The sequence below is a fragment of the Salinicola sp. V024 genome, from assembly GCF_052645315.1.
In genome coordinates, this window is record NZ_JBQXYB010000012.1 from 57,672 (window position 1) to 115,342 (window position 57,671).

47 protein-coding genes (2 of these 47 cut by a window edge) are annotated in these 57,671 nt (G+C 63.6%); 26 read left to right on the top strand and 21 right to left on the bottom strand.

The features are described from left to right. On the top strand, positions 1–1,083 hold the 3' portion of the coding sequence (locus ACUN9V_RS15750) for a sodium-dependent transporter (RefSeq protein WP_075561518.1). Its footprint begins 264 nt before the window's first position; only the last 1,083 of its 1,347 coding nucleotides appear in the window; its start codon lies beyond the left edge, outside the window; its stop codon occupies positions 1,081–1,083. Positions 1,084–1,300: 217 nt separating this feature from the next. On the opposite strand, the gene ACUN9V_RS15755 is transcribed toward ACUN9V_RS15750, so the two are convergent. After that, positions 1,301–1,489 carry a PA3496 family putative envelope integrity protein gene (locus ACUN9V_RS15755; protein WP_075561519.1) on the bottom strand — a complete coding sequence of 63 codons (189 nt, stop codon included), beginning with the start codon at positions 1,487–1,489 and terminating at the stop codon, positions 1,301–1,303. A gap of 216 nt (positions 1,490–1,705) precedes the next feature. Here ACUN9V_RS15755 and hexR point away from each other — a divergent pair, with 216 nt between their 5' ends. The 10 genes from hexR to ACUN9V_RS15805 all read left to right on the top strand — a co-directional run bounded on the left by hexR (position 1,706) and on the right by ACUN9V_RS15805 (position 15,546). Further along, positions 1,706–2,563 carry a transcriptional regulator HexR gene (hexR, locus tag ACUN9V_RS15760; RefSeq protein ID WP_075561520.1) on the top strand — a complete coding sequence of 286 codons (858 nt, stop codon included), beginning with the start codon at positions 1,706–1,708 and terminating at the stop codon, positions 2,561–2,563. Between the two features lie 193 nt (positions 2,564–2,756). Beyond that, positions 2,757–3,368, top strand: coding sequence for a translesion DNA synthesis-associated protein ImuA (gene imuA, locus ACUN9V_RS15765; protein ID WP_439286325.1), 612 nt, complete (start codon positions 2,757–2,759; stop codon positions 3,366–3,368). Then, the gene (locus ACUN9V_RS15770; protein ID WP_445512088.1) at positions 3,322–4,932 is read left to right on the top strand and encodes a Y-family DNA polymerase; all 1,611 of its coding nucleotides are present in this window, start codon (positions 3,322–3,324) and stop codon (positions 4,930–4,932) included. Before imuA ends, ACUN9V_RS15770 begins: the two co-directional genes overlap by 47 nt. Next, positions 4,929–8,309, top strand: coding sequence for an error-prone DNA polymerase (locus ACUN9V_RS15775; protein WP_445512089.1), 3,381 nt, complete (start codon positions 4,929–4,931; stop codon positions 8,307–8,309). The genes ACUN9V_RS15770 and ACUN9V_RS15775 overlap by 4 nt, the downstream gene beginning before the upstream one ends. A gap of 328 nt (positions 8,310–8,637) precedes the next feature. Continuing rightward, positions 8,638–9,369: a ZapG family protein gene (locus ACUN9V_RS15780; protein WP_445512090.1), complete on the top strand. Its 732-nt coding sequence runs from the start codon at positions 8,638–8,640 to the stop codon at positions 9,367–9,369. Positions 9,370–9,449: 80 nt separating this feature from the next. Further along, positions 9,450–11,690 (top strand): DNA helicase II, encoded by a 2,241-nt coding sequence (gene uvrD, locus ACUN9V_RS15785; protein ID WP_445512091.1) that lies wholly within the window; start codon positions 9,450–9,452, stop codon positions 11,688–11,690. Positions 11,691–11,836: 146 nt separating this feature from the next. Continuing rightward, positions 11,837–12,562 carry a phosphate signaling complex protein PhoU gene (phoU, locus tag ACUN9V_RS15790; RefSeq protein ID WP_075561525.1) on the top strand — a complete coding sequence of 242 codons (726 nt, stop codon included), beginning with the start codon at positions 11,837–11,839 and terminating at the stop codon, positions 12,560–12,562. A 105-nt stretch (positions 12,563–12,667) separates the two neighbouring features. Continuing rightward, a complete protein-coding gene (cysZ, locus tag ACUN9V_RS15795; protein ID WP_445512092.1) occupies positions 12,668–13,396 on the top strand; it encodes a sulfate transporter CysZ in 729 nt (242 codons plus the stop codon). 289 nt (positions 13,397–13,685) lie between these two features. Beyond that, a complete protein-coding gene (locus tag ACUN9V_RS15800; RefSeq protein ID WP_439302823.1) occupies positions 13,686–14,297 on the top strand; it encodes a superoxide dismutase in 612 nt (203 codons plus the stop codon). 280 nt (positions 14,298–14,577) lie between these two features. After that, positions 14,578–15,546 carry an SIP domain-containing protein gene (locus ACUN9V_RS15805; protein ID WP_445512093.1) on the top strand — a complete coding sequence of 323 codons (969 nt, stop codon included), beginning with the start codon at positions 14,578–14,580 and terminating at the stop codon, positions 15,544–15,546. Positions 15,547–15,582: 36 nt separating this feature from the next. Here ACUN9V_RS15805 and ACUN9V_RS15810 read toward each other — a convergent pair whose 3' ends face one another. From ACUN9V_RS15810 to ubiA, 5 genes are all read right to left on the bottom strand, one after another. Then, positions 15,583–16,461: a M23 family metallopeptidase gene (locus ACUN9V_RS15810; protein WP_445512094.1), complete on the bottom strand. Its 879-nt coding sequence runs from the start codon at positions 16,459–16,461 to the stop codon at positions 15,583–15,585. A gap of 122 nt (positions 16,462–16,583) precedes the next feature. Then, entirely contained in the window at positions 16,584–18,308 is a 1,725-nt protein-coding gene (locus ACUN9V_RS15815) for a methyl-accepting chemotaxis protein (protein ID WP_075561529.1), read from the bottom strand. A 176-nt stretch (positions 18,309–18,484) separates the two neighbouring features. Continuing rightward, a complete protein-coding gene (gene phoR, locus ACUN9V_RS15820) occupies positions 18,485–19,837 on the bottom strand; it encodes a phosphate regulon sensor histidine kinase PhoR (protein WP_445512095.1) in 1,353 nt (450 codons plus the stop codon). Positions 19,838–19,845: 8 nt separating this feature from the next. Next, complete coding sequence (phoB, locus tag ACUN9V_RS15825; RefSeq protein WP_445512096.1) at positions 19,846–20,535, bottom strand: phosphate regulon transcriptional regulator PhoB; 690 nt, start codon at positions 20,533–20,535, stop codon at positions 19,846–19,848. A 154-nt stretch (positions 20,536–20,689) separates the two neighbouring features. After that, positions 20,690–21,697: a 4-hydroxybenzoate octaprenyltransferase gene (gene ubiA, locus ACUN9V_RS15830; protein WP_445512097.1), complete on the bottom strand. Its 1,008-nt coding sequence runs from the start codon at positions 21,695–21,697 to the stop codon at positions 20,690–20,692. A gap of 121 nt (positions 21,698–21,818) precedes the next feature. Between ubiA and ACUN9V_RS15835 the strand changes: the two genes are divergently transcribed. From ACUN9V_RS15835 to ACUN9V_RS15860, 6 genes are all read left to right on the top strand, one after another. After that, a complete protein-coding gene (locus ACUN9V_RS15835) occupies positions 21,819–22,775 on the top strand; it encodes a LysR family transcriptional regulator (RefSeq protein WP_445512098.1) in 957 nt (318 codons plus the stop codon). A gap of 236 nt (positions 22,776–23,011) precedes the next feature. Then, positions 23,012–24,535, top strand: coding sequence for an amino acid permease (locus ACUN9V_RS15840; protein ID WP_445512099.1), 1,524 nt, complete (start codon positions 23,012–23,014; stop codon positions 24,533–24,535). Positions 24,536–24,566: 31 nt separating this feature from the next. After that, entirely contained in the window at positions 24,567–25,946 is a 1,380-nt protein-coding gene (locus tag ACUN9V_RS15845; RefSeq protein ID WP_075561534.1) for a glutamine synthetase family protein, read from the top strand. A gap of 175 nt (positions 25,947–26,121) precedes the next feature. Further along, positions 26,122–27,507, top strand: coding sequence for an aldehyde dehydrogenase family protein (locus ACUN9V_RS15850; RefSeq protein WP_445512100.1), 1,386 nt, complete (start codon positions 26,122–26,124; stop codon positions 27,505–27,507). Between the two features lie 69 nt (positions 27,508–27,576). Continuing rightward, positions 27,577–28,773: an iron-containing alcohol dehydrogenase gene (locus ACUN9V_RS15855; protein ID WP_445512101.1), complete on the top strand. Its 1,197-nt coding sequence runs from the start codon at positions 27,577–27,579 to the stop codon at positions 28,771–28,773. 47 nt (positions 28,774–28,820) lie between these two features. Then, positions 28,821–29,540, top strand: coding sequence for a glutamine amidotransferase-related protein (locus ACUN9V_RS15860; RefSeq protein ID WP_445512102.1), 720 nt, complete (start codon positions 28,821–28,823; stop codon positions 29,538–29,540). A 40-nt stretch (positions 29,541–29,580) separates the two neighbouring features. Here the strand turns inward: ACUN9V_RS15860 and ACUN9V_RS15865 are convergent, their stop codons facing one another. Further along, a complete protein-coding gene (locus ACUN9V_RS15865) occupies positions 29,581–30,177 on the bottom strand; it encodes a chorismate--pyruvate lyase family protein (protein WP_445512103.1) in 597 nt (198 codons plus the stop codon). 129 nt (positions 30,178–30,306) lie between these two features. Between ACUN9V_RS15865 and ACUN9V_RS15870 the strand changes: the two genes are divergently transcribed. The 3 genes from ACUN9V_RS15870 to ACUN9V_RS15880 all read left to right on the top strand — a co-directional run bounded on the left by ACUN9V_RS15870 (position 30,307) and on the right by ACUN9V_RS15880 (position 32,435). Further along, positions 30,307–31,512 carry an NAD(P)/FAD-dependent oxidoreductase gene (locus ACUN9V_RS15870; protein ID WP_445512104.1) on the top strand — a complete coding sequence of 402 codons (1,206 nt, stop codon included), beginning with the start codon at positions 30,307–30,309 and terminating at the stop codon, positions 31,510–31,512. A 173-nt stretch (positions 31,513–31,685) separates the two neighbouring features. Beyond that, positions 31,686–31,961, top strand: coding sequence for an HU family DNA-binding protein (locus ACUN9V_RS15875; RefSeq protein ID WP_071230476.1), 276 nt, complete (start codon positions 31,686–31,688; stop codon positions 31,959–31,961). 117 nt (positions 31,962–32,078) lie between these two features. Further along, complete coding sequence (locus ACUN9V_RS15880; RefSeq protein ID WP_110693490.1) at positions 32,079–32,435, top strand: hypothetical protein; 357 nt, start codon at positions 32,079–32,081, stop codon at positions 32,433–32,435. A gap of 268 nt (positions 32,436–32,703) precedes the next feature. On the opposite strand, the gene ACUN9V_RS15885 is transcribed toward ACUN9V_RS15880, so the two are convergent. The 4 genes from ACUN9V_RS15885 to trpB all read right to left on the bottom strand — a co-directional run bounded on the left by ACUN9V_RS15885 (position 32,704) and on the right by trpB (position 36,331). Continuing rightward, complete coding sequence (locus tag ACUN9V_RS15885; RefSeq protein WP_445512105.1) at positions 32,704–33,282, bottom strand: YceI family protein; 579 nt, start codon at positions 33,280–33,282, stop codon at positions 32,704–32,706. 91 nt (positions 33,283–33,373) lie between these two features. Continuing rightward, the gene (locus ACUN9V_RS15890) at positions 33,374–34,081 is read right to left on the bottom strand and encodes a pirin family protein (RefSeq protein WP_445512106.1); all 708 of its coding nucleotides are present in this window, start codon (positions 34,079–34,081) and stop codon (positions 33,374–33,376) included. A 154-nt stretch (positions 34,082–34,235) separates the two neighbouring features. Then, a complete protein-coding gene (trpA, locus tag ACUN9V_RS15895; RefSeq protein WP_445512107.1) occupies positions 34,236–35,084 on the bottom strand; it encodes a tryptophan synthase subunit alpha in 849 nt (282 codons plus the stop codon). Beyond that, positions 35,081–36,331: a tryptophan synthase subunit beta gene (trpB, locus tag ACUN9V_RS15900; RefSeq protein ID WP_445512108.1), complete on the bottom strand. Its 1,251-nt coding sequence runs from the start codon at positions 36,329–36,331 to the stop codon at positions 35,081–35,083. Before trpB ends, trpA begins: the two co-directional genes overlap by 4 nt. 115 nt (positions 36,332–36,446) lie before the next feature. Between trpB and ACUN9V_RS15905 the strand changes: the two genes are divergently transcribed. Next, positions 36,447–37,343, top strand: coding sequence for a LysR family transcriptional regulator (locus ACUN9V_RS15905; RefSeq protein WP_445512109.1), 897 nt, complete (start codon positions 36,447–36,449; stop codon positions 37,341–37,343). Between the two features lie 80 nt (positions 37,344–37,423). Here ACUN9V_RS15905 and ACUN9V_RS15910 read toward each other — a convergent pair whose 3' ends face one another. Beyond that, positions 37,424–38,308 (bottom strand): oxygenase MpaB family protein, encoded by an 885-nt coding sequence (locus ACUN9V_RS15910; protein ID WP_445512110.1) that lies wholly within the window; start codon positions 38,306–38,308, stop codon positions 37,424–37,426. A 43-nt stretch (positions 38,309–38,351) separates the two neighbouring features. After that, positions 38,352–39,458, bottom strand: a complete 1,107-nt coding sequence (locus ACUN9V_RS15915; protein WP_445512111.1) for a lipoprotein N-acyltransferase Lnb domain-containing protein — start codon at positions 39,456–39,458, stop codon at positions 38,352–38,354. A gap of 253 nt (positions 39,459–39,711) precedes the next feature. Here ACUN9V_RS15915 and yccS point away from each other — a divergent pair, with 253 nt between their 5' ends. Next, positions 39,712–41,895, top strand: a complete 2,184-nt coding sequence (gene yccS / locus ACUN9V_RS15920; protein ID WP_445512112.1) for a YccS family putative transporter — start codon at positions 39,712–39,714, stop codon at positions 41,893–41,895. Positions 41,896–41,941: 46 nt separating this feature from the next. Here yccS and ACUN9V_RS15925 read toward each other — a convergent pair whose 3' ends face one another. The 8 genes from ACUN9V_RS15925 to ACUN9V_RS15960 form a co-directional block, all read right to left on the bottom strand. Next, positions 41,942–42,661: a M48 family metallopeptidase gene (locus ACUN9V_RS15925; RefSeq protein WP_445512113.1), complete on the bottom strand. Its 720-nt coding sequence runs from the start codon at positions 42,659–42,661 to the stop codon at positions 41,942–41,944. Next, on the bottom strand, positions 42,651–43,271 hold the full coding sequence (locus ACUN9V_RS15930) for a hypothetical protein (RefSeq protein WP_445512114.1): 621 nt from the start codon (positions 43,269–43,271) through the stop codon (positions 42,651–42,653). The genes ACUN9V_RS15925 and ACUN9V_RS15930 overlap by 11 nt, the downstream gene beginning before the upstream one ends. A 30-nt stretch (positions 43,272–43,301) precedes the next feature. Further along, positions 43,302–45,791 carry a type I restriction endonuclease subunit R gene (locus ACUN9V_RS15935; protein WP_445512115.1) on the bottom strand — a complete coding sequence of 830 codons (2,490 nt, stop codon included), beginning with the start codon at positions 45,789–45,791 and terminating at the stop codon, positions 43,302–43,304. A 255-nt stretch (positions 45,792–46,046) separates the two neighbouring features. Next, positions 46,047–47,051, bottom strand: a complete 1,005-nt coding sequence (locus ACUN9V_RS15940) for a virulence RhuM family protein (protein WP_445512116.1) — start codon at positions 47,049–47,051, stop codon at positions 46,047–46,049. Beyond that, the gene (locus ACUN9V_RS15945; protein WP_445512117.1) at positions 47,048–48,403 is read right to left on the bottom strand and encodes a restriction endonuclease subunit S; all 1,356 of its coding nucleotides are present in this window, start codon (positions 48,401–48,403) and stop codon (positions 47,048–47,050) included. Before ACUN9V_RS15945 ends, ACUN9V_RS15940 begins: the two co-directional genes overlap by 4 nt. Continuing rightward, the gene (locus ACUN9V_RS15950; RefSeq protein ID WP_445512118.1) at positions 48,396–50,927 is read right to left on the bottom strand and encodes an N-6 DNA methylase; all 2,532 of its coding nucleotides are present in this window, start codon (positions 50,925–50,927) and stop codon (positions 48,396–48,398) included. Before ACUN9V_RS15950 ends, ACUN9V_RS15945 begins: the two co-directional genes overlap by 8 nt. 147 nt (positions 50,928–51,074) lie before the next feature. Further along, the gene (recG, locus tag ACUN9V_RS15955; RefSeq protein WP_445512119.1) at positions 51,075–53,153 is read right to left on the bottom strand and encodes an ATP-dependent DNA helicase RecG; all 2,079 of its coding nucleotides are present in this window, start codon (positions 53,151–53,153) and stop codon (positions 51,075–51,077) included. After that, a complete protein-coding gene (locus tag ACUN9V_RS15960) occupies positions 53,150–54,070 on the bottom strand; it encodes a hydrogen peroxide-inducible genes activator (protein ID WP_075561547.1) in 921 nt (306 codons plus the stop codon). Before ACUN9V_RS15960 ends, recG begins: the two co-directional genes overlap by 4 nt. A gap of 178 nt (positions 54,071–54,248) precedes the next feature. Here ACUN9V_RS15960 and ACUN9V_RS15965 point away from each other — a divergent pair, with 178 nt between their 5' ends. The 4 genes from ACUN9V_RS15965 to phnE form a co-directional block, all read left to right on the top strand. Next, positions 54,249–55,172: an SDR family oxidoreductase gene (locus ACUN9V_RS15965; RefSeq protein ID WP_445512120.1), complete on the top strand. Its 924-nt coding sequence runs from the start codon at positions 54,249–54,251 to the stop codon at positions 55,170–55,172. A 258-nt stretch (positions 55,173–55,430) separates the two neighbouring features. Further along, positions 55,431–56,255 (top strand): phosphonate ABC transporter ATP-binding protein, encoded by an 825-nt coding sequence (gene phnC, locus ACUN9V_RS15970; RefSeq protein ID WP_445512121.1) that lies wholly within the window; start codon positions 55,431–55,433, stop codon positions 56,253–56,255. Between the two features lie 60 nt (positions 56,256–56,315). After that, a complete protein-coding gene (gene phnD, locus ACUN9V_RS15975; RefSeq protein ID WP_075561550.1) occupies positions 56,316–57,374 on the top strand; it encodes a phosphonate ABC transporter substrate-binding protein in 1,059 nt (352 codons plus the stop codon). Positions 57,375–57,474: 100 nt separating this feature from the next. Then, positions 57,475–57,671, top strand: the start of a protein-coding gene (gene phnE, locus ACUN9V_RS15980) for a phosphonate ABC transporter, permease protein PhnE (RefSeq protein WP_110693478.1). It continues 595 nt past the right edge of the window; only the first 197 of its 792 coding nucleotides appear in the window; it begins with the start codon at positions 57,475–57,477; its stop codon lies off the right edge, out of view.

Below are 57,671 nucleotides of genomic sequence, written 5' to 3' on the forward strand. Positions count from 1 at the left end.
AAATCACCCGATTGGGTGCTGGTGGGCATCGCTGGCGTGCTGGGTTCGTTTCTGATTCTCTCTTTCTATAGCGTCGTCGGCGGCTGGTCGCTCAACTACACCTGGAGCACGTTGACCGGCGATCTGGGCAGGTCCAGCGGAGTCGATGTCGGTGATTACTTCACCACCCTGCTGAGTCAGCCGGGCACGCTGCTGTTCTGGCACACGCTGTTCATGCTGATCACCTTCGGCATCGTCGCCGGCGGCGTCAAAGGCGGCCTGGAGCGGGCGGCCAAATGGCTGATGCCGCTGCTGATCGTGGCGCTGATTCTGCTGATCGGCTTCGGTGCGACCACCGCCGGCTTCGGCGAGGCGGCGGCGTTCATGTTCTCGCCCGACTGGAGCAAGCTCAACGGCGGCGTCATTCTCGCCGCGCTGGGCCATGCCTTCTTCACGCTGTCGCTGGGGATGGGGATCATGATGGCCTACGGCTCCTACCTGGGGCAGGAGGTCAATCTGATCAAGACGGCGCGCACCGTGGTGATTCTGGATACCGTCATTGCCCTGGGCGCCGGCATGGCGATCTTCCCGGTGGTGTTCGCCAACAACCTGGATCCGAGCGCCGGGCCGGGCCTGCTGTTCGTCACCCTGCCGCTGGCGTTCATCAACATGCCGTGGGGGTTGGCGTTCGGCACGATCTTCTTCGCGTTGCTGACCGTGGCCGCGATAACCTCGGCGATCTCGCTGCTGGAGCCGGTGACGGAGTTTCTGGAAGAGCGTACGTCGCTGTCTCGGCTGGGTTCGGCGTTCGTCGCCGCGCTGGCGACCTGGGCGCTGGGGATCGCCGCGCTGCTGGCGTTCAACGTCTGGTCCGGCTTCCAGCCGTTCGGCTTCAACGTCTTCGACCTGCTCGACGCGCTCACCAGCAAGCTGATGCTGCCGCTGACGGGCCTGGCCGCGATCGTCTTTACCGCCTGGTTCCTGGATAGCGAGGGTGTGAAGCAGGAGCTGGGTCTGGGGCCGAAAGGCCGGGTGCTGTGGCACTACGTGTCGCGTTACGTAGCGCCGATCGGGGTGGTCGTGGTGTTCTTCAATAGCCTGTAGATCGTCGATCGCCTTTGCACGCTTCGACGCGTGACAGGGCTATGCCGTCGGAGAGGGTTCCGACGGTTCAGGCAGCGGCCGCGGTTCTCTTCGAGGACGCGGCCGCTGATCGTTGAGGGCAGCGAAGCGAATGGGTGTCGAATAGAGTAACGAATGAGTGGCGAAAGAGCGGACGGCTGCTTGTCAGCGATGCTTCCGGCTTTGCCCCGGGTTTCCGCTACTCTGGCAGCTCGGCGATCTCTTCCGCCAGCTGGCGCTTTTCCTGACGCTGCTCGATACCGCGCCGGGCCTTGAGGTAGCGAACGGCAGCCCTGCGCTTGCGCTGTTCGTGCTCGCTGACTTCCAACGTCATGAAAATGTCGATGATTTCGCTTTTCAGGGTGTGAAGATGTTCGACGGTCGTCATGATCGCATCTCCTGGCATCGTCGGATCGGTCGGTTAGCACCCGACATGCATACTATACCTAACATTACAAGATCATGACGGTTAGCTTTTGTCATGCTTTCAACGCCGTTTGTCCCATGTGTCGCCGTTGCAACGAGTCGGGCATACTGAACATGGAAACTTACATCGAAACCCGAAGAGGCAAGTCCGCCTGATGTCGCCACCCGAGAGCCAGCCATGAGCCGTTCGCTGTTCGATGAATTGCGCGTGCACATGGATCGCCTGCGCCGCTCCGAGCAGAAGGTGGCGCGCTTCGTGCTGCGCAACCCCGAAGAGGTGATCCTGATGCGGATCACCGATCTGGCCAGCGAGGCGCAGGTCAGCGAGCCGACGGTGGTGCGTTTCTGTCGTGCCATGGGCATGGCCGGGTTCCAGGAGTTCAAGCTCAAGCTGGCGCAGATGATGGCCAAGGGCAGCCAGTACGCCCAGTTCACCATGAACGACGGCGACAGCGTGGCCGAGTTCTCCCACGGTATCTTCGACAGCACCATCGAGACGCTCGAACAGGTCCGCGATCACCTGGACAACGAGGCGCTGGGCCGCGCGATTGCGGCGCTGGCGGTGGCCAATCGGGTCGAGTTCTACGGTTACGGCGCCTCGGGCATCGTCGCCGCCGATGCCCAGCACAAGTTCTTCCGGCTGCAGATCCAGACCTCGGCCTACTCCGATCCGCATTTGCAGGCGATGTCCGCCGCGACCCTGAAAGCAGGCGACGTGGTGGTGGCGATCTCCCAGACCGGCCGCACCCGGGCGCTGATCGCCAGCGCCAGGACGGCGGTCAAGGCCGGGGCGACCGTGATCGGCCTGTGCCCCAGCGATTCGCCGCTGGCCCGCGAGGTGACGTTGACATTGCCGGTCGACGTGCAGGAAGACACCGAAGTCTACATTCCCATGACCTCGCGTATTGCCCATCTGTTGACCATCGACGTGCTCGCCGTCGGCGTGGCCAAGAATCGTGGCCCGCAGATCAGCGATCAGCTCAAGGCGATCAAACGCAGCCTGGGGTCGCTGAGGGTCTCCAACAACGTGTCATGACGGCTTCGTGACCGGAAAACGTCGCCTACGGGCGACGTTTTTGTGTCTCGATTACTGTATATATAGACAGTAATCGTGTTCTGAGTGACACTGTCGGCAACGTTTCAACCGTCTCGGCCACCCTTATGTCGTCACTCGCTTCTCGCCGTTTCCGATGGATATTGCTGCCGCTGCCCGGTACGGGGGCCGGCCGATGAGCAGCCTGGAATCCCTGCTCGACAGCCGTCAGGTCTGGCGTGCCCAGGCGGGCGGCGTCAGCGACGGTGGTGAAGCGATTGCCAGCGGGCACGCCGAGCTCGACGCGCTATTGCCGGGTGGCGGCTGGCCGTCGGCCGCCATCAGCGAGCTGCTGTCGTCGGGGGCCGGCAACGGTGAGCTCGCCCTGCTGTGGCCGCTGCTTTCGCGGATGACCCGCGAGGGCCGGCCAGTGGTGCTGGTATCGCCACCGGGCGTGCCGTATCCGGCGGCATGGCGGCAGGCGGGCGTGGCGCTCGAACAGTGTCACTGGCTGGATGTGCAGGGGCGCGAGGCGCTGTGGGCGACGGAGCAGTGTCTTCGTGCCGGCTGTTGCGCAGTCGTCGTCGCCTGGCTGCCGCAGGCCGATAGCCGTCTCATGCGCCGGTTGCAGGTAGCGGCGACGAGCGGGAATACGCTGGCGTTCGTTCACCGGCCGCTGGCGAAAGTGTCCGAAGCCTCCCCGGCGCCGCTGCGAATACGACTGCACCGGCATGCCGAGCTGGAGATCCTCAAGTGTCGCGGTGGCTTTGCCCCTGCGCGGCGAATCGCCTTCGGCGCCGGAGCGTGACGCCATGCGCTGGGTCTGCCTGCTGTTTCCGCGCCTGGCCCTGGAGGGGGCGCTGCGCCGCCGTCCCGACCCCGAGGCGCCGTTCGCGCTGATCGACGGGCCGATACAGCGTCAATGCATTCGCGCTGCCAATCGCGCCGCGCGTGAGCAGGGCGTCAAGCCCGGCCAGGCGCTGGGCTTCGCCGAAGCGCTCTTCAATGCACCCGAACATGTGCAGGTTAATGCGCCGCTTTCCAAGGCGCCCGGACACGTGCAGATTAATGCGCCCGGACACGCGCACTTCAACGCGCCCGATGCCTCGCCAGATAGGGGTTCTCGATCCGGTTCGAGTCAGCGGCTCGAGACGGCACTCTTCGATGTCGACTCGGTGGAGCGCTGGCGCCGACGGCTGGCGACCTGGGCCTACGGTTTCAGCGCTCAGGTCAGCCTTCACTACCCGCATGCGCTGGTGTTCGAAGTCGCCAGCAGTCTCGATCTGCTGGGCCCGTGGCCGCGTCTGGAGGCGCGACTGCGGGCGGAACTCACCGCACTCGGTTTTTCGCATCGGCTGGTGATCGCCCCCAACCCGGCGGCGGCGCGAGTCCTGGTCAATGTCCACGACGGGCTGGCGGTGGACGACACCGGGCTGGAGTCGGCGCTGGCAACGCTGCGTCTCGACCGCGCCGGGCTGGCGAGCATCGATGCCGATCGTGACATCCTGCAGACCCTGAATCGCAGCGGGTTTCAGCGGCTGGGCGAGCTGTTCGCCCTGCCGCGCAACGCCCTGGCCCGACGTTTCGGTGGCGGTCTGATGCGCCACCTGGCCGAACTGCGCGGGGAGTGGCCACTGGCGCTGGATTATCATCGCCCGACGCCGCGGTTTTCCCGCACCTTCGAATTCGACCAGCCGGTACATGCCATCGCCGGTCTGGCCTTTCCGCTCAAGCGGCTGTTGCAGGAGCTGGGCGTGTTTCTGATGGGTCAGGATGCGGGGGTCGAGCGGTTCCGGCTGACGTTCGAGCTGGAAGATGGCCCGCCGCAGACCGTCGAGATCGGTCTGTTGGCGGTACAGCGCGACCCCGACACGTTGCTCGAGCTGACCCGCGCCCATCTGGAGCGCGTGCGTCTCGCCGGCCCGGTGACGACCTTGACGCTTTTCGCGCCTCAGCTGGCGGCCTATGCGCCGATTCGGCGCGAACTGCTGGAGGGCCCGGCGCGCCAGGCCCAGGCCTGGGCGGCGCTGCATCAGCGTCTGGTCGCGCGGCTGGGGGCGCCTGTGCTCAAGCCGCTGGTCGAACATCGCGAGCATCGCCCGGAAAAGGCGGTGCTGAACGGCGCCGGGCCACGGGCGCGTGACGCCAGTGCCGGCCCGCCGCGCCCCGGCTGGCTGGCCAGCGTGCCGCAGCGCTGCGATGGCGACGTGGTGCAGCTGCTGGCGGGGCCGGAGCGGATCGAAAGCGGCTGGTGGGACGGCGACGACATTAGGCGCGACTACTACCTGGCCCAGTGGGCCGACGGCCGTCAGGCCTGGGTCTGGTGCGAGCCGGAGCGGCAGGGCTGGTACCTGCACGGCTGGTTCGGATGAACGATGGCTTTTTACAGCGGCCCGACGCTGCCGCCTCATCGCGGCCAGACGCTGTCGCCTCATCGCGGCCAGACGCTGTCGCCTCATCGCGGCCCGACGATGCCGCTTCGGGCGACGGTAGGATCGACGCGGATTCGGGGGCCCGAGAACCGATAGGCGCGGGTGCGGGCGTCTGTAGAATCGGCGCGGGTGCGGGCGCCTGTAGAATCGGCGCGGATGCGGGCGCCTTTAAAGACCCCTACGCCGAGCTGCACTGCCTTTCCGCCTTCAGCTTCCAGCGCGGGGCCTCGACCGCGGAGGAGCTATTCGAGCGCGCCGCGCGGCTCGGCTATCGCGCGCTGGCGATCACCGACGAGGCCACGCTGGCGGGCATCGTGCGCGGCTGGCAGGCGTCACGGGAGCACGGTGTCGCGCTGATCGTCGGCGCCGAATTTCGTACCCAGTGCGGTATTAAGCTGGTGCTGCTGGTGGAGAGCCAGCGCGGCTACGAAGCGCTCTGCGGGTTGATCACTCGCGTCCGCGGTCGCGCGCCCAAGGGCGAGTATCGGCTGCTCGCCGGGGATCTCGACGAGCTCGACGGCGGCGAGGGTCTGTTCGCGCTGTGGATCCCCGGCGCCGTGCCGGACCCTGCCATCGGCCAGCGGCTGGCACGCGCCTTTCCCGATCGGCTGTGGTTGGCGGTGGAGCTCCACTATGGTTTCGACAATGGCTGCGACAACGCCGCGCGTCTGGCCCAGCTGCAGGCCCTGGCCGAAACGCTAGGCATACCGGCGCTGGCGGCGGGAGACGTTCACATGCACGCCCGCGGCCGGCGGGCGCTGCAGGATTGCCTCACCGCGATCCGCCACCATCAGAGCGTCTTCGAGGCCGGCGACGCTCTATTTCCCAACGGCGAGCGCCATCTCCGCAGCCGTGATGCGTTGTCCGCGATCTATCCCGCTGAGCTGATGGCAGAGAGCGCGGCGCTGGCAGTGCGCTGCGACTTCGATCTCGGCGAACTGAACTACACCTATCCGCATGAAGTGGTACCGGCCGGAAAGACACCGGCGGAGTGGCTGCGCGAGTTGACCGCCGAAGGTGGCGCCCGACGCTGGCCGGATGGCGTGCCGGAGAAGGTTGCCGGGCAGATCGACCATGAGCTCACGCTGATCGAAGAGCTCGGCTACGAGCACTACTTTCTCACCGTGCACGACATCGTCGACTTCGCGCGTCGCCAGCACATTCTGTGCCAGGGGCGCGGCTCGGCGGCCAACTCGTCGGTCTGTTACGCGCTGGGTATCACGTCCATCGATCCCTCGCAGTCATCACTGTTGTTCGAGCGCTTCATCTCCCGTGAGCGTGACGAGCCGCCGGATATCGATGTCGATTTCGAGCACGAACGCCGCGAAGAAGTGATTCAGTACGTCTTTCGCCGCTACGGTCGTCACCGCGCGGCATTGACCGCCGTGGTCAGCCATTACCACGCTGCCGGGGCGATCCGCGATATCGGCCGGGCGCTGGGCTTCGCGCCGGAGCGCATCGATCAGTTGGCTCGCTGCGCCGGACGCTGGACGGACGTCATTCCGGATGACGCGCGACTCAGAGAGCAGGGCTTCGAGCCGGAGGAGCCGATGCTCAAACGCCTGCTGGTGCTGGCCGGCACGCTGGTCGGCTTTCCTCGCCATCTTTCCCAGCATCCGGGCGGGTTCGTGATTTCGGACGCACGGCTCGACACGCTGGTGCCGGTGGAGAACGCCGCCATGCCCGAGCGCACCGTGATTCAGTGGGACAAGGACGATCTCGATCTGGTCGGCCTGCTCAAGGTCGACGTACTCTCGCTGGGTATGCTGACGGTGCTGCGGCGCAGTTTCGATTTGCTCAAGCGGCATCGCGGACTCGACTACGGGCTGGCGGATCTGCCGGCCGAGGATCCCGAGACCTACGCCATGATCCAGCGCGCCGACACGATAGGTGTGTTCCAGATTGAATCCCGCGCCCAGATGGCGATGCTGCCGCGGCTCAAGCCGGCCACGTTCTACGATCTGGTGATCGAGGTGGCGATCGTGCGCCCGGGGCCGATCCAGGGCGACATGGTTCACCCTTACCTCAAGCGGCGTAACGGCGAGGAACCGGTGACCTATCCTTCCGAGGCGGTCAAGGCGGTTTTCGAGCGCACGCTGGGCGTCCCGCTGTTTCAGGAGCAGGTGATGGCGCTGGCGATCGAGGCGGCGGGTTACAGCCCCGGCGAGGCCGACCAGCTGCGGCGTTCGATGGCCGCCTGGAAGCGCCATGGCGGACTCGAGCCCCATCGCCAGCGCATCGTCGAGGGCATGCTGGAACGCGGCTACGAACTGAGCTTCGCCGAACGCATCTTCGAGCAGATCAAAGGCTTCGGCAGCTACGGTTTTCCCGAATCCCACGCCGCCAGTTTTGCCCTGCTCACCTACGCCAGCTGCTGGCTCAAATGTCACGAACAGGCGATCTTCGCCTGTGCCCTGATCAACAGCTGGCCAATGGGCTTCTATTCGCCGGATCAGGTGCTGCAGGATGCCCGCCGCCACGGCGTCGAGGTTCGCCCGGTCGACATCCGCACCAGCCAGTGGGAAAGCACACTGGAGGACGCTTCCCCCGGCTCTGATGGAAAAAGCACGGGCCGGCTGGCGATCCGGCTCGGCCTGCACATGATCAAGGGGCTTGCCGAGATCGACGGCGAGCGGCTGCTGGCGGCGCGCGACACGCCCGGCTGCGACAGCGTCGAGCGTCTGGCGGCAAGGTCCGGCGCCAAGCGTGCGGTGCTCTCGCGGCTCGCCGATGCCGGGGCGCTGGAAGGGTTGGTCGGGGACCGTCATCGCGCACGCTGGGCCACGGCCGGCATCGAGACGTCGCTGCCGCTGTTCGCCCAGGCCGACGTCGAGATTACCGCCGACGCCGAGGAGGAGGCGCTGGTGTTGCCGGCCATCGAGGTCGGCGAGGCGATCAAGGCGGATTACGCCACGCTCGGTACCACGCTGGGGCCGCATCCGATGTCGCTGCTGCGCGAGCGCTGCCACACGAACGAATTTCGGGGGCTGGGCGGCGCGGTGGATTCGAAACGCCTCGCCAATCTGCCGAGCGATATCGGCGTGGCGATCGCCGGGCTGGTGGTCGGGCGTCAGCGCCCCGGTTCCGCCAAGGGGGTGACCTTTCTGACCCTCGAGGACGAATTCGGCATGGTCAATGTGGTGGTCTGGCCGCATCTGGCCGTGCGCTACCGCCGTATCCTGCTGGAATCCCGATTGCTTCGGGTCAACGGCAAGCTGGAAAGCCAGGCGGGCGTCAGACATGTGATCGCCAAGCGCCTCGTCGATCTCACCGGACTGCTGGAGGGGCTGAGCACGCGTAGCAGGGATTTTCACTGATCCGAGCTACGAGCTACGAGCTACGAGCTACGAGCTACGAGCTACGAGCGAAGGGCTAAGGGCTAAGGGCTAAGGGCGAAAGCGCAAAACGCCACAACCGGCTTCAGGACGCCCTGGAGCGACAGTGAGCGTAAGCCGAAACGGTGGCCAACGAGTCGCGAGCGACTGGCCGAGCAGGGCTGAACTATGGTTAGGTGCTGAACTGGGGTTGGGTATTGAACCAACCCGCCGCGCGACCTGTCTTCAATTATGGTGCGGCAAAGATCGATGATGACGTTTGTCTTTCAACCACTTGAATTGTCTTTCAATCACAAGAGGCGGCTGATTTATGGAGAGCATTGGCGTAGGGCCCTGGATTGCCATCGCGGTGGCCGTAGGCGCCATCGGGGTGCTGGTCGGCTACTGGCTGGGCACCAAGATGGGCGGCCACAACACCGAACCGATGCGCGAGCTCAACCGCGAGCACAAGGTCTACAAGGAAGACGTTCGCGAGCACTTCGAGCAGGTCTCCGCGACCATGACCCGTATGGTCGAGGACTATCGCGAGATGTATCACCACGTTGCCAAGGGCGCCGAGAAGCTTGCCGACATGCATCACGAGACGGTGATCGAGCCGCCGCCCAAGCCCGAGGCGATCACTCAGGATCTGCACGAGCCGGAGGCCTCTTCGGGGCTGTCCGATAAGCCATCTGACAAGCCATCCGACAAGCCGGCTGACAAACCATCCAGCACCGAGAAGCCGTCTGCCGGCTCCGAGCATCGCGCGTCGCCGGGCGTCTCGACTTCGCCGGGCATCTCGACATCGCCAAGCGCTTCGACATCGCCGGGCATCTCGACCTCGCCGAGTGCTGCCGCGTCGTCAGGTATCTCGACTTCGCCAAGTGCTTCCGCGTCGCCGGGCGTTTCCAGCGCCGGTCCGAACGCCGGAAACGTCAGCGAACCGAACACGGCGTCGTCGGCTGCCTCCAGAACCTCCTCGGAGCGCCCGCAGGATGCGGCGATTCGCGCCGCCGCCGAAGATGCCGCCACCCAGCGTGGGCCGTCTTCGGACAAGCGCTAAGCGCCCCGGCGGGGCTTGCCGGCTATGTTAAGCTGGCGCGCTCTTTTCCATTCCCATCAGCAGGCCCCGCACGGTACCCAATGGATGATGTCTCGGCACTAATCGACTCCCTCAACGCCAATCAGCGCGAGGCCGTCGCCGCGCCGCCCGGCAATATGCTGGTGCTGGCCGGCGCCGGCTCGGGCAAGACCCGGGTACTGGTGCACCGCATCGCCTGGCTGATGCAGGCCGAGGGCGTCTCCCCCTACGCCATTCTGGCGGTAACTTTCACCAACAAGGCCGCCCGCGAGATGCGTACGCGTCTCGAGGCGCTGCAGGGCGCGACGCTGCGCAACATGTGGGTCGGCACCTTCCACTCCATCGCCCATCGCCTGCTGCGAACGCATTGGCACGACGCTCGGCTGCCCCAGCATTTCCAGATCATCGACAGCGACGATCAGCTGCGCCTGGTCAAACGTCTGCTGCGCGACCACAACGTCGACGACGAACGCTATCCGCCCAAGCAGGTGCAGTATTTCATCGGCGGCTGCAAGGAGGAGGGGCTGCGCCCGCAGCAGGTATCGACCCATGGCGACCCGTACATGGCCAAGATGGTCGAGCTCTACGAGCTCTATCAGCTGACCTGCGAGCGCGGCGGGCTGGTCGACTTCGGCGAGCTGCTGCTGCGCAGCCTGGAGCTGCTGCGGGATACGCCGGCCCTGCTCAAGCATTACCGCGAGCGTTTCGGGCATATCCTGGTCGACGAGTTCCAGGACACCAACACCCTGCAGTACGCCTGGTTGAAATTGCTGGCCGGCGCTGATGGCAATGGCGGGAGCGACGACGACCGCGCGGCGATGATCGTGGTCGGCGACGACGATCAGTCGATCTACGGCTGGCGCGGGGCCAAGGTCGAGAACATTCGCCGCTTCGAGAGCGAGTTCGCCAACACCCGGACCGTGCGCCTGGAGCAGAACTATCGCTCCACCAGCGTGATTCTGGATGCCGCCAACGCGCTGATCAGCCAGAACAGCGGACGCATGGGCAAGGAGCTGTGGACCGACGGCGACACCGGCGACAAGATTTCGGTCTACGCCGGTTTCAACGATCTCGACGAGGCGCGCTTCATCGTCGATACCATCGGCGAGCAGTCGCGTAACGGTTTCTCTCGACGCGAGATGGCAATTCTCTATCGCTCCAACGCGCAGTCGCGGGTGATCGAGGAGGCCCTGATCCGCAGCGGCGTGCCGTATCGCATCTATGGCGGTCAGCGCTTCTACGAGCGCCTCGAGATCAAGAACGCGCTGGCCTATCTGCGGTTGCTGCTCAATCGCGAGGACGACGCCTCGCTGGAGCGGGTGATCAACGTGCCGCCACGCGGTATCGGTACGCGCACGGTGGAGATCCTGCGTCATCGCGCCAGGGATACCAATGTGTCGCTGTGGCAGGCGCTGCACGACAGCCTCAGCGACGGCACGCTCAAGGGGCGTGCGGGCAATGCACTCAACGCCTTCGCCGAGCTGATCGAACGGCTCGACAACGACACCGCCGGCATGGCGCTGTACGAGATCATCGATCACGCCATTCAGATCTCCGGCCTGATCGAGCATCACCGCAGCGAGAAGGGCGAGAAAGGTCAGGCGCGGGTGGAGAACCTCGAGGAGCTGGTCAATGCGGCGCGGGCGTTTTCGCAGAATGCCCAGGCCAATCCGATCGATCTGCAGGAAGTCGGCGAAGGCGCCGCGGCGCTGGAACCGTTCCTGGCCGAGGCGGCACTCAATGCCGGTGATCACGAGGCCGACGAGTTCGAGGACTGCGTTCAGATGATGACGCTGCACTCGGCCAAGGGGCTGGAGTTTCCGGTAGTGTTCGTGGCCGGTATCGAAGAGGGCCTGTTCCCGCACAAGATGTCGCTGGAGGAGCCGGGACGCCTCGAGGAGGAGCGCCGGCTCTGCTATGTCGGCATGACCCGCGCCATGCGCAAGCTCTATCTGACCTACGCCGAGATTCGCCGTCTGCACGGTCGCGAAACGATGGCGCGACCGTCGCGCTTCCTGCGCGAGGTGCCCGAGGAGCTGCTCGAGGAAGTGCGGCTGCGCGGTCAGATCTCGCGGCCGGTGACGTCGCGGCCGAACGTGGGGGCGGCGCGCCAGCAGGGCATCGAAGGCAGCGACGACCTGCCGTCGCTGTCGCTCGGCCAGCGGGTCAGCCATCCGCTGTTCGGCGAGGGCGTGATTCTCGATGCCGAGGGCGAAGGCGCGCGGGCCCGGGTTCACGTCAGCTTCGAAGGCGAGGGTGACAAGTGGCTGGTGCTGGGCTTCGCCAAGCTCACGCCGCTGTGACCACGTGCGGTTCACGTCGCCGCCGGGTCGGCCCAATGCGGATGTCGTCATCTGTTTGCAATACTGTTGTGCCAGAATGGCGAGATAGGTCGTAAAACGTTCGTCGCGCCCCTGCTTTTCTTCGCGCCTCTCATTTGGAGCCTCGCATGGATATCACCAGCGATACCCACAGTCAGCACATCTCGCAGCAGTTCAATCAGGACCTGGAAGCCATCAAGACCCAGCTGATGGCGATGGGCGGGCTGGTCGAGAAACAGCTTCAGGAAGCGCTGGCAGCCCTGCTGGACGGTGACAGCCAGCTGGCCATCCGGGTGCGCGACAATGACAGCAGCGTCAACGACATGCAGCTCAAGATCGACGAGGAGTGCGTGCGGATTCTGGCGCGGCGCCAGCCGGCTGCCTCCGACCTGCGCCTGGTCATTGCGGTCATCCGGGCCACCAACGATCTCGAACGCATGGGTGACGAAGCCAACAAGATCGCGCGCAATGCGCTTGACCTGATCGAGGCCGGACGGATTCCCCAGGGCAGCGTCGAGATTCGTCATATCAGCGAGCACGTCGGCCATATGCTGCGCGATGCGCTCACCGCCTTCGCCCGTTTCGATACCGAATTGGCGCTGAAAGTGGTTCAGGAAGATGCCTCGGTGGACAGCGAATACACCACCGCCATGCGCTCGCTGGCGACCTTCATGATGGAAGATTCGCGCTCCATCGGCGGCGTGCTGAGCGTGATGACGGTCCTGCGAGCGCTGGAGCGGATCGGCGATCACGCCGACAACCTCGCCGAGCATGTCATCTATCTGGTCAAGGGCCACGATATTCGCCATACCTCGAAGAAAGAGCTCGACGCGGAAGCCCTGCGCGGTCGCTAGCGCCGCAGCAGGGGCGGCACTGGCTGTCGCCGCATTGGCGCGACATCGGCGGGACTGTGTTAGCGTGTCGATCACGCAACATACTGTCTGGTCGGCGGATTCGGCATGATCTATCCCCTAAAAGCGATTATCGAAGGCACGCGCCTGGTTTTCGAACCTGGCCTGCGCCGCTACGTGATTGGCCCCATCGTGGTCAATCTGCTGCTTTACGGCGGCACCCTTTTCTATCTGTTCGAGAATTTCGGCGGCTGGCTGGATTACGGCATGGGTCAGATCCCCAGCTGGCTTATCTGGCTGGAGTGGCTGATCTGGCCGCTGCTGGTGGTCGCGCTGGCACTGATCGTCTTCTTCACCTTCACGCTGGTCTCCAATTTGATCGCGGCGCCGTTCTACGGTTTTCTGGCCGAGAAAGTGGAAACCCGAGTCACCGGGCGGCCGCCGAGCGACGAGCGCGGTCTGGTCAAATCCGGTGTGGATGCGCTGGGGCGTGAACTGGTCAAGCTGGGCTACATTCTGCCGCGCATGGCGTTGCTGTTCCTGCTGGGCTTCGTGCCGGGCCTGAATCTGATCACGCCGTTTCTGTGGGCGGCGTTCTCGGCCTGGATGATGGCGGTTCAGTATCTCGATTATCCGATGGACAACAACCAGGTCGGTTTCACCGACATGCGTCGCCGACTGCGCGCGCGCTGGTGGCCGACGCTGACCTATGGCGCCTGCATGTCGGTGGCGACCTGGGTGCCGGTGCTCAACCTGATTCTGCTGCCCGGCGGCGTTGCCGGTGGCGTCATGCTGTGGGATCGCTACTACCGCTCCATGGTCCCGGTCGTCCGCTGAGGACATGCCGTCCGCGAGAGCGAGCGCGTGGCAACAAAATGCCGGGCCGGGGTTGAAAGTCGCCGTGGACAACGCCATCTACAATGAACGACATGGAGATTTGCCGAAGCCTTGATGCCAAGGTTGTCGACGCTTCGGAAAATCTTTCAAAATCAAGGTGATTGATAATCTGGGCATAGCCGAACAGTGCTCGAGCTCGCTTGACACTGTGGCCCGTTGCTCACTATTTTGATTCACCCGAGAGGCGCCCGCGTTGGGCAATGCCTCCTCACGAAAGGGAGTTTAGATCATGGCTCATAGCTTACCGTCGCTACCCTATGCGTATGACGCGCTGGAACCCAAGATCGACGCAATGACGATGGAGATTCACCACTCTCGTCACCATCAGACTTACGTCAACAACCTCAACGCCGCGCTGGAAGGTACTGGCCTCGAGGACGTACCGGTCGACAAGCTGATGGCCGATATCGACAAGGTGCCGCAGGACAAGCGTCAGGCCGTCATCAACAACGGCGGTGGTCACGCCAACCACTCCCTGTTCTGGACCGTGATGTCCAAGGACGGCGGCGGCAACCCGACCGGCAAGGTCGGCGAAGCCATCGAGAGCGAGCTGGGCGGTTTTGAGGCTTTCAAGGAAGAGTTCAAGAAAGCGGCCGTCGGCCGATTCGGTAGCGGCTGGGCATGGCTTGTCGTCACGCCGGAGAAGAAGCTCAAGGTCATCAATACCCTGAACCAGGACAGCCCGCTGATGGACGGCGTGACGCCGATCCTGGGCCTGGACGTCTGGGAACACGCTTACTATCTGAAGTATCAGAACAAGCGTCCGGACTACATCGCTGCGTTCTTTGACGTCATCAACTGGGATGAAGTCAACCGCCGCTATGCCGAAGCCACCGCCTGATCATTGGCGTTGACTGTCTCGGTATGAGATAGAGTAAGTATACGAGATGCCCCCGCCTCGGTTTCATTGCCGAAGCGGGGGCATCTTGCGTTGATTCCCACCACCGCGCCTTTTCTGATAGGCTGAGGCCGTTGGCTTCCTGCCGGCTCATTGCCCGACTCTCGTTCCCACTCTCGCCAGACGACCCGACATGACGACAAAGCGCTGCGATGCCAATTTAACGCTCACTGATGTAAATAATTTTCAATTGCGCCTGAGATCGTTTCTGGATGAGTACGACGTGGCCTATCGTAGCGACGAGCGCCAGGTGGCGATCGACCTGCCGGGGGGCGAGGCGCGCTTCTCGATCAATCGGGTCGGCCTGCATCTCGAAGCCGAGGCGACGACGCGGGATGGGCTGGAAACGCTGCGCAGCATCATCGAACACTACGTGTCGCTGTTTGCCGGCGAGAATGCGCTGCCGCTGCACTGGCATGGCGATGTCGTCGCCGCGCCCACTTTCGCCAACTTCCGCGAAATGCGGGTAACGCGAATCGAAGACCTTAGCCCCAGCATTCGCCGGCTGAGGCTGACCGGTGAGGATCTGGCGCGTTTCGATCATTCCGAAGAGTGGCACGTACGCCTGCACTTCCCACCCGCCGGCATCGAACACCCGCAGTGGCCGCGGCCCACCGCGCAAGGCGGCACACAGTGGCCGCCGGAGGATCAGCGCGCCGAGATTCGCTACTACACCATTCGTCGCCTGGACGTCGCCAGCGGCGAGGTCGAGATCGACTTTCTGCTGCACGAGGCGCCGGGGCCCGGCGGTGACTTCGCCCGTCGCGCCCAACCCGGCGACGTCTGCGGCATGGCCGGCCCCTATGGGCGGGGCGTCGCCGCGGCGTCGCACTATCTGCTGGCCGGTGACGAAACCGCCATTCCTGCCATTGCGCGGCTTTTGGAGACGCTACCGACCAGCGCGCAGGTCGAGGCGTGGCTTGAGGTCGAATCGCCGGTGGATGAGCTGGACCTGCCCGTTTCCGATCACTGCCGTGTCAGCTGGCGTCACCGCTGCCGTGGCCACGCACCCAGCGAGCAGCTCGCCTCGGCGGTGGTCGAGGCGATGCCCGCGGCCCGTGACGATCTGTTCGTCTGGTTTGCCGGCGAAGCGGATGTCAGCCAGCGCCTGCGCAAGCGCCTCAAACAGGAGTTTGGGCTGCAGAAGGGGCAGCACCTAGTGACGGGCTACTGGAAGAGAGAGACCGGCTGAGCCCAGCGACCCCTGAGTCCGTTCGAGTGCCAGCGCCTACTGAGTTCGTTCGAGTACCAGCAGCGGGTCGATCCGGGTATCGAACCAGTTCATGCCCCAGTGCAGATGAGGGCCGGTAGCGCGGCCGGTGGAACCCACCGCGCCGATCACCTCGCCCTGTTCGACGCTGTCGCCAACCTGCACATCGATCCGCGACAGATGCAGGAAATTGGAGCTGATACCGTAGCCGTGGTCGAGCAGCACGGTACCGCCGGTCAGATAGAGGTCGTCGGCAAAGGTGATCACGCCGCTGGCCGGCGCCTTGACCGGCGTGCCCTCGGCGGCGGCGATGTCCATCCCCGAGTGCGCTGACCCCGGCGTGCCGTTGTAGATCCGCTGATTGCCGAAGCGCCCGCTGATGCGGCCTTTGACCGGCCAGATGAAAGGCTGGGCGAAGCCCACCCGATCGTCATTACGCGCCCTCTCGGCACTCACGGCGGCCTGTTCGCGCTGGATACGCTGGGCGATCTCCGGTGGCGGCGAGACCGTCTTGGGCGGCACGCCGTCGATGCGCTCGATCGGCCAGTCCCGCGGCGTGATCGCCACCGATATCTGGCGACTGCGCCCGTCGGGCGTCGTGATATCGACGGTCTCGGCGCCGCTGGCATCGCGGCCCACCCCGAACACCACGGTGCCATAGCCGGTGACGCGAAGATCGTGCCCGGCCGTTGTCACCTGACTGCCCGGCGGTACGCGACCGATCACCATCGAGCCTTGCTGCACGCTATCGGGAAAGGTGATCGGGATGGTATCGATACGAGCGGTGTCGGCGCGAACGCCGGCGATGGCACACGACCACAGCAGCACAAAGGCAGTGGCGCCGACCAGGCGGCGCCAGGAGAAGAAAGCGGGGGTTGTCGGCAGGGTCGTCGGCACCGGTGAAGCTCCGTATCGCGGGATGCCGCCACCATAACCCGATCTGATGGCGGGAGAAACGGTGGCGGGGGGAACGGTGGCGGCAACGAGCGCCTGGATCCGAGCCAGGTTCTGTCCCCGACCTAGAAAGATTCCCAGTTGTCGTTATCGTCTCGTGCCGGTCGGGAAGGCGATGCCGTACTCGGCGCTGGGATCGGTGCCAGCTTGGGCGTCGATGACGCCGCCGTGGCTGATGTCGTGGCTGATGTCGTGGCCGTGGCCGATGTCATGGCCGCTGTCGGCGACGAACGGTAGCGTGTCATCAGGTCGCCATACTCGACATTGGCGACCTTGAATCCGGCCAGAGCTTGCTCCAGCGTCGCCACCTGCGCGTTGAGCGTGGAGGCGGCGGCGGAAGCCTGCTGTACCAGCGAGGCGTTCTGCTGGGTCACCTGATCCATCTGCACCACGGCTTCGTTAACCTGATCGATTCCGTTGGACTGTTCGCCGGAGGCGACCGAAATCTCCTCGATCAGATCGGTCATGCGGGCCACGGACTGGACGACGCGGCGAATGGTGTCGCCTGCCGTCGCCACGATCTCCGAGCCGGCATCGATCTTGCGATTGGAGGCATCGATCAGCTGGCGAATCTCGCGGGAGGCATCGGCGCTGCGGCTGGCCAGCGTGCGCACTTCGTTGGCGACCACCGCGAAACCCCGGCCCTGCTCGCCGGCCCGTGCGGCCTCGACCGAGGCATTGAGCGCCAGGATATTGGTCTGGAAGGCGATCGAGTCGATCACGCCGACGATCTCGGTGACCTGGCGTGAGCTGTCGGTGATGCCCTGCATGGTCGAGACGACCTGATCCATCATCTCGCCGCCCTCCGTCGCGGTGGTGCGCGCCTCGCCGGCGAGGCCGCTGGCCTGGCGGGCGTTGTCGGCGTTCTGGCGCACGGTCTGGGTCAGTTCTTCCATGCTGGAGGCGGTCTCGCCGATGGACGCGGCCTGCTGCTCGGTCCGCGCCGCCAGATCCTGGTTGCCGTTGTGAATCTGGCCCACACCGACGGTAATGGTGGTCGAGGCGTGGCGAATATCGGTCATCGATGCGGCCAGATGAGCGCGCATCCCCTCGATGGCTGCGAGCAGGCTGCGATCGTCGCCCGAGCGCACGTTCAGCGGTGTGGTGAGATCGCCCTGGGCGATATCCTTGACCGCATCGCGGGCCTGGCGCGGGTCGCCACCGAGATCGCCCAGCACGTTACGGATGACCCAGCCCATGATCAGCGTGATGATCGCCCCGATGACCCCGGCGATGAGGCTCATCTTGAGTACGCCGGCCCAGAACGCCTGCTGGATGTCGCTGATGTAGACGTTGGCGGCGAGGTACCAGTCCCACTCGGGCACGTAGCGGACGTAGTTGAGGCGGGACACGTCTTCGCCGTCGGCATTGGTCGAGGTGTACTCCAGGGTACCGTCGTCGGGCGAGTCCGCCAGCGCCTTGAGTTCGCGATAGAAATAGACCCCGTTATCGTCGCGGAAGTCGCTCATGTCGCTACCGATCTCACGCTTGGGGTGATAGACCAGATGGATATTGCTGTCGAAGGCATAGACATAGCTGCCGTCGAGATCCAGCGCCGATAGATTCCTGCGTGCGAAGTTCTGGGCAGCTTCGGTGGAGAACTCGCCGTTGGCGGCGCGCTCGGCATAGCGCTCGACCAGCGTCTGGGCGCTACCCACGAAGCTCTTGAGGCTGTTCACGCGTTCGGCCATCAGCGTCTCGCGCTTCTCCAGGGCCATCCAGCCCACCAAAATCAGCATGCCCAGCCACATCAGGCCGACCGTAATCCAGAGTTTCTGCCGCATCGTCATCGGGGGGATCCTTGTTGATCGTGAGAAGTGCGATTCATTTAGATGATTTAGAGGAATCCACTATCGGCCGATGACGATCCAGATTGAGAGGAGAGCGAGAGAAGAGCGAGAGAAGAGCGAAAGACAATCGAGAGGGAAGGGAGAGGGAAGCGCGGAAAACCCGAAAAGCGGGAGCGTCAGGCCGGCGTATCGGGCGATACCGAAGTCGGGCGAGCGGGAGCCGCTGCCAGACGCGACGCAGGAAACACGCAGCGAAAGCGCGCACCGAGCCCCGGGCGGCTGACGATCTCCAGCGTCGCCTCGTGGCGCAGCAGCACGTGCTTGACGATGGCCAGGCCCAGGCCAGTGCCGCCGGTGTCGGCGCTGCGGCCCTTGTCGACGCGATAGAAACGCTCGGTGAGGCGCGGGATGTGAATGGGGTCGAAACCGTCGCCATCGTCTTCGACCTCGATGGCGGCGCCGTCGTGCCACGGCTTCCAGCGTAGCGTGATGGTGCTGCCCTCCGGCGTGTAGCGAACGGCGTTGAACACCAGATTGGAGATGGCGCTGCGGATCTCCTTGGTATTCGCCAGCAGCTGCCGCGGCTCTTCGGCTTCTATCGTCAACTGGTGACGTTCGGTGCTCAACTCGCGGGCATCGGCGGCAATGCCCGCGAGCAGCGTCGCCACGTCCAGCGTTTCGCGATCATTGTTGGGGCTGTCGATCTCGAGGCGCGACAGCAGCAGCAGATCCTCGACCAGATTCTGCATGCGCGTGGTCTGCGCCTGCATCTGGCCGAACCCTCGCTGCCAGCGTTCGGGGAGCTGGCCGGCATGATCCGAGTAGGTCTCGAGATAGCCGGCGAGTACCGTCAGCGGCGTGCGCAATTCATGCGAGACGTTGGCCACGAAGTCACGACGCATCATCTCCAGCTGATGCAGCCGGGTCACATCGCGGGCCATCAGCAGGCGTTCGTTGTCGCCGAACAGGGTGAGATGGAACTGCAGGCTGTGATTGGCCTGAACCGGCGAGGGAATCAGCAGCGGCTCGCGGTAGTCACCCGACTCGAAATAGGCGATGAAGCGCGGATCGCGCAGGAAGTTGGTGATCGGCTGGCCGCGGTCATGGTCGGCCTGCAGGCCCAGCATGTCGCCGGCAGCGCTGTTCCACCAGTCGAGGTCGCCTCGGGAGTCGAGCATCACCACGCTGTCGCGCATCGCTTCGCAGGAGTCCTGGATTCGCCGCAGGATATCGCGCAGACGTCCCTGCAACTGGGTCTGGGCCTTCTGGTAGCTGTACAGGCGGTCGAACAGGTCGCCCCACACGCCGGTACCGGGCGGTGGCGCCTCGCGCGGGTTCTTCAGCAGCCAGATATAGAGCTTGCGCACGTGACGCAAATGCAGGAAGACGTAGAGCCCGAGCCCGGCGGCCAGCCCCCAGCCGAGTCCGGCGAGCAAATTGTGGCCCAGTTCGCCGAGCAGCAGGCCGATCGCGCCCAGTCCGAACAGCATGTAACCCAGACGCCACAGTTCGTTGATCCAGTAGCGCACTTGCTGACTTACTCCCGAGTCGAAAAACGGTAGCCGGTGCCGCGCACGGTCTGGACCAGATGCTGATGCGCTTCACCCAGCGCCTTGCGCAGCCGGCGAATATGCACGTCGACGGTGCGCTCCTCCACGTACACATTGCCGCCCCAGACCTGATCCAGCAACTGGCTGCGGGTGTAGGCGCGCTCCTGATGGGTCATGAAGAACTGCAGCAGGCGGTACTCGGTCGGGCCGATCTCCAGCGCGCCGCCGTGGGAAGTGACGCGATGGCTGGAAGGGTCGAGACGCAATCCCTCGACTTCGACCGCTTCCTCGATGCCTGGCGGTGTCGCCCGGCGCAGCACGGCTTTGAGCCGGGCGACGAGCTCGCGTGGCGAAAACGGCTTGGTGATGTAGTCGTCGGCCCCGGCTTCCAGCCCCTGCACCTTGTTGTCCTCCTCGCCCTTGGCGGTGAGCAGGATGATCGGCATCTCGGCGGTGGCTTCCTCGCGCTTCAACCGGCGTGCCAGTTCGATGCCGCTGGTACCGGGCATCATCCAGTCGAGAAGAATCAGGTCGGGCTTCTGGTCCAGCGCCATGGCGTGGCCGGTCTGGGCGTTGTCCGCCTCGAGCACGCGATAGTCGGCCATTTCCAGGGCGATGGCGATCATCTCGCGGATCGGTGCTTCGTCGTCAACGATGAGTACGGTCTTGGAGCTCATGCGCATGCCTCGGGTGAGCCGCCGGATGACCATGCCGCGTGATGCGATTGACGCGTTGTGGATGGTTTCCGGCCGTGACAGAACGGTGACGATTACATCGTGAAAATATGACAGCGATATGACAGGGGTGCCAGTCGGGTCGGTTTCGTTTCCATCAGACCGGCGGCCACAGCGTCAGCACCAGCCCCGCGAACAGCAAAAGCCCCGACCAGAAATTGTTGAGGAAGGCGCGGAAACAGGCGTCGCGCTCGCGTTCTCGGATCAGCCACTGCTGATAGACGAAGGTTGCCGCCATCGCTGCCAGCCCCAGCCAGAAAAATCCGCCCAACATCGTCTGCTCCACGCCGATCCAGGCCAGCAGTATCAGCGTCGCCAGCTGCAGCAGGCCGATGATCCGCTTGTCCCAACGGCCGAACAGTCGCGCGGTGGACTTGATCCCGATCTTGATATCGTCGTCGCGATCGACCATTGCATACTGGGTATCGTAGGCCACGGTCCAGGCGACATTGGCGACCAGCAACAGCCAGGCTTCCAGCGGCACGTCGCGACTGACCGCCATGAACGCCATGGGGATGCTCCACGAGAACGCCATGCCCAGTACCACCTGGGGCAGATGGGTGTAGCGCTTCATGAACGGGTAGATCGCGGCGAGCGCGACGCCGACGAAGGAGAGCAGCACGGTGGCGAGATTGGTCAGGCAGACCAGCACGAAAGCCAGCACCACGAGGCCCGCGAACAGGATCTTGGCTTCCTTCTCGCTGATGCGTCCGGTCGCCAGCGGCCGCGACTGGGTGCGCTTGACGTGGCCGTCGAGATGGCGGTCGGCGTAGTCGTTGACCACGCAGCCGGCGGCGCGCATCAGATAGACCCCGAGCACGAAGATGATCAGCGTGGCCCGATCTGGCAGGCCGTCGGCGGCCAGCCACAGCGCCCACAGCGTCGGCCACATCAAAAGCCAGGTGCCGATCGGCTTGTCCAGCCGCGTCAGGCGCAGGAAGTCGGGCAGGCGCGCCAGCCCGCGTGGTTGGGCGGCTGGACCAGTGCCGCGTGTCTGGGCGGCTGAACCAGCGTCGCGGGTGCGGGCGGCTGGACCAGCGCCGCGTGTCTGGGCGGCTGAATCAGCGCCGCGAGAGCGGGCGGGGTCGGAACCGGCGTGGGACATGGAGTTCTCCGAGACGACAGGCTGTCGATAGCGTGGGCCGAACCTTACACCACCCTTTTCCCGGCTTCGAGTCGTTGTATCCTCGAGGCACGATTGGCCTCCTGCAGGGAGCATGACGCGTATGCGCAGCGGCTTTGGTTTCGATCTCCGGAGCATGGAAATCTTCGTCGAGACGCTGGACCGTGGCAGTCAGAGCGCGGCGGCGGCGGCCCTGGGGCTGAAGCAGTCCTCCGTCTCCCAGAGTCTGGCGACGCTGGAAGAGGTTCTGGGCATCGCGTTGATCGAACGCCATGCGCGGCCGCTGGAACCCACCGCCGCCGGGCGCATCTTCTACGATCGCGCCCGCCGCATGCTCGACACCGCGCGGGCGACCCGGCGCGAACTCGACTCCGGCGCCTTTCGTCAGTTGCATCAGGTGCGCATGGCGCTGGTGGACTCCCTGGCCACCGCGGTGGGGCAGCCGCTGATCGCCGCGATACGCCGCCACACCAGCGACTACACCGTGACCACCGGGCTGTCCCACATGCACGGCCATGCGCTGCTCACGCGCCACGTGGACATCATCATCTCCGACGACCAGCTCGAGGACTACAACGGCCTCGAGCGCCATGCACTGCTGGCCGAGCCCTTCGTGCTGGTGCTGCCCGGCGACTGGACGGGGCCGGTGGACAGCCTGCCGGCGCTGTCGCGACGGCTCGACTTCGCCCGCTATACCACGCAGTCGCTGATCGGCCAGAGCATCGAGCGGCATCTGCGTCTCAACCGCGTGGAGCTGCCGGCGAAGCTGCATCTCGACAACACCTTTGCCCTGCTGCGGCTGGTCGACGGCGGGGCCGGCTGGACCATCACCACGCCGCTATGTCTCTATCAGGCCGGCCTCGACCGGCTGCATCTTCGCATCGAGCCGCTGCCGCTGGCGCCGCTGATTCGCCAGCTGACGCTGGTGGCACGCCGCGAGGAGCTGCGCGACCTGCCGGTGCAGCTGGCAACGGAAGCGCGGCGGTTGCTACAGCGTCATTTTCTCGCCGAACTTCGCCATCACCTGCCTCAGGTCGCCGAGCAGGTGCGGATAGACTGATTCGATCGCGACAGTCCCGGGTCGCTTTTCGGTCGCTATCGATTTTTCCGATAGCGTCGCGTTGGGTGGCATTGATCGAGATTGCCTTTCCGCGCGCATCGTGATCAGACTCGAAGCGGACGCGGTCAGACGATGCCGGCGTCGCTCCGTCGCCACTCGAGGGGACTCGGGGAAGATTCGGAGCGGTTACGGCAGCGGATCGCGACGTTGGATGACTCGATCCAGTGGAGACAACAATGACAAACCACGATAAACCCGCCAGTGGCATCGCCTACAAGCAGCAGGATACCCAGTACTTCGAGAAACGCGGCCTGCGCCGTCACGCCGGGCCCTGGTCGCTGTGGGCGCTGGGGGTGGGCGCGGTGATCTCCGGCCACTATTCGGGCTGGAATCTGGGGCTCGCCTCGGGGGGCTGGGGCGGCATGGTGATCGCCACCGTGATCATCGCCATCATGTATCTGGGCCTGACGTTCTGTATCGCCGAGATGTCGCCGGCGCTGCCGCATACCGGCGCCGCCTACTCCTTCGCGCGCTCCTCGATGGGGCCCTGGGGCGGTTTTGTCACCGGGCTGTGCGAAAACGTCGAGTACGTGCTCACGCCAGCGGTGATCGTCTTCTTCATCGGCGCCTATCTGGGCGGCATCTTCGAGACCGGGCCGGCGTTCCAGCCAGTGTGGTGGCTGCTGGGCTACATCGTCTTCGTGGGGCTCAACATCGTCGGGGTCGAACTCTCGTTCAAGGTGACGCTCTCCGTCACCTTGCTGGCATTGGCGGTGCTGCTGGTGTTCTGGTTCAGCGCCTTCACCCATCTCGACTTCTCGACCTGGGCGCTCAACATCGCGCCGGGCGGCGGCGAGCTCGAGGGCGGCCATGGCCCGTTCCTGCCGATGGGGATCGGCGGCGCGCTGGCGGCGATGCCCTTCGCCGTATGGCTGTTTCTGGCCATCGAGCAGCTGCCGCTGGCCGCCGAGGAGTCGGTCGACCCGCGGCGCGACATGCCGCGCGGCATCCTGCTCGGCATCACCACGCTGATCGTCTCGGCGGCGATGATCCTGTTCCTCAATCCCTCGGTGGTCGGGGTCGGCGCCTATGCCCTGGGGCAGTCCGGCGAGCCGCTGCTCGATGGCTTCAAGGCGATCTACGGCAGCGGCACGGCGAAGTTCCTGTCGCTGCTCGCGATCATCGGGCTGATCGCGAGCTTCCATACCATCATCTTCGCCCAGGGGCGGCAGATCTATTCGCTCTCCCGCGCCGGCTACTTCCCGACTTTCCTGTCGGTGACCCACGGCACCCGCAAGACGCCGCACGTGGCGATGATCAGCGGCGCGATCATGGGCATGGTGATCATGCTGATATGCTTCTTCGCCTTCGGCATGCAGGAGGGTTCGGCGGTGATCGGCGGCACCCTGCTCAACATGGCGGTGTTCGGGGCGATGTGCTCCTACATCGCCCAGGCCGCCTCCTTCATCCTGCTGCGCAAGCACCATGCCCACATCGAGCGTCCCTATCGCAGCCCGTTCGGCAATCCGGGCGCCTGGGCGACCATCGTCATCGCGCTGGTGACGATCTACTTCCAGCTCAGCGACGGGACTTATCGCATCGGCGTGATCGGCGTCGCCGCCTGGCTGGCGGTGGGCATCCTCTATTTTGCACTGGTCGGTCGCCACCGCCTGATCCTGTCGCCGGAAGAGGAGTTCGCCATGGAGCAGCGCGACCAGCAGCGCAGCGCCGGTGGTACCGATCGCGCGGCCAAACCCTGAGCGTCATCCCCACAGTCAGCGAGGAACGGTCATGAGTCATCTGCAAGCCAGAGCAGTGAGCACCGTCGAGCAGGCGCGCAAGATCGTCGAGGCGCGAGGTCTCAGCCACGTCAAGGTGGGCATGTTCGATATGGACGGCGTCATGCGCGGCAAGTACATGCAGCGCGACAAGTTTCTCGATGCGCTCGACAAGGGGTTCTCGTTCTGCGACGTGGTGCTGGGCTGGGACAGCAAGGACGAACTCTACGACAACGTGCAGTACACCGGCTGGCACACCGGCTACCCGGACGCGGCGCTGAAGATCGTGCCGGAGAGCTGTCGCGATCTGCCGTTCGAGGGCGACATGCTGCTCTTCCTGGCGGAATTCGACGGCGCGGCCAGCGAGATCTGCCCGCGGGGCCTGCTCAAGCGCGTGCTGGCCCGGGCGGAGTCGCTGGGGTTCGAGGTGCAGGGATCGCTGGAGTACGAGTTCTTCCTGTTTCAGGAGACGCCGGAGTCGGTGCGCGAAAAGGGCTTTCGCAATCTCAAGCCGCTGACCCCGGACATGATGGGCTACTCGATGCTGCGCAGCTCCGTGCACAGCGAGATCTACCATGAGCTGCTGGCGCTGGCGGAGACCATGGATTTCCCCATCGAGGGCCTGCACACCGAAACCGGCCCCGGTGTGCTGGAAGCGGCGATCGGCGTCGACGACGCTCTGCTGGCGGGCGACAAGGGCGCGCTGTTCAAGACCTTCACCAAGGTATGGGCCCAGCGCCGCAACCTGATGGCCACGTTCATGGCCAAGTGGTCGCCGGACTATCCCGGCCAGAGCGGGCATATCCACCTTTCGCTGAACGAGCGCGACAGCGGTCACTCCGCCTTTTTCGATGCCGACAAGCCCCACGGCATGAGCGATACCCAGCGCCACTTCGTCGCCGGGCAGCAGAAGCTGATGCCGGAGTTTCTAGCCATGTTCGCGCCCACCATCAACAGCTACTCACGGCTGATTCCCGGTTTCTGGGCGCCCACCGAAGCCACCTGGGGCGTCGAGAATCGCACCTGCGCGCTGCGCGTCATCCCTGGGTCGGACAAGTCCCAGCGGGTCGAATATCGCCTCGGCAGTGCCGATGCCAACCCGTATCTGGCGCTGGCGGCGGCGATCGGCGCCGGTCTCTACGGTATCGAGCAGCGCCTCGAACCCGACGCGGCCGTCGAGGGCAACGCCTACACCCTGACCCATCCGCCCCATCAGATGCTTCCCCGGACACTTTGGGAGGCCGCCGGACGGCTGCGGCAGAGCGACGCCGCCCGGACACTGTTCGGCGACGCCTTCGTCGAGCATTTCGCCGCCACGCGGGAGTGGGAGGAGCGTCAGTTCCGGCAGCATATAACCGATTGGGAGCTGGATCGGTACTTCGAGATCATCTGAGGAAACCATGAATACGCTATTGCGCTCCGCATCTCGCACACGGGCGGTGCTCGGATTCCTCACCTACTGGAGTAGGCTCCGGATCCTGCGCTCCGGCCGTGGGCGACCTGCGTTCGCTCATGACGCGTCTTCAAGGTTTCCTACGCGACTTCACTGAGAGGGAGAAAGCCGGATCATGACCCTACAACGCACGATTTCCCCCGTGGATGGAACGGTCTACGTCGAACGCGAGCTGGCCGATGCGGCGCACATCGAGGCCTGCGTGGCGGGTGCCGTGACGGCACAGCGCGAATGGCGCCAGACGTCGCTCGAGACCCGGGCGCGTCACTGCTCGGCGATGGTCGATGCCTTCGTCGCGCGGCGCGACCGGCTCGCCGAGGAGCTGACCTGGCAGATGGGCCGGCCGATCGCCGCGGCGGGCGGGGAGATCGGCGGGTTCGAGGAGCGCGCCCGGGGCATGATCGCGCTGGCCGAGTCAGCGCTGGCGCCGATCCGGTTGGCCGAGAAACCGGGCTTCACCCGTTACATCACCCGCGAGCCGCTGGGCGTGTCGTTGATCGTGGCGCCGTGGAATTTCCCCTTCATGACCGCCGTCAATGCGATCGTGCCGGCGATCATGGCCGGCAACGCGGTGATCCTCAAGCACTCCGCGCAGACGCCGCTGTGCGCCGAGCGAATCGCTGAGGCGTTCCAGGCCGCCGGCCTGCCCGAGGGGGTGTTCCAGTTCCTGCACCTGGCCCATGCCGACACCGAGGCGCTAATTCGCGATCCTCGGATCGATCACGTCTCGTTCACCGGCTCGGTCGGCGGTGGCGCGATGGTCGAGCGCAACGCCGCCGGGCGGTTCATCGCCACCGGCCTCGAGCTCGGGGGCAAGGATCCGGCCTATATCCGTGCTGATGTCGATCTGGACGCCGCCGTGGACGGGGTCATGGATGGCGCCTTCTTCAACTCGGGTCAGAGCTGCTGCGGGATCGAGCGCATCTACGTCCATCGCGACATCAGCGAGGCGTTCATCGAGCGGGCGGTAGCCTGGGTGCGCCAGCTCGAGCTGGGCAATCCCACCGATCCCCGGACCACGCTGGGGCCAATGGTTCGGCCCGCCGCCGCCGACTTCGTGCGCGGGCAGATCGAGGAAGCGGTGGCCGCCGGGGCCAAGGCGTGGATCGACCCCGGCGAGTATCCCCTGTCCACGCCGGGAAGCGCCTATCTGGCGCCCCAGTTGCTGACCAACGTGGACCACTCGATGCGGGTCATGCGCGAGGAGAGCTTCGGACCGGTGGTAGGCATCATGACGGTGGCCGACGACGACGAGGCGGTGCGCCTGATGAACGACAGCGACTTTGGCCTCACCGCGGCCGTCTTCACCCGCGATATCGCCGTCGGCGAGGCGCTGGCGGCGCGGCTCGAGGCGGGTACCGTGTTCACCAATCGCTGCGATTACCTGGACCCGGAACTGGCGTGGACCGGGGTCAAGCAGTCGGGGCGCGGCTGCTCGTTGTCACGGCTGGGCTACGACACCCTGACGCGGCCCAAATCCTTCCATCTCAAACATGCCTGAGCGATGCGCCGAGGGCCCGGTCAGGGGGTCGCTCGAACGACAGCTCGGATGACAATACAGGAGAGAGTCATGAGTCGATTGGATAACGACCGGCCGGCATTCGACACGGTCGCCGACTGGAACTACCCCACCCGCATTCTCGTCGGCGCGGGCCGCATCGCCGAACTGGCCGAGGCCTGCCGTTCGCTGGGCATGCGCGCGCCGCTGCTGGTGACCGACCCGGGGCTGGCGGCGCTGCCGATGGTGGATCAGGCGCTGGAGCAGTGCCGCGATGCCGGGCTGGAGGTCGGCTGTTTCAGCCAGATCCAGGGCAACCCGACCGGCGACAACGTCACCGCCGGCATCCGCGCCTTCCGCGAAGGCAACCACGACGGCGTGATTGCCTTCGGCGGCGGCTCGGGGCTCGACGCCGCCAAGGCCGTGGCGCTGATGGCGCGCCAACGGGACGACCTGTCGCTGTGGTCGCTGGAAGATCGCGGCGACAACTGGCGCCATGCCGAGGCCGACGCCGTGCTGCCGGTGGTGGCCGTGCCCACCACGGCGGGTACCGGTTCGGAGGTCGGACGCGCCTCGGTGATCACCGATCAAAAGGCCCACGTCAAACGCATCATCTTTCACCCTCGAATGATGCCGGGAGCGGTGATTCTCGATCCCGCCCTGACCCAGGGGCTACCGGCACCGATTACCGCCGCTACCGGCATGGATGCGCTGTCCCACTGTCTCGAGGCGTGGTGCGCGCCCGGCTATCACCCTCAGGCCGAGGGCATCGCAGTGGAGGGCATGCGCCGGATTCGCGAGGCGCTGCCGCGGGCCTATCGGGATGGCAACGATCTCGAGTCGCGGCTCGACATGCTGACGGCCTCGATGATGGGCGCCGCGGCGTTCCAGCGCGGACTGGGCGCGATGCACGCGCTGGCGCACCCGCTGGGGGCGCTGTTCGACGCCCATCATGGCCTGCTCAACGCCGTGATCATGCCCTACGTGCTGCGTGCCAACACCCCGGCGATCGGCGAGCCGATGATGCGCCTGAGCCGGTATCTCGACCTTCCGGGGTCAGGCACCGCTGGTGTCATCGACTGGGTGCTGGCGCTGCGCGAGGATCTGGGAATCCCCCATACCCTGGCGGAACTGGGCATCGACGATTCCCGTGCCGAGCTCGTCGGGCGCATGGCGATCGAAGATCCTTCCGCCGGCGGCAACCCGATCCCGTTCGATGCCGACGCGTATCAAAGCCTCTTCATGGCGGCGCTCGAGGGGCGTCTGTAGCGCGGAGGCTTTTCAGCCGATACCTTTCATGACCCGGGAGCCCGCCGATGCGTATCGGTCTGTTGCAGTGCGATGACGTCGACCCGGCGCTGCGCGCGCGCCATGGCAACTATCCAGCGATGTTCGAGCAGCTGTTTCGAAGCATCGACCCGACGCTGGAGTTTCAGATCTGGCGCTGTCTGGATGGCGAACTGCCGGCGGATATCGAAGCCGTGGATGCCTGGCTGACCACGGGCTCCAAGTTCGGGGTCAACGATGGCGAACCCTGGATCGAAGCGCTCTGTGGCTGGGTGCGCGAGCTGTGGGCGGCACGCAAGCCGCTGGTGGGCATCTGCTTCGGCCATCAGCTGATCGCCAGGGCGCTGGGCGGCGAAGTCGCCCAGCATCAGCGCGGCTGGGGCGTCGGTGTCTCCTTCAATCAGGTGACGCGGCAGGCCGAGTGGATGGTGCCGCAACAGGCCGGGCTCGATCTGGTGGTCAGTCATCAGGATCAGGTCGTGACGCTGCCGCCGGGCGCTGAAGTGCTGGCGGGGAGCAATTTCTGCCCTTACTACCTGATGCAGGTGGGCGAATGTTTCCTCGGCGTGCAGGGGCATCCGGAATTTTCCAGAGCGTACTCGGCCGACCTGATGGGGCTGCGGCGCGGCAAGATCCCCGACAATCGGCTCCGGGAGGGCTTGGCGTCGCTGCAGGCTGAGGTCGACGATCGGCAAGTGGTGCGCTGGATTCTGGCGTTCCTGCGGCAGGCGATTGCCCGGCGAGCGTGAAGGCTAGCTTTCGATCTGCGTTGGCGAACCGCCATCGAGGCTAGCGAGTGACGAGCAGGCCCAGATCCTCGGCCATTTCGTACCGAAAACACTCCTGAACCAGCAGCTGGATGCCGCCGTGGCGAAAACGCGAGCGCCGCAGCCATAGCCCCTCGCATAGCCCATCGCATAGCCCCTCGCTGCCGGGTGAGACCCGTGCCACCTCGATCGGGTCGCGGGCGAGATCCGGCTGCGCGAACAGCCAGCTGCCCAGCGAGCGTTCCCCCAGCGTGCGCAGGCGACGACAACCGATGCGGTCCAGCGGGGCGATCGAGCGTGCCGATACCCAGGGCCGATCGCCGCTCATCAGCATCACTTCGCGTACCCAGGCCACCTCGGTGAGCGCCAGTCCCAGCGCCTGGGCTTCGTCGCGCCGCGGTCGTTCGACGCCCTGATGCATTAGCTTGACCCGAAACGGACGCTCGGAGGCCGCGATCAGCCGCGCGGTCAACGAGTCGGTGGACGCCACCCATTGCCACCAGTCGGCGCTCATGCGAGGGCGGTGAACAGCGGCGGGGGACCAGCGAACCCAACGCCAGGAGCGTTCGGCAGGAGAGAGGGCGTGGCAGAGAGCGTGACAGTGACGGGCTGGGGGCACGCGAAACGACTCCATGAATACCATGAAAGAACTCTCTCGAAGCACGCCGGCCGGCGCGTGGCGGCACGGTCGAGAGGCGGCGTAGTGTACCATGGCGCTTCGTAACGACCGACCGAACGAGCTCCTGCTATGCGCCAATTCGAGCAAGCGTCAACGCCACTCACCATCATCGGTACCGGGATGGCGGGTCTGAGCCTGGCCCGGGCGGTTCGCAGCCGTGATACCGCACGGCGGATCACCCTGATCAGCGCCGATAGCGGCGACGAATACGCCAAGCCGCTGCTCTCCAGCGCCTTCACCAAGCGCCAGACGGCCGAGGCGCTGGTGGTTCGCGACGCGGTGGGCATTGCCGAATCGCTGAACGCGCAGATCCGCACCCATACCCTCGTCGAGGCGATCGATACGACCCGCCAGCGCCTGCATATCGGCGCAGAAACGCTCTCCTACGGCCAGCTGGTGCTGGCGACCGGCGCCGCGCCCCGGCAGCCGGTCGAGCTGGACCCGGCACTGCGGGGGCGGGTCTTCCAGATCAACGATCTCGACGACTACCGGCGTTTGCGCGGCGTGCTGGATCGTCACCCCGAGCGCCAGGCTCGCATCGCCATCATCGGCGCCGGGCTGGTGGGCTGCGAGTTTGCCAACGATCTCCATGCCGGGGGCCATCGGGTGGCGCTGGTCGCTCCCGAGGCGACGCCGCTGCCGCGACTGCTGCCGCCCGCGCTGGGGCGGGCGTTGGGCGAGGCCTTCGCGGCAGCGGGAATTGATCTCGCCTTCGAGCGTCAACTGACGGCGCTTCACGACGATGGCGAAGGCGTGACCCTGACGCTGGACGACGGCGAGACGCTGGAGGCGGACCTGGTCCTGGTCGCGACCGGGCTGACGCCCCGTACGGCACTGGCCGAGGCCGCGGGACTGGCGGTATCGCCAGCGGGCATCCTGACCGACCGACGGCTGGCTACCAGCGATCCGGCTATCTTCGCGCTGGGCGACAGCGCCTGTGTCGGTGGCCTCGGGACCCGCCCCGACGACGGCCTGAACGCGATGTACGTGCAGCCACTGCAGGCCAGCGCCAGGGCGCTGGCCGCGACGCTCACCGGTACGCCGACTCCGGTCGCGTACGGCGCCTGGCCGGTGATGGTCAAGACACCGCTGCTGCCGATTGCCGCTCTACCGCCGCGAGAGCCGCCGGATCACTGGCGGATCGAGGGAGAAGCCGGCGATTTCAGTGCCCTGGCCGAGGACGAGAATGGCCGGCTGCTGGGTTTTGCGCTCACCGGACGCTGCGTTCGTCGTAAAGTCGAACTGGCGCGAGCGGCCCCCCCGTTGCTAGGCTAGCTTCGATGGCTGCGGGTATGTCAGCCATGAATCGTTACCTGATGCTGGACAAACCGCGCCCCGAGCTGCCTATTATGCGCTCGGAGGGCATCTTGTCCCTCATCGAGAACAACAACTCGTTTGATATGCGAGGCGTGTGTCAGGTAACGCCATTGCCAAATTAGGAGGGCTCTATGCGTAAGCCAGAACTCGCTGCGGCGATTGCCGAGCGTGCGGATCTTTCGAAGGACAAGGCCAGTCAGGTGCTGAACGTCATTCTCGACGAAATCACCGGTACGGTTTCCAAAGGTAGCGATGTCACGTTGATCGGCTTCGGTTCATTCACGGTTCGCGAGCGCGCCGCACGGACGGGCAAAAACCCGCAGACTGGCAAGCCGTTGGACATTCCGGCCAGCAAGACCGTGGCCTTCAAGCCCGGTAAAGCTCTCAAGGACGCCGTTAGCAAGTAATTCCGGGTTTTGAGTCGTTCGTCGACACGATGAGCGAAACGATAGCCGGTCCGCCGCAAGGGCGGGTCGGCATTTTCCCGCAATATTCCCAATCCTGTTCGGTTCGTGCGAGGTGGCATGAAGCTCAAGTTGATGCTCTGGTGGCTTGGCGTGATGCTCAAGCGCGCACGTTCGCGCAAGGCCGCGTTTCGCGACACGTTGGAAAGACTTCAGCGATTCGACTGGGGCGTTGCGACCGAAGATCTGTCGATCGCTCGTCACTATCGGATGACGCCACAGGCGGTTCAGAGCAGTGCCGGGTTGCCGGTGGATCTGGCGCTGGAACTGCGTTTCCGCGATGCCGACAGCGCCACGCGTTTTTTGCGCAAACCTTCCCAGCGTGCCTTTCGCGAAGGCCTGTTCGACGGGCGATTGCGGCTGGTGGGGGATTCCCGCGATCTCGAGCGATTGCAGAGTCTGCTGAAGCATCTGTAAGCGAACTCCAGCCTCGTTCTTTAGTGCCTTCTTTAGCGTCGTCTCCAGCGTCTTTCTCTAGACGTCTTCCTTCAGGGTCTTCTTTCAGAGTCTTCCTTTCCCGCCGCTTCCACCGGTCGATTCGATAACGCCGATGCCTGCCGCGAGAAAAACTGCCCACCCCTGGCCTGTTGGCAGCGATGGGCAGTCTCGATTAACCCTGGAGCGTTTTCTTGTCAGAGCGTCGCAAACTACGTCGAATCGAGCGACGGGCTCCGGTTAAGCGCGCTTACTGAGCGGCTTCGGCCTCGCTGGAGATCTCGATGTTGATCTCGTCGCTGACGTCGGGCACGTACTGATCCACACCGAAATCGCTGCGCTTGATGACGGTCGTGGCGTCGAAGCCCAGCGCCGGCACATTGGCCATGGGATGATTACCCGCCTTGTTGAGCGTGGCGTGCAGCACGACCGGCTTGGTGACGCCCTTGATGGTCAGATCGCCATGAACGTCGTATTGGTCGTCGCCGGTCGACTCGATCGCGGTGCTCTTGAAAGTGGCGTCGGGATATTGCGCGACATCGAAATATTCGGCGCCCAGGAACTCCTCGTTCAGCGCCGGCACCTTGGTATCCACGCTCTTGACCGGAATGGTCACGTCGACGCTGGAGTTCGATACGTCGTCCTCGTCGAACTGGATGGTACCCTTCACGTCCGAAAACGTTGCCGTCGGATGGGAGAATCCGAAGTGGGCCCAGGAAACCACCACGCTGGTATGCGTGGGATCCATCTGGTAAGTCGTGGTGTCCGCCATCGCGCTTGCGGTCCCCGCGAGGAGGGCCAGGGCCAGAGTCGCCTGTTTCAGAATCATTGATTAGCTCCGTTGATCAAAGTCTTGGCTATCGGTTTGCTCGAACTGGCGGCCGTGAACGGCCGCCACTCTCGATATTCAGGTCTTGCTATCAGGACATGACCGGGAGATCGAACACCAGCACTTCGGCGTCCTTCCCGTTGTCTATTGTCACGCCGGGCTCGTCCACGAGCATCAAGGCATCGCCGCCTTCAAGCGCCTGGCCATTGACCGTCACACTTCCCCTGACCACGTGCACGTAGCTCTGGCGACCGTCCGACAATGCCAGTTCTGCACGCTCGTCGCCATTGAGTAGCGAGGCGTAGATGAAGGCGTCCTGCTGCAGCGTGAGCGAACCGTCGCGGCCGTCCGGCGACAAAATCAGACACAGTCTGCCGCGCTTGTCGGCGTCGGTGAAATCCTTCTCGGCGTAGTTCGGCGTCAGGCCGCGCTCTCTCGGAAACAGCCAGATCTGGAGGAAGTGCACCGGTTCGCTGGCGGAGTGATTGAACTCGCTGTGCTCGACGCCGGTGCCGGTGGTCATGATCTGGACTCGCCCCGGGCCGATCGAGGAACCGTTGCCCAGCGTGTCCTTGTGGCCCAGCTCGCCGCTCAACACGTACGAGAAAATCTCCATGTCCTGATGGCCGTGCTGGCCGAAGCCCTGCCCCGGCGCCACGCGATCCTCGTTGATCACTCGCAGCGCGCTGAAGTGAATGTGGCCGGGATCGTGATAGCCGGCGAACGAGAACGAGTGATAGCTCTTGAGCCAGCCGTGATCGGCATAACCGCGTTCGTTGCTGGGTCGAATCGTCAACATGTCCGTCTCCTCTCAGAGAGCACCGCCGATCTTGCCCGGGTGCGATGAGACGAGTTTACCGACTAAATAATCGAACAAAAGTGCGTTAATACGCATATTTCAGCGTATAAAAACGAAAGGTCGTGGGGCGGTCGGGCTTCCATCGAGCTCGGTTTCAGCGTGCGGCCTGAATCGCCTCGGCCAATGCTTCGACCAGCGCCAAAGCGGATTCCACCCCGTCTTCCGCGAGCCGCTCGACGAGAGCGCTGCCGACGACCACGGCATCGGCAATTCGGGCAACGGCGGCGGCCGTGTCGCCATCGCGCACCCCGAAGCCGACGGCGACGGGCAGGGATGTCTGCTGTCTGAGCTCACCGATCGAATCGCCCAGTGAGGCTGCGATATCGAGTCGCTGGCTGCCGGTGACGCCGTTGAAGGCGATCCGGTAGACGAAACCGTCGCCCTGAGCCAGCAGCGCGGGTAGTCGCTCGGGGGGCGTGGTCGGGGCGACCAGCGGAATCCGCGCCAGCCCCAGGTCACGCGCTTTCGCTGTCAGCGCGGCGCCATGTTCCGGCGGCAGATCGACCAGAATCAGACCGTCGACGCCAGCGTCGGCTGCCGCCTGCAGAAAGCGATCCTCGCCGAAGCGCTGGATCGGATTGAGATAGCCCATCAGCACGATCGGGGTGTCGTCATCGCGTTGCCGAAAATCGCGCACCATCTCCAGGGTGAGCGCCAATGTCTGGCCGTTCGCCAGAGCTCGATCACCGGCGCGCTGAATCGCCACGCCGTCGGCCATCGGGTCGCTGAACGGCATGCCCAGCTCGATGATGTCTGCCCCCGCCTGGGGTAGCCGCTCGAGTAGCTGGTGGCTCTGTTCGAGATCGGGATCGCCGGCCATGACGTAGGTGACCAGCGCGGCGCGATTTTCTTCACGCAGCGCCGCAAAACGTCGCGCCAGGCGGGAATCGGTATTCAACGTCTCGGTATTCAATGTCTCAGTATTCAAAGGCGTCGCGCTCATGAGTCGGCCTCCTCGGGCATCAGATGACGAGTGATGGTGTCCATGTCCTTGTCGCCGCGGCCGCTCAGGCAGACTACGATGACCTGGTCCGGTCCCTGCGTCGCCGCCAATCGGCCGGCGTGATGGAGCGCGTGCGCCGACTCCAGGGCCGGAAGAATGCCCTCCAGCCGGCAGCAGAGACCGACGGCTTCCAGCGCCTCGTCGTCGGTGACTGCGACGTAGCTCGCCCGGCCGCTGTCGTGCAAATAGGCGTGCTCGGGGCCGACACCGGGATAGTCGAGCCCGGCGGAAATCGAGTGGGCGTCGAGAATCTGGCCGTGATCGTCCTGCAGCAGATAGGTGCGATTGCCGTGCAGGATGCCGGGCGCGCCACCATTGATGCTGGCGGCGTGGCGGCCGCTCTCCAGCCCTTCCCCGGCCGCTTCGACGCCGACCATGGCGACGTCGTCGTCGAGGAAGGCGTGGAACAGCCCCATGGCATTGGAGCCGCCGCCGACGCAGGCGACCAGCGTGTCCGGCAGACGGCCCTGTGTCGCCAGCAGTTGCTCGCGGGTCTCGACGCCGATCACCGACTGGAAGTCCCGCACCATGCGCGGATAGGGCGCCGGCCCCGCTACGGTGCCGATGATGTAGAAGGTGTCGTCGACATGGGCGACCCAGTCGCGCAGCGCCTCGTTCATGGCGTCCTTGAGCGTCGCCGTGCCGCTGTGGACGGGCACGATCTCGGCACCGAGCAGATGCATGCGCTGGACATTGGGCTGCTGGCGCTCGATGTCTGTCGCGCCCATGTAGATCACGCAGGGCAGGCCGAGTCGCGCCGCCACCGTGGCGACGGCGACCCCGTGCATGCCGGCGCCGGTCTCGGCGATCAGCCGCTGGCGACCCATACGTTGGGCCAGCAGGCCCTGGCCGAGGGCGTTGTTGATCTTGTGCGCGCCGGTGTGGTTCAGATCCTCGCGCTTGAGATAGATCCGCGCGCCGCCGAAGTGCTCGGTCAGGCGTTCGGCAAAATAGAGCGGCGTGGCGCGACCGACGTAGTCGCGCTGAAGCTCCTGCAGTCGGCTCTGAAAGGCCGGGTCGGCGCGCGCCTCGTCATAGGCGGCTTCGATCTCGGCGATCAGCGGCATCAGGGTTTCGGCGACGTAGCGTCCGCCGTAGCCGTGCTGTTGCTGATTGCCGTCGCCGTCATTCGGGCTGGCGCCGAAAAAACCATTCCCGTCGGGAATATCCCTCGTCATCGAGCTCATCGGTCATTTCCTGTCGGTCGATTCGATGACGTCAGAATAGGCTGGTAGCGCAATACGGAAAATCGATAAACTCTCCCCAATATGTGAGTAAAAATCACCTATCAATGGGAGTGAAATGGTCACGCTACCCCCACTCAATGCGCTGCGTGCGTTCGAATCAACCGCCCGGCTGGGCAGCGTGACGGCCGCCGCGCGCGAACTGCATGTCACCCACGGCGCCGTCAGCCGTCAGCTACGCACCCTGGAGCAGCATTTCGGCGCGGCGCTGTTCGACAGGGCGGGGCGGGGAATCGTGCTGACCGTTCACGGTCGGGAACTGCATCAGTCGGTCGGTGAGGCTTTCTCACGCTTGAACGAGGGCTGCGTGGCACTCAGACGGCGTCTCGACGAGGCGCCGTTCACGCTGGCCTGTCCGGGAAGTCTGCTCGCCCGCTGGCTGATCCCGCGACTCGACCGGCTCAATGCCGATCTGCCGGAACTACGCCTGCGGGTGGTTTCCAGCGAGCACGAGCTCGATCCCCGGCGCGAGGATGTCGATGCCACGCTGCGCTTCGCCGCGCCGCCGTGGCCTGACGACATCACGGTGATCCCGCTGATGCCGGAGCGCATCGTCGCGGTGGCGACACCCGAGATCTGGACGACGGCGGCGAAGGGCTCGGCCAGGGCAATGCTCGAGCACCTCACGCTGCTGGATACGGCCTCACGCCCGCAAGCCTGGCCCGAATGGACAGCGGCCATGGGCGTCGAGCAAGAGACGCTTGCGGCGGCGAGGGCCAAGGGACGCAGCTTCGAGCATCTCTACTATCTGCTGGAAGCCGCGCTGGCCGGGCTGGGTGTCGCCATCGCCCCGCAGCTATTGGTGGCAGCCGAGCTGCGCCAGGGCCGCCTGATATCGCCCTGGCCCGCCATCGAAACATCCGCGTCGCTGGGGCTGTGGCTGGCCCCCGGCGCCGATACCCGGCGCGGCCAACGCCTGGCCGAGTGGTTGCGCCGCGAGCTGGCCGAGGCATAGTAAGGGAACTTAGTGTCGGGGCTTAGGCAGGGGGTTAGGCAGGGGCTTGGTTAGTGCCGGAGCTCAGTTAGTACCGAGCCTCAGTGCCTAGCCTGCTCGCGTGCCTGCATTCGTTCCATGGCCCGACGATAGGAGCCGTTGCGCACCGCCCAGCGCACCACCGGGGCGATGGTGCGGATGCTGGCACGTACGGCGTGACGCTCGAGCGTCGACATCTCGAGACTCAGCAGTGTCGCTGCCCAGGGTGGCAATAGATCGATGCCGGCACGCATGAACAGCGCGCCGGCGGGGCGAATGATCGGGCTCGGCGGCAGCGCGTGCAGCAGCACGTCGATCACGTCGCGCGTCCGCGAATCGCAGACCAGATAGCGGCGCTGATGGTCCAGATAGGCCTCGATGGCCGCTCGGCTCCTGGGAACGTCGCGTGCGCCGAGTGCTTCCGCCACGCGTGCGGTCTCGGCGAAATAGCGATCCTGATCGGCAAGGCTCAGGTTCGGGTTGCGGTAGCGCCGGTGGGCGGCCAGAAAGCGGCTCATCTCGGCGACGTGAACCCACACCAGCAGCTCGGGGTCATTGGCGGCGTAGGGCGTGCCGTCGGCGGCATGGCCGCTGACCCCATCATGGACCCGCCGGACTCGATCGAGGATGCGTTCGGCGTCGTCGCGGGAGCCGAAAGTGGTGACGGCGATGAACTGGCTGGTACGACGCAGCCGGCCGATCATGTCCTGACGGAAGTTGGAGTGGTCCCAGATGCCGGCCAGCGCCAGCGGGTGCAGCATCTGCAGCAGCAGCGCGCTGACGCCGCCACACATCATCGGCGTGAACTCGCCATGGACTTTCCACGCCATCGTCTCCGGTCCGAATAGACCCGGATCGCCCTTGGGCTGGGTGTAGTCCACGCCGCCCAGCGTGCGCCCGGTGAGGTGGCTGATGCGATTTTCGATGGCGTCACGCAGGGAAGTCATGGCATTAAGATCATGTTATTGGGGTCATGTTATTAAGTTCAGCTCAGGGCGACGAGGCCTGGATGATCTCGCCATCGGCAGCGGGAACACCGTCGCGGATGGCGCGGGAGAAGGCCTCGCTCCCCGCATTGTACGGAATCTCCCGGGCGCGCGGATCGATATACCCCCGACTGCGCAGGAACTCGAGCGGGTGGCTCGTGTCCAGCCCGCCGATATCGTAGACGTATTCCGGCAGATAGCCGGAGAGAATCAGCCGAATATCCCGGGGCAGTCCGGGCACGATCTTGTCGACCATGTCGAACACGATGGTGGTGCAGTTGCTGGTCAGGGTGTTGTAGAACTCAGGTGTGTGGCGCAGTCGCTCGGCTTCGTCGAGATAGGCCAGGAACAGTTCGCGACGAGCCTGGGGCGTTAGTCCGACGCGATAGAGATAGACGTCTTCCTCGCGCACGTTGCTGCGCAGGCGCAGGATATCGTTCTCGTCGGCGGCGATCAGGTTGAGCTCGAACTGCTTGAAGAAGCCACCGCTGATGGAAAATGCCTCGTTCTTCTCGCGCCGGATCTCCACCGAAAACGTCAGATGCCGGCCGTCGTCGAAACCGAAGGTGACCAGGGTGTGGGCAATCGCTGGCCCCATCCAGTAGGAGACCACCATATCCACCGCGTCGAGCCGAGAGAGGTCGTACTCGCGGGTTTCCCAGCGCGGTATCGCCGTATCCGGCGTCTGCCACTCGAAGTCGCGCACGTTGTGAAGCGTGATCCGGTCGCCGTCGCGTTCGACCGCCAGTTGCCGCGCCACGTCCGGTGCCCAGTCGCGATCGTTGCTGGGTTCGAGACTTTGCCACCAGCTAACCAGGACGACCAGGGCCAGCGTGAACGTCAACCGAATCGCCAGGGCCACGCGGTCTCTGCGCGATTGGTGAGGTGAACCCCGGCGGACCCGCCATGGCGCGATCAGCGCCGCGCCGCCGATCAGCACCCACGCGGCAATGACGACAACGACGAGCGGGCGCGGCCCCGGCAGCTCGAAATGCAGCGCCAGTGCACCCCAGCCGATCACGCTCAGCATCACCACGGCACGCAGTAGCTGAGCCACGAACCCCAGCGCGCGTCTTACGCCGGTTCGATGCGAATTCCTAGTCGGTCCCACGCTTTTCCTCTGCCGTCCGCTAAATCCCGATCATGCCGAAGTCCAGGGTCGGGATAAAGGCAAAAGACGTTGCGGCCGACAGGATCAACGACGTTATACTAAAGTCTAAGCGCTGGTCAGGTTCTCTATCCGTTCACCGTCGGTGGTATCTGTTCCCGCTGAGGCGAGCGCGCTATCGTGACGGCATAACCACAATCCTGGAGAGACCGAAATTTCCGATTCGTTTTCCCACTCCCTGCGCCAGCTGTGGACGTTGGACAAGTTTGCCTACAGCTTCCGGGTATTTCTGGCGTTCAGCGGCGCCATCGCGCTGAGCTGGTCCCAGGACCAGATCGCCCTCGCCATCCCGCTGTTTCTGGGTATCATCGCCAGCGCGCTGTCCGAGACCGACGACAACTGGGAAGGTCGCGTCCGCGCCCTGCTGGTCACGCTGGTCTGCTTTCTGGTCGCCTCGAGCTCGGTGGAGCTGCTGTTTCCCTGGCCCTGGCTGTTCGCCCCCGGCCTGGCGCTGTCGGCGTTCACCTTCATCATGCTCGGCGCCGTCGAGCAGCGCTACGCCACCATCGCCTCGGCAACGCTGATCCTGTCGGTCTATTCGATGATCAACATCGAGCAGCACGGCGGCACCACCGACGGCAATTTCTGGCATCAGCCGCTGCTGCTGGTCGCGGGCGCCGCCTGGTACGGGCTGATCTCGGTGATCTGGTGTGCGCTGTTCTCGCGCCAGCCGGTCAAGCAGAGCATGGCCCAGCTGTATCGGGAGCTGGGGGAATATCTGATCATCAAGGCGACGCTGTTCGAGCCGCTGCGCGGGGTCGATGTCGAAAGCCGACGGGTGGCGCTGGCACGCCAGAACGGCCGCGTGGTGACCGCGCTCAACCAGGCCAAGGAGATGATCTTTCGGCGGCTGGAGGGCCAGCGCGGCAGCCGCAAGCTCAACCGTTACCTGCGGCTTTACTTCATCGCCCAGGACATCCACGAGCGGGTCAGCGCCTCGCACTACCCCTATTCCGCGCTGTCGGAGGCGTTCTTCCACCACGACGTGCTGTTCCGCTGTCAGCGCCTGCTCGACCAGCAGGGCCGAGCCTGCAAGCGTCTGGCCAAGGCGCTGCTGCTGCGTCAGCCGTTCGAGCACGGCCAGAGCGAGCAGGCGCTGGAGGATCTGCGCGCCTCGATCGTCTATCTGCGCGCCCAGCGCAATCCGGCATGGACCCCGCTGCTGCGCTCGCTGCAGGCGCTGGGCCGTAACCTGGCGACGCTGGAAGACCAGCTCTCCAGCGCCCACAATCCGGACGCCGTGGCCGATCAGAAGGACGCAACGCTGTTCAATCGCTCGCCGCGCAGCTTCAAGGACGCCTGGGAGCGCATCCGGCTCAACCTGACCCCGGGTTCGCCGACCTTTCGCCACGCGCTGCGGCTGTCGACGGCACTGCTGGTGGGTTACGGCGTGCTGCATCTGGTCCATCCGACGCAAGGGTACTGGATCCTGCTGACCACGCTGTTCGTGTGTCGGCCCAATTTCGGGGCGACGCGGCGCTTCCTGCGCCAGCGCATCGTCGGCACGGTGCTGGGTCTGGTGGTCGGCTGGGCGCTGATCAGCCTGTTCCCGAATCCGCTGATCCAGTCGCTGATCGCGGTGGTCGCCGGCGTCACCTTCTTTGCCAATCGCGAAAAGCACTACGTCATCGCCACCGCCGCCATCACCACGCTGGTATTGAGCAGCTTCAACCAGGTGGGCGACGGCTTCGATCTGATCCTGCCGCGACTGATCGATACCCTGATCGGCGCGTTGATCTCGGGCCTGGCGGTGTTCTTCATCCTGCCGGACTGGCAGGGGCGGCGGTTGCACAAGGTCGCCGCCACGGCGCTGACCAACAGCACCCTCTACCTGCGCGAGATCATCCATCAGTACGAAGCCGGCAAGCAGGACGATCTGGCGTACCGGCTGGCCCGGCGCAACGCCCACAACGCCGATGCCGCGCTCTCCACGGTGCTGGCCAACATGCTCCAGGAGCCGGGTCATTATCGGAAGAAGGACGCCGACGAGGGCTTCCGGTTTCTGGTCGTGTCTCACACGCTGCTGGGCTATCTCTCCGCGCTGGGCGCGCATCGGGGCACGCTGACGCCGAGCGAGGCCGACGCCGAGATCCATGCCGCCGCCCGGCGTATCGCCGATGGTTTCGATTCGATCGCCGCCAGTCTCGCCTCACGCCAGCCGATCCCCGAGCTCAAGAACGAGCAGAGCGCGCTGATGGCGATCTTCGAGCAGGAGCCCGCCGCCGCCCAGGATGACGCCGACGACGAGCGCCGCGTGATCCAGACCCAGCTGCTGCACATCAGCCGCCAGCTGGTGCCGATGAGCGAGGCAGCAGGGCGGCTGGTGGCGCGACCGGATGAAACGTCGAATGGGGAGAAACGGGTAGCGAAAGAGGCCTGAGATTTCTGGTTCTTACGTCAAGGTGTCGCCCTTGGATCGTTCAAAGTCAGTAATCCCAGCCTTCATGCCCGAGAGGAGCCTTATTCAACACATCTTTTCGAATACGCCAGTCCGGCATGAATTCGTCCATCAGTCTGCGGAAGCGATCGTTGTGGTGACGCTCCAGTAGGTGCACCAGCTCGTGAACAAGAATGTATTCTAGGCAAGCTGGTGGTTTGCGAATTAGCTCCAGGTTCAGCCAGATGCGGCGAGCTGTGATATTGCAGGAGCCCCAGCGCGTCTTCATACGCTTGACTCGACATTCCGACACTTCGACGCCAATCGCCGGTGCCCAAGTCTCAATCAGATCGGGTATCGCGTCGTATAACCGCTGGCGATGCCAGCGCTCCATAACATTTCGGCGATAAAAGGCATCACTGCCCGAAGGCACACGTAATTCGAGAGTACGCACTCCCGCAATCCGAACGCTCGGACGGAGATCCTGCTCAATCAAATTGAGACGGTAGCGGCGTCCTCGGAAATAGTGGCTCTCCCCGGTGACCATCTCGCGCGCGGACTCCCTCACTTGTTCGGAAAATCTGCGTTGCTGACGCCGTATCCAGCTCAGGCGGGAGACGATCGCCAAGCGGACGGCTTCATCATCAAGGCGCTCTGGAGCGGCAACGCGAACTCTGCCATCCGGTGGATAGACACCGACGTGAAGGTTCTTGATCGGCTTGCGCCGGATATCGACGGTAATACCGCTGACTTCAATCTCAGTATTCACGCTGCGCCTTCACTAGCTCCAGAATGGCTTCGACATCGAATCTATCCCGTTCGCGTACGTCTGAGTCCAACAAGGTGCAGATAGCGTTGCGTACTTCTTTTATCTTGAAGGCATTGTCTCTCCAGTCCGCTCTTTTGGCCGAACGAATGCGTTCGTCCAGTCGTATCGCCAATATCGCGTTCTCTCCCAAGTTGTCGTATAGCGCCTTCACCGCTGGTGAGTCGATACCCGTAGGGTAGTTCTTGCCCTGTTGCTTGGGGCTAGCCTGGCGTGTCAGCTCGACGATTTTTTCCAGATATTCCCGATACTCTATGGCCTGCTGGCGGCGCTGCTTGATCAACGCGTCCAGCAGCTCGGACATCTTTTCGTAGTATTTGGGATTGACTGCCATCTCATCGATGATCAGGCGACGGACATTGTTTTCGATGGTTTCCGCCATGGCCTCGAGGTCACCGGCTATCGATTCCGGCAGTGTCTCGACCGCTTCTTCCCCGCGCTCGATGATAAGATCCACTAGCGTCATGTCATCGAAGGCAGACAGCTTCTCGCTCTCTTCGGCGCGAATGTACGTGTCCAGCAGGTGACGCATGGCTGGCTCGTAGAGCTTCATGTCGATGTAGTCACCGCTGGCGAGCTTGATCTACTCGCGTACTTTTTCGTAATAGGTGACTTCATTACGAACGGCGGCTGCTTCGGCCTCGCTGTAACCCGCTGCTTCCATCTCGTTCGCTAGGTTGGCATAGGCGCGCAGGAAGGCGCTGACGTGCTTGTAGAGCGCCAGCCGGCGGGGCTCGTTGTCCTTCTGAATAGCCGGAGCATCGCTCGGGCCTACGAAGTAGCACCGATAAGCAGCGCTGTCCGCCGGCGGTTCGACGCCCTCGCAAACGGCCTTGACCGCTTCTCGAGTCTCCTCCAGTCGTTCTCGAGCCTTATCCAGGCGATCTTCCAGCAGGCCTTGCACGTCTTCGGTGTCGAAGGCATCGAAAGCACCACCGGTGTAGTCCTGAATGGACTGCTCCAGTGATTTGAACAGATCCTTGTAATCGATCACGTAACCGACTTCCTTGTCTTCGCCATGAAGTCGGTTGACGCGGCAGATAGCTTGGAAAAGCCCGTGGTCCTGCATCGACTTATCGATGTAGAGATAGGTAGCCGGGGGCGCATCGAAGCCGGTCAGCAGCTTGTCCACCACGATTAGGAGCTTCATCTGTCCCGGCTCATCGATGAAGCGCTTTTTCACTTCCTGCTCGAAGGTTTCCGCCTTGTGCTGCGCGGTTTCCTCGGGCTCATTGAAATGCTCTGCAAGCATGCGACGGTAGATATCATATTGGTGCAGCTTTTCCGTCTCGCCCTCGCCGGTGGCCTCGCCCTTGATCGTCGCCGTTGATGGTGTATAGGACGTCACGATGGCGCATTTTCCCTTCAGTTCCGTCTTCTGAAACATCTCGTGCAAGCGGCAGGCCGAGTAGATGCTGCCCGCCACCAGCATAGCGTTGCCGTGGCCGCTCACCAGTCGATCACGGGTAGCCATGTCCCATAAGATATCGGCGACGATTTTTTCTAGCCGGTCCCGCGAGCTGAGTACCTTCTGGAGCGTGCCCCAGCGCTTCTTGAGCTGGGCGCGAGCGTAGTCATTCAGCCCCTTCGTTTTCAGCTCGAACCACTGGTCGATCTTCTGCTGCGAGGTCACGGTCTGATCGATGTCCCGAGCCTCGTAGCGTAGGTCCAGCACCACCTTGTCTTTTACAGCCTCATTGTATTTATACGTGTGAATGTAAGGGCCGAAGACCTCGATGCTCTTGCGCTTGTCCTTCTTGAGCAGAGGAGTACCGGTGAAGCCGATCGTCATCGCCTCGGGCAACAGTGATTTCATGGCCTCGTGCAACTTGCCGGACTGAGTCCGGTGGCACTCATCCACAAAGACGAAGAGGTTGCCCTTGGCGTGGAAGCCCTTTGGCAGATGACCTCGCACATCCTGAACATAGGCATCCACATCGCCTTCCTCCGAGGCGCCGAACTTGTGGATCAACGAGCCGATCAGCCACTCCTCGTTGAGATCGAGTACTCGGATCAGGTCGGTGCCACTACGGGTGCGATGAATCTGTTCATCCACGCCTTTGAAAACTTTCTCGATCTGCTCATCCAGCTCGGTACGATCGGTAATGATCAGAACGCGCGCGTTGGTGACGTTCTCGCGAATCCACTTGGCTAGCCACACCATGGTGAGCGATTTGCCGCTGCCCTGGGTGTGCCAGAGAATGCCGCCTTCGCGCCGACGTACGAAATCTCGAGCAGCATCGACACCGAAGAACTGGTTATGACGGCAGGTCTTCTTGATGCCGGCATCGAAGACGATGAAGTTGTGGATCACTTTCAGCAGACGGGATTTCTGGCACAGCCAACCCAACTGGGTATTCAGTTTGGAGGTCGAGCCATGATCCCAGGGGCTGAGCGTCTTCGGTTCGACCGGGGTGCGGGGCGACCAATCGGGATTCTGCTCCTGCCACTCCAGCCAGTGTTTCTCCGGCGTTTCGATCACGCCATAACGCAGCCCTTCGCTGGGATTGCCGGCCATCACCAACTGATTGGTGGCAAAGAACGGCCGGATGAAGTCGGCCTTCTGATTGTCCAGGTTCTGGCGAATGCCCTGGGTGACAGAAACGGTAGAACGCTTGAGTTCGAGTACACCTAGCGCGAGACCATTGACGTAAAGCACCACGTCCGGGCGTTTGGCGTTCTGGCCTGCGACGCTCACCTCTTCGGCGATGGCAAAATCATTATTTTCAGGATGGTTCCAATCGACCAGCCAGACGGTAGCCGTTTGCGAGTCTATCGAGGGTTTTACCTTCACGCCGTAGCGCAGCAAGCTGTATACCGCGCGGTTGGCGTCATACAGCGTTTTGCTGCCGCTGATGGCTGCGGCCTGATCCAGCTCGCGGATCACCTTGCCGATGAGATTGGCATCATGCCCCTGCTGCTCTAGCCAGTCGCGCAACAGCGTTTCTTCAATGGAGCGGTTGGCCTCGCGATCTTTCCAGTTGCCCAGGTAGCGGTAATTCAGCGTCTCCTGAAAATAGTGCAGCACCGCCTGCTGGGTGTCCCGCTCACGCTGGCCGATATCACTGTTCATGTCCCGCCCCTGTTACCCGTCGTTCGGGTCGGCAGCTACCGGCTAGGGTTGCTTTTGAATACCGCTACCGACTTCGAATGAAAACCCGATCAAGAAAACCCGCCGTGCGATTTAAAAACAAATCTCTGTTTTTTAAATATATTTTTCTGGCCTGCTCTTCCGCTGGCCACCGTAGTCAAAACCCGATCAAGAAATCATGCCCTGTTAGCTTATCGGCCTCTCGCATGACTTTCAGAAGCATCACGACATGCCGGATCATCGTTTCTTTTTATCTTGCAAAGCCTTCTCCAACGCTTGGAGTGCTTGCAAGTCCTCTTTGTCCGCTTGCTGCGCTTCGGCCTGACGCCGCTGGGCATCGAAGGCTTCGTAGCGCTGGTGAGCCACCGTTTTGGCTCGTTCGGCGCTGATCGACCCCGCGCCTTCCAGAATGGGGCGCTCGCTGAACGCCAGCAACCGATCAACGTTCTGGCGCCAGTAATCGAGTGTCAGATCCTCGCGGTCTCGCGCGCGTAACTCGGCCTGATCGAGGAAGAGAGTGACCAGCCGGTTGAGAATGTCTATTTCGTCCGCGGTAAGGTAGTTCTTGGCAATAGTGACATCCTGCTTGCGCACCTGTGTGCCCTGCCAGCTATTGAGCGCCATATTGGGCGATTCCGGGTCCGCGCGCTGATGCACGATTTCTGCGGCAGTGTGTTCGGTCACCGCATAAAGCAACTTGTTCTGCACCTCGGCGAAGAAGAGCGTGACGCCAGTGTCGTTCGTTCGGTAATCGCTGGAGAGCGCGAAGAGATCACGGACTTTCTGATAAAAGCGCTTCTCCGAGGCGCGGATGTCGCGGATACGCGCCAGCAGCTCATCGAAGTAATCCCAGCCGCCGGGTTCCTTGAGACGCTGGTCGTCCATGACGAATCCTTTGACTAGATACTCGTTCAGGTGGGCAGTGGCCCACTGACGAAACTGAGTACCCCGGGGCGAGCGCACCCGGTAGCCCACTGCCAGAATCATCGGCAGGCTGTACCAATTGACGCGGTAGTTCTTGCCGTCGGCGGCAGTCGTCAAGGATTCCTTGACAACTGAATCCGCCAATAGCTCGCCTTCTTTCAGTATGTTACGCACATGCAGGCTGACATTTTGCTTGCTGGTGTCGAATAGCTCGGCCATCTCGGCTTGGGTTAGCCAGACTGTATCGCCGTCAGCCCGCAGGTGGATCTGCGATTGGCCATCTTCTGTGCGGTAGAGAATCAGCTCGCCCAGACTCATGGTTGCGCCTCCGGCTTGACCAACCGCACCCGCCCGGTCAGCAACTGCTGCATCATGCCCTGCTTGATCTGGCGCGCTTTATCGCAGCGGCTTTCCATCGCTTCGATCTCGGCGTCCATATCGGAAAGAACGGCGGCGATGGCGGTTTGTTCATCTTCTGGGGGCAGCCTCAATTCAATTTGGGACAGATTACGTGCGCTTATATGAACAACCGCATCACCCTGTCCAAGCCGTGCTTTTTGTCGAGCTATAGAGGGATGGTTCAGCAAGTGCCCAAGATAAGCGGAGATACCACAATGAGGCCTCAAAATAACAATGTCGCCGCCGGCAAAAGCCGGGGTTTCTCCTAAATAGGCTAGGCACATTCCTATCTCCTCTGCAGTTTCACCAGAGCCGGCAAAAAGAATGTCGCCGGTTTTCAAAAGGAAGGCAGAAAGAGCTATATTACTTGGGATGCGAGATTCTGGTTCCGTAACATAGTTATCGTATCGGGTGTAAATCTCTCCGTATCGAATGCATGGCACCCCTTCATCACTTACATCGTCGCGCCGAATGCCCCGACCTTTATAAAAGACACCAAGGTCTCCTAGTCGCGTCGTCTCCCAAGCCAATTCAAACCCCGGCAGGCGTTTCCGACCGGTCAGCAGCTGCTGCATCGCGCCCTGTTTGACGGCGCGCTTCTTCACGATCAGGCGGTCGAGGGATTCGATCAGCGCGTCGACATCCGATAGAGCGGTGGCGATGGCGCGTTGTTCACGAATACAAGGAAAAGGAACTCGTATATTTCGAATTAACGCAGTATTTAAATTCGGCTGACCATTACCTGTCGCTACAATGTCTCGCAGTCGACTAGTCTGTGTGTTTACATAATGACAGAGAAACGCCTTGTCTCCTGTATGCTGTTCAATCAGCGCTGCAATGCCATCATTGGCACAGCATCTTATTTCCAATATTTTAGCAACCCCTAAGGTGGCCCCGCTATTGGCGATTATGAGTGTTCTGGGGAGCAGTGTCCGGCTATGTTTTGCCCCCTTTTCTGAGAGAGCCGTTAAGGTTTTTTTTACATATAAGCAGTTGCTGGATAGGTTGGTAATAGATGCGACCGTCAGCCAAGGTATGTAAGAGCCGTTGAAAAATCTTGGATCCCCTGCAGGTCTTGGTGACGCTCCTCTGACTACTTTCCCAAGCTCACCTATTAGACAAACTCGCCAATCCCTTGGAATTATCCCCACCTCGGTTCGCTTGTATTCAGATGGCATCTCGTCAGGCATCAACTCGACAGGCGCCACCACGTAGGACGCTGCCGCATCACGTACGCCTTCCGCTTCCATTGTCTCGCTGCGCTCATACATCGGCGCTCACTCCCATGATGCGCAGATGACTAGCGACTCTCGCTGCGAGAGTTTCCACTTCTTCTTCAAGGCTGGGCAGCGGTTCGGCGTAGCGCTCTTCCAGCTCGCGCACGCGGCCTGCAAGCTGGTTGGTGACACGCTCGACTTCGTTGTCGATCGCGGTGCGGATATCGGTGAGCCATTTGTGATCCACGACCAGTTGCTTGATCTCGGATTCGGTGAGCTGCGCATAGCGTTCCAGTACGGCCATATCGAGAGCGGCTTCGGCCTCCTTGACCGCTTTTTTGGCAGCGGCTTCGGTGTCCAAAAGCTTCTGGCATTGTTTGAGTGCGGCAATTTCCTCGTCGCTTTCCGCATCACCTTTAAGGACCTTGAGCCGCTTGGGGATCTCGGTCTTGGTGACCTTGCCCTTGTCGTTTTTCACTTCGGACAGCAGGTCTTCTTCGCCCTCCTGCTCCTCGATGAACGCTTCCAGAGCTTGAGTGGCGGATTCCTGCTCGGCCGTTAGCTGCTCCAGCTCGGCCTGCTGCCCGGCGAAGTAGCGCTGGGTGAGCAACGCGGGTGGGATCAAATCCATCTTGTATTTCTTGGATTTTTTACCGCTGCCGGTGACCAGATCCGGTTCTTCCTTAATCTTGCGTTCCTTGTCATCGATCACGCCACGGGGTCGGGCGGCCTCCTGCCAGCCCTCGGCGGCAATGAGGTAGACGTCGTCCTGCATCACCTCGACCCAGTAATCCATGAGGCGTTGATAGACCGCGTACCGATCGATCAATGGGACGTCGGAGAAGCGTGATAGCAGGTCCTCGGAGAGCGCATGAATCACTTGGCGGGGCTGAATGTCGGCTGACAGTTTCATCAACCGGGACCATTGAGCCGATTGCCAGCTATCGATGAATCGGCTCACGCGCCCGGCAAAAGCCTGAAAATCCGGATGCTCCAGAACCGTCGATTTTACGCGATTGGATTCGACCCTCGCCGCCAGGTAGCTCGGTCGGTCACTCTCTCTGAATAGGGCTTCACGCAGCCCGGGCAGCACATTCCAATAAGGATGAAGTGCCTCCACGTCACGCTGAGGAATGCCGCCGTTCAGATGGGCGAATAGATCATGCTCGTCTTCCACTTCTCCGGCATCGATGTAACGCGGGATGTTGAGGTTGTAATCGTTGGCCTCATTGGCGACCTCGGCCAGCGGTACCCAGCGGGCGTAGCCGGGTAGATTGCGCTGGTGATTGGCGACGTCAACGATCTTGTGGATATCCCGAGAGCGCAGGCGGTTCTTGTTGCCGTCCTTGATGAACTCACGGCTGGCATCACACAGAAAGATGCCGCCGGTGGCTGGGTCGCGTCGCTCTGCGGCACCGGCCTTGTCGATCAGAATGATGCATGCCGGAATACCTGTGCCGTAGAACAGGTTGGCGGGCAGCCCGATAACGGCTTTAATCAAACCGCGCTGGATCAGGTTGCGGCGAATATCCGCTTCCTTGTGGCCACGGAACAGCACACCGTGAGGCAGGATGATGGCGCCCTTGCCGGTAGACTTGAGCGATTTGATCAGGTGCAGCAGGAAGGCGTAGTCGCCGTTCTTGGCCGGCGGGATGCCGATCTTGAAGCGGCCAAACTCGTCGTTGGCCGGATCCACACCGTTGGTCCAGGATTTGGTGGAGAACGGTGGGTTGGCTACGGCGTAGTCGAAGGTCTTTAGCCCGCCATAGTTGCTGCTTACCTCGCCTATGGGATTTCCGTCCCGATCCCGAAAGAAAGACGTAGGTCGAGGGCCTTCATTGTTCTTGAAGTAGGGGCTGGACAACGTATTGCCACGCCACAGCTCGGCGGTCGGGTAGCCGTGCAGGATCATGTTCATCTTGGCTAGCGCCCAGGTGGCGTTATCGTTCTCCTGGCCGTAGAGGCTCATCCCTTGAGGCGCCTCGTAGGCGGCGCGCAGCAGCAATGAACCGGACCCGCTGGTCGGGTCGTATAGCGTTTCGTCCTGACGGGTGTTCTGGCCGATACCGACTACCTGAGCGATGACACGGGAAACTTCCCCTGGCGTATAAAACTGCCCCTTGCTCTTGCCGGACTCCGTGGCGAAGTGGCGCATCAGGTACTCATAGGCGTCACCGAGCAGGTCGTCTCCATCGGCGCGATTGGCGCCCAGATCGAGATGATCGAAGATACCGATCAGTTTGGAGAGACGGTCCTGCATATCCTTGCCGGAGCCAAGCTTGGTCTCATCGTTGAAGTCCGCCTGGTCGATAACGTTTTTCAAGCCATTGGCCTCGGCCAGCCGACCGATGATCTTGTTGAGCTTGTCGCCGATCTCCTTGTCGCCCTTTAGCGCTACCATGTCGGCAAAGCCGCCGCCCTCGGGTACTTCAATCAGAGAATCTTTCTTGTCCGAGACGTATTTCATGAACAGCAGAGTCAGGATGTAGTCCTTATACTGGGATGCATCCATGCTGCCGCGGAGCTCGTCGCAGGATTGCCAGAGCGAGCGGTATAACTGGGATTTCTTGAGGGCCATTCTGTTTACCTGAATATCATCATCGACCAGTAGGCAGAATTCGCCTACTGAAGAGCAGAGTTGGATTTTACCCAGTGTCTCATCATGTTGGTGTGATAGGGCAGTCTTCCCGGTAACTCGCTGGCCGATTAGGGGAGCCGCCAGGCTTCACACCTGCCCGTAGCGTCCGGCTTCGTCGCCCAGCCAGCGGCGGATCAGCGGGGTCGCGGCGTCGGGGGCTTCTTCGAGTAGCGCCTGGGCCAGCGCGGTGACGGTATCGAGCAGGTCGCGGTCGCGCTCCAGATCGGCGATCTTCATCTGCGCCAGGCCGGTCTGGCGGGTGCCGAGCACTTCGCCGGGGCCGCGCAGTTCGAGGTCCTTTTCCGCCACCTTGAAGCCGTCGGTGGTGTCGCGCAGGATACCGAGACGCTGGCGGGAGTGGTTCGACAGCGGTGGGTGATAGAGCAGAACGCAGTAGCTGTCGACGCGCCCGCGTCCGACCCGACCCCGTAGCTGGTGCAGCTGGGAGAGCCCCAACCGCTCCGGATTTTCGATGATCATCAGACTGGCGTTGGGCACGTCGACCCCGACCTCGATCACCGTGGTCGCCACCAGCAGGTCCAGCTCGCCGCGCTTGAAGGCGTCCATCACCTCGACTTTCTCCTGCGCCTTCATGCGCCCGTGGACCAGCCCCACGTTGAGCTCCGGTAACGCTTCCACCAGCGTATCGCGGGTCACTTCCGCGGCCTGGCAGGTCAGCGTCTCCGACTCCTCGATCAGAGTGCAGACCCAGTAGGCCTGACGCCCTTCGGCACAGGCATTGCGGATGCGCTGAATCACTTCCGGACGCCGCTCGTCGGGCACTGCCACGGTATGCACCGGGGTGCGGCCCGGTGGCAGCTCGTCGATCACCGAGAGATCGAGATCGGCGTAGGCACTCATCGCCAGGGTGCGCGGGATCGGTGTGGCGGTCATGATCAGCTGATGCGGCGTCAGGCCGCCGGACTCGCCTTTCTGGCGCAGCGCCAGGCGCTGGTGAACGCCGAATCGATGCTGCTCGTCGATCACGGCGAGTCCCAGACGATGGAAGATCACGTCATCCTGAAACAGCGCGTGGGTGCCCACGGCGACCTGCACGCGACCGTCGGCGATGGCCGCCTTGGTGTCCAGGCGCGCCTTGCCCTTGAGCTTGCCGGCCAGCCAGCCCACCTCGATCCCCAGCGGTTCGAGCCAGGCCCGGAACTGGCGGAAGTGCTGCTCGGCGAGGATCTCGGTGGGCGCCATCACCGCCGCCTGGCAGTCGCCGGCAATGGCGTTCAGCACCGCCATGGCGGCGACCACGGTCTTGCCCGAGCCGACATCGCCCTGCACCAGCCTCAGCATCGGTACCTCCCGCTCCAGGTCGCGTCCGATCTCCTCCAGCACGCGGCGCTGGGCCTGGGTCAGCGAGAACGGCAGCTGGGTCAGGAAGCGCGCCTGCAGATTGCTGGCGGCGGCGAGCCGGGGGGCGCCATCGGCCTGAATCCGCAGGCGGACCTGGCGCAGGCTCAACTGATGGGCCAGCAGCTCTTCCAGGGCCAGCCGTCGCTGGGCGGGGTGACGGCCGTCGGCCAGACGCTCCTGCGGGGCATCGGGCGGTGGCTCGTGGAGATAGCGCAGCGATTCGATCAGCCCCGGCAGGCGAAAACGCCCGCGCAACGGTTCGGGAATCCACTCCGGCAGGCTCTCGGGGGCTGCCGCCAGTCGCTTCAGCGCCTGCTGGATCAGGGCGCGCAGGCGCGGTTGTGCCAGACCCTCGGTGGCGGGATAGATCGGCGTCAGGTGTTCGTCCACCGGCGTGGCGTCGGACTGGATCAGGCGATATTCCGGATGATAGATCTCGAGCCCGGTGCTGCCGGCGCGGGCTTCGCCGAAGCAGCGCACCTGCACGCCCTTGACGAACTGCTGCTGCTGGGCCGGCGAGAAGTGAAAGAAGCGCAGGCTGAGAATGCCGGAGCCATCCTTGAGCCGGACCAGCAGGCTGCGGCGACGGCCGCGAACGACTTCGGCGGCGCTGACTTCGCCTTCGACCACTGCTTCGGTGCCGGCACGCAGGGTGCCGATCGGCGTGATCCGCGTTCGGTCCTGATAGCGCAGCGGCAGGTGAAACAGCAGATCGGCGATGTGCTCGATGCGCAGTCTGGCCAGTTTGCCGGCCAGCGCTTCGCCGACGCCGGAGAGTTCGGTAACCGGTTGGTCGAGGCTCATGCGGCCTCGACGTCGCTGCCCTGGATTTTATCGATCGCCTGGATCAGCGCATCGATCGCCTTGGGTCGCGGGAAGCTCGCGCGCCACGCCAGCGCCACGCTGCGCTTGGGGGCGCTGCCCTTGAACGGGCGGCTCTCCAGCAGACCGTTTTCGTAGTGACTGGTGCCGATCGCCAGCTTGGGCAGCACCGTGATACCCAGCCCCGAGGCGACCATGTGACGAATGGTTTCCAGCGAGCCGCCCTCGGCGATCAGGGTGTTCGAGGGATTGTTGAGCTGGGCGTTGATCGCCGGGCAGGCCTCCAGAATCTGGTCACGGAAGCAGTGGCCTTCGCCGAGCAGCAGCAGACGTTCGGTGAGCAGATCCTCCTTGTCGATCGCCGCCTTCTCCGTCCACGGATGGCCGGCCGGCAGCAGGACCTCGAACGGCTCCTCGTAGAGTGTCTTGGTGACGACATCGGGCTCGTTGAACGGCAGCGCCACGAAGATTGCATCGAGTTCGCCGCTGCGCAGCTTGCGGCGCAGCACACCGGTGAAACTCTCCTCGATATAGAGCGGCATCTGCGGGGCAATGCGCGTCAAAGCCGGGATCAGATGCGGAAACAGATAGGGGCCGATGGTGTAGATGGCGCCGATTCGCAGCGGGCTGATCAACTGATCCTTGCCTTCGGTGGCCATTTCGCGGATCAGCGTGGCCTGTTCCAGCACGCGCTGGGCCTGCTCGACGATCCGCTCTCCCAGCGGGGTGACCTGGACGGTGGATTTGGAGCGTTCGAACAGAGCAATGCCGAGTTCGTCCTCGAGTTTCTTGACGGCCACCGAAAGCGTCGGCTGAGAAACGAAGCAGCGTTCGGCGGCGCGACCGAAGTGGCGCTCCTGGGCCAAGGTTACGATGTAGCGGAGTTCTGTTAGAGTCATTAGCTGGGACCAAAAGGCTCCCTGTCTGCGCGATACGGCGAATGAATAAAGCAAAGCGACGGCGGATGCACAAGTCGACTCAGTGGCGCGAATGAGTCGACAGGTACGCAGTTCTCGTGGTTGGGCGCGTCCTCAAGGACGAATCATCAAGGACGTTTTACCAAGAGGCTAGGGAAAGGTGAAGAAAACTACGCTAATTCTCGGTTGCGGCGATATCGGCACCCAGCTCGGGAAGCAGTTGATCGACGCCGGCCAGCGGGTAATCGGCGCGCGGCGCAATGTCGCTGCGCTCGATGGAACCGGTATCGAGGCGGTGGCGCTGGACGTCACCGACGAGACCGCGCTGGCGGCGTTGCCGGACGCCGACATCATCGTCTATTCGGTGACCGCGGACCGGTTCGAAGAGTCCGCCTACGAGGCGGCTTATCCGACGGGTCTGAAGACTGTTCTGCAGACCTTCGGCTCCCGTAAAAAGAAGCCCGAACGGATATTTTTCGTCTCTTCGACCAGTGTCTACGCCCAGCAGGCGGGCGAAGCGGTCGATGAAACCACCGAGACCGAACCCCACGGCTTCTCCGGCACGCTGATGCGCGAAGCCGAGCAGGCACTGTTCGCGCACGACCTGCCGGGTACGGCGCTGCGTTTCTCGGGCATCTACGGTCCGGGACGCGATCGTCTGATCCGCCAGGTGAGCGAGGGCCGTATTGCGGCTTCCAACCCGCCGATGTACTCCAACCGCATCCATCGCGACGACTGTGCGGGCGTGATCGCCCACCTGATCCAGCTGACGCTGGATGGTAAGCCGCTGGAGCCGATCTATCTCGCCAGCGACTGCGATTCGGCGCCGCTGCATGAAGTGATGGCCTGGATCGCCAAGCGGCTCAAGGTCGAGACGCCTGACGTCATTCAGTCGCCTCTGCGTCGTCGTTCGAGCAAGCGCTGCAACAACCAGCGGCTGCTGGATTCCGGCTACACGTTTCGCTATCCCACCTTCCGCGAAGGTTACGAGGACGTGCTGCAGCAGGGCGGTTTCCTGCCGGCCGAGGAAAAATCCGGTGGCCGGAAGAAGTCCGGTGCCAAGCCGAGCAAGGCGAAAGCCTGAAGCTTAACCCCGCTCCCGCATGACGATTCGACGACGAATTCGTGTCAACGACATGACACGAATCGTCAAACCGCTGATAGACATGGAAAAGCGCCTGCGGGCGCTTTTTTCGTTTCCCCTCCCGCCCTCCGCTTTGTCACCGTTTCTTAATTGTCTAGATAAATAACCGTCACACGACATCGCCAGACTGTGTTCAACATTTCGGGGCCAGGGGTTGATGATCCGACCCACGGCCCGACACTTTCCGGGACGAATCGTATGACCGTCATGATTAGCGTCGAACGGCTCGACAAATCCTTCGGCAACCACGCCGCGCTGCGCGAGGTCGGGTTCGAGATCGCCAACGGCGAAATGGTCACCCTGATCGGGCCGTCGGGCTCGGGCAAGTCGACCCTGCTGCGTCACCTCGTTGGATTGAGCCGTGCCGACCGCCATTCGCACAGCCATGTGCGGGTGCTGGATCGCGACGTACAGCGCGGTGGGCGTCTGCTCGGCGCCAGCCGCGAACAGCGCCGTCGCTGCGGCTATATCTTCCAGCAGTTCAATCTCGCCGGCCGTCTCAGCGTGTTGACCAATGTATTGATCGGCCATCTCGGTGCGATGCCGCGCTGGCGGGCGCTGATCGGCCGCTTCACCCAGCAGGAACGCGATCTGGCGCTGCGCGCGCTGGAGCGCGTCGGCATCGTCGGCCTGGCCCATCAGCGCGCCAACACCCTTTCCGGTGGCCAGATGCAGCGCGTCGCCATCGCTCGGGCGCTGGTTCAGGAGGCGGAAGTGATCTTCGCCGACGAGCCGATCGCCTCGCTCGATCCGCGCAGTGCCCGCGAGGTGATGGAAATCCTGCAGCGGATCAACCGCGAGGATGGCCGCACCGTCGTCGTCACGCTGCATCAAGTCGAGGTCGCCCGCCGTTACTGCCGTCGTGCCATCGCGCTCAAGCTCGGCCGGCTCTATTACGACGGGCCGATCGAAGGCCTCACCGATAACCGCCTGCAGACGCTCTACGAGAACGCCGGCCTCGACGAACTCGAGTCCCGCCAACCCGATCCCCGGATCGCACCGCCGCTGCACGCGGTGGGCTGATCCGGGCGAATACGAGCCCATAACAACCGATCCACCACCACCGACCTTCAAGGAAACGACATGATCTCATCTTGCTTACGCCGTGCGGCTCTGCCGCTGATCGCCGGGCTCGGCCTGCTTGGCAGCACGCTTGCCGTCAGTTCGGCCCAGGCCGCCGACCAGCCGCTGCGCTTCGGCATCATCTCCACCGAGTCGAGCACCAACCAGTCGACCCAGTGGCAGCCGTTTCTGGACGACATGGCCGACGCCCTGGGCGTCGAGGTCAAGCCGTTCTTCGCCACCGACTACGCCGCGGTGATCCAGGCGATGCGTTTCGACAAGGTCGATCTCGCCTGGTACGGCAACAAGTCGGCCATGGAAGCGGTCGATCGCGCCGGTGGCGAGATCTTCGCCCAGACCGTCGCCGCCAACGGCGCACCGGGTTACTGGAGCCTGATGATCGTCAACAAGGACAGCCCCTACAACGACGTCGACGATATCCTCGAGCACGCCAGCGAGCTGACCTTCGGCAACGGCGATCCCAACTCCACCTCCGGCTATCTGGTACCGGGTTACTACGTCTTCGCCAAGAACCACGTCGATCCCAAAACCGCATTCAAGCGCACGCTCAACGCCAACCACGAGACCAACGCGCTGACCGTGGCCAACGGCCAGGTCGATGTCGCCACGTTCAACACCGAGAGCATGGAGCGCCTCGAAATCACCCATCCCGAGAAGGCCGATCAGCTCAAGGTGATCTGGAAGTCGCCGTTGATCCCCTCCGATCCGCTGGTCTGGCGCACCAATCTGCCCCAGCAGACCAAGGATGAGCTGCGCGATTTCTTCCTGAGCTACGGCGATACCGCCAAGCAGAAAAAGATTCTCGAGCCGCTGCAGTGGTCCGGTTTTTCCGCTTCCGACAACGACCAGCTGCTGCCGATCCGTCAGCTCGAACTGTTCAAGCAGCGCGCCCAGATCGCCGCCGACGATTCGCTCGATGCCGACGACAAGCAGAAGCAGCTGTCGGATCTCGATGCCCGTCTCGAGTCGCTGAACGAGCGCATGGACGCTCGCGAAGCCGCGCAGGCCAAGAAGGCCCAGAAGGATGGGACCGTCAGCACCGCGATGGCGACCCAGTAAAGAAGACGTGTTCTGAACACGAGTCTCTGACAGGCCAGGGCGGATCTCGACGTTCCCACCGCCCTGGCCATCTTCATGATCGATGCAGCGGAGTCCATGCATGACCACTTCCACACTCGATGCGCGAGCCCGATCGGGTAAACGCAGCTGGACCACACTGCTCGGCTGGGTCATCGCCGTCGTCGTCCTCGGCTGGGCCTGGCAGGGCGCCGAGATGGCGCCGAGCCTGCTGGTCACCAACGCCGGCAACATGGCCACGCTCGCCGCCGACTTCGTGCCGCCGACCTTCGGCAGTCT

Coding starts and splice junctions, on each gene's coding strand:
- trpB (WP_445512108.1), bottom strand. CDS start 36,331: ATGAGCTCGATGACGAGGGATATTCCCGACGGGAATGGTTTTTTCGGC.
- ACUN9V_RS15960 (WP_075561547.1), bottom strand. CDS start 54,070: ATGACTCTAACAGAACTCCGCTACATCGTAACCTTGGCCCAGGAGCGC.
- ACUN9V_RS15935 (WP_445512115.1), bottom strand. CDS start 45,791: ATGAACAGTGATATCGGCCAGCGTGAGCGGGACACCCAGCAGGCGGTG.
- ACUN9V_RS15940 (WP_445512116.1), bottom strand. CDS start 47,051: ATGAGTCTGGGCGAGCTGATTCTCTACCGCACAGAAGATGGCCAATCG.
- phoU (WP_075561525.1), top strand. CDS start 11,837: ATGGATATCACCAGCGATACCCACAGTCAGCACATCTCGCAGCAGTTC.
- ACUN9V_RS15880 (WP_110693490.1), top strand. CDS start 32,079: ATGAAGCTCAAGTTGATGCTCTGGTGGCTTGGCGTGATGCTCAAGCGC.
- ACUN9V_RS15845 (WP_075561534.1), top strand. CDS start 24,567: ATGAGTCATCTGCAAGCCAGAGCAGTGAGCACCGTCGAGCAGGCGCGC.
- ACUN9V_RS15870 (WP_445512104.1), top strand. CDS start 30,307: ATGCGCCAATTCGAGCAAGCGTCAACGCCACTCACCATCATCGGTACC.
- ACUN9V_RS15930 (WP_445512114.1), bottom strand. CDS start 43,271: ATGAAGCTCTACGAGCCAGCCATGCGTCACCTGCTGGACACGTACATT.
- ACUN9V_RS15800 (WP_439302823.1), top strand. CDS start 13,686: ATGGCTCATAGCTTACCGTCGCTACCCTATGCGTATGACGCGCTGGAA.
- ACUN9V_RS15855 (WP_445512101.1), top strand. CDS start 27,577: ATGAGTCGATTGGATAACGACCGGCCGGCATTCGACACGGTCGCCGAC.
- ACUN9V_RS15910 (WP_445512110.1), bottom strand. CDS start 38,308: ATGACTTCCCTGCGTGACGCCATCGAAAATCGCATCAGCCACCTCACC.
- ACUN9V_RS15835 (WP_445512098.1), top strand. CDS start 21,819: ATGCGCAGCGGCTTTGGTTTCGATCTCCGGAGCATGGAAATCTTCGTC.
- ACUN9V_RS15950 (WP_445512118.1), bottom strand. CDS start 50,927: ATGGCCCTCAAGAAATCCCAGTTATACCGCTCGCTCTGGCAATCCTGC.
- cysZ (WP_445512092.1), top strand. CDS start 12,668: ATGATCTATCCCCTAAAAGCGATTATCGAAGGCACGCGCCTGGTTTTC.
- phnC (WP_445512121.1), top strand. CDS start 55,431: ATGACCGTCATGATTAGCGTCGAACGGCTCGACAAATCCTTCGGCAAC.
- ACUN9V_RS15905 (WP_445512109.1), top strand. CDS start 36,447: ATGGTCACGCTACCCCCACTCAATGCGCTGCGTGCGTTCGAATCAACC.
- ACUN9V_RS15780 (WP_445512090.1), top strand. CDS start 8,638: ATGGAGAGCATTGGCGTAGGGCCCTGGATTGCCATCGCGGTGGCCGTA.
- ACUN9V_RS15815 (WP_075561529.1), bottom strand. CDS start 18,308: ATGACGATGCGGCAGAAACTCTGGATTACGGTCGGCCTGATGTGGCTG.
- ACUN9V_RS15775 (WP_445512089.1), top strand. CDS start 4,929: ATGAACGATGGCTTTTTACAGCGGCCCGACGCTGCCGCCTCATCGCGG.
- ACUN9V_RS15850 (WP_445512100.1), top strand. CDS start 26,122: ATGACCCTACAACGCACGATTTCCCCCGTGGATGGAACGGTCTACGTC.
- imuA (WP_439286325.1), top strand. CDS start 2,757: ATGAGCAGCCTGGAATCCCTGCTCGACAGCCGTCAGGTCTGGCGTGCC.
- recG (WP_445512119.1), bottom strand. CDS start 53,153: ATGAGCCTCGACCAACCGGTTACCGAACTCTCCGGCGTCGGCGAAGCG.
- ubiA (WP_445512097.1), bottom strand. CDS start 21,697: ATGTCCCACGCCGGTTCCGACCCCGCCCGCTCTCGCGGCGCTGATTCA.
- ACUN9V_RS15755 (WP_075561519.1), bottom strand. CDS start 1,489: ATGACGACCGTCGAACATCTTCACACCCTGAAAAGCGAAATCATCGAC.
- hexR (WP_075561520.1), top strand. CDS start 1,706: ATGAGCCGTTCGCTGTTCGATGAATTGCGCGTGCACATGGATCGCCTG.
- ACUN9V_RS15885 (WP_445512105.1), bottom strand. CDS start 33,282: ATGATTCTGAAACAGGCGACTCTGGCCCTGGCCCTCCTCGCGGGGACC.
- uvrD (WP_445512091.1), top strand. CDS start 9,450: ATGGATGATGTCTCGGCACTAATCGACTCCCTCAACGCCAATCAGCGC.
- ACUN9V_RS15945 (WP_445512117.1), bottom strand. CDS start 48,403: ATGTATGAGCGCAGCGAGACAATGGAAGCGGAAGGCGTACGTGATGCG.
- ACUN9V_RS15840 (WP_445512099.1), top strand. CDS start 23,012: ATGACAAACCACGATAAACCCGCCAGTGGCATCGCCTACAAGCAGCAG.
- ACUN9V_RS15860 (WP_445512102.1), top strand. CDS start 28,821: ATGCGTATCGGTCTGTTGCAGTGCGATGACGTCGACCCGGCGCTGCGC.
- phnD (WP_075561550.1), top strand. CDS start 56,316: ATGATCTCATCTTGCTTACGCCGTGCGGCTCTGCCGCTGATCGCCGGG.
- ACUN9V_RS15875 (WP_071230476.1), top strand. CDS start 31,686: ATGCGTAAGCCAGAACTCGCTGCGGCGATTGCCGAGCGTGCGGATCTT.
- phoB (WP_445512096.1), bottom strand. CDS start 20,535: ATGAGCTCCAAGACCGTACTCATCGTTGACGACGAAGCACCGATCCGC.
- trpA (WP_445512107.1), bottom strand. CDS start 35,084: ATGAGCGCGACGCCTTTGAATACTGAGACATTGAATACCGAGACGTTG.
- ACUN9V_RS15890 (WP_445512106.1), bottom strand. CDS start 34,081: ATGTTGACGATTCGACCCAGCAACGAACGCGGTTATGCCGATCACGGC.